The sequence below is a fragment of the Oceanobacillus sojae genome (assembly GCF_007991515.1).
GTDB classification, from domain to species: domain Bacteria; phylum Bacillota; class Bacilli; order Bacillales; family Amphibacillaceae; genus Oceanobacillus; species Oceanobacillus sojae.
On record NZ_BJYM01000016.1, the window covers coordinates 1 to 57,671 of the forward strand.

At 38.4% G+C, this 57,671-nt stretch carries 53 protein-coding genes (1 of these 53 running past the window's edge); 31 read left to right on the plus strand and 22 right to left on the minus strand.

Going from position 1 to position 57,671, the window contains the following annotated elements:
* Positions 1-457: 457 nt before the first annotated feature.
* The 5 genes from OSO01_RS17275 to OSO01_RS17295 form a co-directional block, all read right to left on the minus strand.
* Positions 458-2,017, minus strand: a complete 1,560-nt coding sequence (locus OSO01_RS17275; protein ID WP_147211699.1) for a xylulokinase — start codon at positions 2,015-2,017, stop codon at positions 458-460.
* Positions 2,018-2,208: 191 nt separating this feature from the next.
* Positions 2,209-2,973, minus strand: coding sequence for a deoxyribose-phosphate aldolase (deoC, locus tag OSO01_RS17280; protein ID WP_147211700.1), 765 nt, complete (start codon positions 2,971-2,973; stop codon positions 2,209-2,211).
* A 32-nt stretch (positions 2,974-3,005) separates the two neighbouring features.
* Positions 3,006-3,899 (minus strand): aldo/keto reductase, encoded by an 894-nt coding sequence (locus tag OSO01_RS17285; protein ID WP_147211701.1) that lies wholly within the window; start codon positions 3,897-3,899, stop codon positions 3,006-3,008.
* A gap of 218 nt (positions 3,900-4,117) precedes the next feature.
* Positions 4,118-5,053: a sugar-binding transcriptional regulator gene (locus OSO01_RS17290; RefSeq protein WP_147211702.1), complete on the minus strand. Its 936-nt coding sequence runs from the start codon at positions 5,051-5,053 to the stop codon at positions 4,118-4,120.
* 193 nt (positions 5,054-5,246) lie between these two features.
* Complete coding sequence (locus OSO01_RS17295; RefSeq protein WP_147211810.1) at positions 5,247-6,134, minus strand: fructose bisphosphate aldolase; 888 nt, start codon at positions 6,132-6,134, stop codon at positions 5,247-5,249.
* A 212-nt stretch (positions 6,135-6,346) separates the two neighbouring features.
* Here OSO01_RS17295 and OSO01_RS17300 point away from each other — a divergent pair, with 212 nt between their 5' ends.
* From OSO01_RS17300 to OSO01_RS17345, 10 genes are all read left to right on the plus strand, one after another.
* Positions 6,347-6,736 (plus strand): RDD family protein, encoded by a 390-nt coding sequence (locus tag OSO01_RS17300; RefSeq protein WP_147211703.1) that lies wholly within the window; start codon positions 6,347-6,349, stop codon positions 6,734-6,736.
* Between the two features lie 220 nt (positions 6,737-6,956).
* On the plus strand, positions 6,957-8,498 hold the full coding sequence (locus OSO01_RS17305; RefSeq protein WP_222595744.1) for a solute symporter family protein: 1,542 nt from the start codon (positions 6,957-6,959) through the stop codon (positions 8,496-8,498).
* Positions 8,498-10,237 carry a LytS/YhcK type 5TM receptor domain-containing protein gene (locus OSO01_RS17310; protein ID WP_147211812.1) on the plus strand — a complete coding sequence of 580 codons (1,740 nt, stop codon included), beginning with the start codon at positions 8,498-8,500 and terminating at the stop codon, positions 10,235-10,237. The genes OSO01_RS17305 and OSO01_RS17310 overlap by 1 nt, the downstream gene beginning before the upstream one ends.
* Before the next feature lie 14 nt (positions 10,238-10,251).
* The gene (locus OSO01_RS17315; RefSeq protein ID WP_307725853.1) at positions 10,252-11,007 is read left to right on the plus strand and encodes a LytR/AlgR family response regulator transcription factor; all 756 of its coding nucleotides are present in this window, start codon (positions 10,252-10,254) and stop codon (positions 11,005-11,007) included.
* 308 nt (positions 11,008-11,315) lie between these two features.
* Complete coding sequence (locus OSO01_RS17320; RefSeq protein WP_371863309.1) at positions 11,316-11,663, plus strand: DUF485 domain-containing protein; 348 nt, start codon at positions 11,316-11,318, stop codon at positions 11,661-11,663.
* Positions 11,660-13,204, plus strand: a complete 1,545-nt coding sequence (locus tag OSO01_RS17325) for a solute symporter family protein (protein WP_147211705.1) — start codon at positions 11,660-11,662, stop codon at positions 13,202-13,204. Before OSO01_RS17320 ends, OSO01_RS17325 begins: the two co-directional genes overlap by 4 nt.
* Positions 13,205-13,377: 173 nt before the next feature.
* On the plus strand, positions 13,378-14,508 hold the full coding sequence (locus tag OSO01_RS17330) for a helix-turn-helix domain-containing protein (RefSeq protein ID WP_147211706.1): 1,131 nt from the start codon (positions 13,378-13,380) through the stop codon (positions 14,506-14,508).
* Positions 14,505-14,717, plus strand: coding sequence for a PLDc N-terminal domain-containing protein (locus OSO01_RS17335; RefSeq protein WP_147211707.1), 213 nt, complete (start codon positions 14,505-14,507; stop codon positions 14,715-14,717). Before OSO01_RS17330 ends, OSO01_RS17335 begins: the two co-directional genes overlap by 4 nt.
* Positions 14,714-15,649: an ABC transporter ATP-binding protein gene (locus OSO01_RS17340; RefSeq protein ID WP_147211708.1), complete on the plus strand. Its 936-nt coding sequence runs from the start codon at positions 14,714-14,716 to the stop codon at positions 15,647-15,649. The genes OSO01_RS17335 and OSO01_RS17340 overlap by 4 nt, the downstream gene beginning before the upstream one ends.
* The gene (locus OSO01_RS17345) at positions 15,646-16,410 is read left to right on the plus strand and encodes an ABC transporter permease (protein WP_147211709.1); all 765 of its coding nucleotides are present in this window, start codon (positions 15,646-15,648) and stop codon (positions 16,408-16,410) included. The genes OSO01_RS17340 and OSO01_RS17345 overlap by 4 nt, the downstream gene beginning before the upstream one ends.
* Before the next feature lie 47 nt (positions 16,411-16,457).
* Here OSO01_RS17345 and OSO01_RS17350 read toward each other — a convergent pair whose 3' ends face one another.
* Positions 16,458-17,831 (minus strand): sensor histidine kinase, encoded by a 1,374-nt coding sequence (locus tag OSO01_RS17350; RefSeq protein ID WP_147211710.1) that lies wholly within the window; start codon positions 17,829-17,831, stop codon positions 16,458-16,460.
* 66 nt (positions 17,832-17,897) lie between these two features.
* Positions 17,898-18,608, minus strand: coding sequence for a response regulator transcription factor (locus OSO01_RS17355; protein ID WP_147211711.1), 711 nt, complete (start codon positions 18,606-18,608; stop codon positions 17,898-17,900).
* Between the two features lie 208 nt (positions 18,609-18,816).
* Between OSO01_RS17355 and OSO01_RS17360 the strand changes: the two genes are divergently transcribed.
* The 15 genes from OSO01_RS17360 (at position 18,817) to OSO01_RS17430 (ending at position 37,226) form a co-directional block, all read left to right on the plus strand.
* Entirely contained in the window at positions 18,817-19,584 is a 768-nt protein-coding gene (locus OSO01_RS17360) for an ABC transporter ATP-binding protein (RefSeq protein ID WP_147211712.1), read from the plus strand.
* Positions 19,571-21,430: an FtsX-like permease family protein gene (locus OSO01_RS17365; RefSeq protein ID WP_147211713.1), complete on the plus strand. Its 1,860-nt coding sequence runs from the start codon at positions 19,571-19,573 to the stop codon at positions 21,428-21,430. Before OSO01_RS17360 ends, OSO01_RS17365 begins: the two co-directional genes overlap by 14 nt.
* Position 21,431: 1 nt before the next feature.
* Positions 21,432-21,788 (plus strand): YxeA family protein, encoded by a 357-nt coding sequence (locus OSO01_RS17370; RefSeq protein WP_147211714.1) that lies wholly within the window; start codon positions 21,432-21,434, stop codon positions 21,786-21,788.
* 152 nt (positions 21,789-21,940) lie between these two features.
* Positions 21,941-22,924: a LacI family DNA-binding transcriptional regulator gene (locus tag OSO01_RS17375; RefSeq protein ID WP_147211715.1), complete on the plus strand. Its 984-nt coding sequence runs from the start codon at positions 21,941-21,943 to the stop codon at positions 22,922-22,924.
* A gap of 111 nt (positions 22,925-23,035) precedes the next feature.
* Complete coding sequence (locus OSO01_RS17380) at positions 23,036-23,887, plus strand: ROK family protein (RefSeq protein ID WP_147211716.1); 852 nt, start codon at positions 23,036-23,038, stop codon at positions 23,885-23,887.
* Positions 23,888-24,239: 352 nt separating this feature from the next.
* Positions 24,240-25,664: a glycoside hydrolase family 32 protein gene (locus OSO01_RS17385; protein ID WP_147211717.1), complete on the plus strand. Its 1,425-nt coding sequence runs from the start codon at positions 24,240-24,242 to the stop codon at positions 25,662-25,664.
* Between the two features lie 64 nt (positions 25,665-25,728).
* On the plus strand, positions 25,729-26,976 hold the full coding sequence (locus OSO01_RS17390) for an oligosaccharide MFS transporter (protein WP_147211718.1): 1,248 nt from the start codon (positions 25,729-25,731) through the stop codon (positions 26,974-26,976).
* Positions 26,977-27,257: 281 nt separating this feature from the next.
* A complete protein-coding gene (locus OSO01_RS17395) occupies positions 27,258-29,165 on the plus strand; it encodes a beta-N-acetylhexosaminidase (protein WP_147211719.1) in 1,908 nt (635 codons plus the stop codon).
* A 55-nt stretch (positions 29,166-29,220) separates the two neighbouring features.
* Positions 29,221-30,234, plus strand: a complete 1,014-nt coding sequence (locus OSO01_RS17400) for a lactonase family protein (protein ID WP_147211720.1) — start codon at positions 29,221-29,223, stop codon at positions 30,232-30,234.
* Between the two features lie 323 nt (positions 30,235-30,557).
* Entirely contained in the window at positions 30,558-32,180 is a 1,623-nt protein-coding gene (locus OSO01_RS17405; protein ID WP_246145201.1) for an extracellular solute-binding protein, read from the plus strand.
* 364 nt (positions 32,181-32,544) lie between these two features.
* Positions 32,545-33,480, plus strand: coding sequence for an ABC transporter permease (locus OSO01_RS17410; RefSeq protein ID WP_147211721.1), 936 nt, complete (start codon positions 32,545-32,547; stop codon positions 33,478-33,480).
* A 15-nt stretch (positions 33,481-33,495) separates the two neighbouring features.
* Positions 33,496-34,392, plus strand: a complete 897-nt coding sequence (locus tag OSO01_RS17415) for a carbohydrate ABC transporter permease (protein WP_147211722.1) — start codon at positions 33,496-33,498, stop codon at positions 34,390-34,392.
* A 47-nt stretch (positions 34,393-34,439) separates the two neighbouring features.
* Entirely contained in the window at positions 34,440-35,054 is a 615-nt protein-coding gene (locus OSO01_RS17420) for a YesL family protein (protein ID WP_147211815.1), read from the plus strand.
* Positions 35,055-35,104: 50 nt separating this feature from the next.
* Positions 35,105-36,226: an amidohydrolase/deacetylase family metallohydrolase gene (locus OSO01_RS17425; protein ID WP_147211723.1), complete on the plus strand. Its 1,122-nt coding sequence runs from the start codon at positions 35,105-35,107 to the stop codon at positions 36,224-36,226.
* A gap of 292 nt (positions 36,227-36,518) precedes the next feature.
* Positions 36,519-37,226 carry a GntR family transcriptional regulator gene (locus OSO01_RS17430; protein ID WP_147211724.1) on the plus strand — a complete coding sequence of 236 codons (708 nt, stop codon included), beginning with the start codon at positions 36,519-36,521 and terminating at the stop codon, positions 37,224-37,226.
* Positions 37,227-37,276: 50 nt separating this feature from the next.
* On the opposite strand, the gene OSO01_RS17435 is transcribed toward OSO01_RS17430, so the two are convergent.
* Positions 37,277-37,654, minus strand: a complete 378-nt coding sequence (locus OSO01_RS17435; RefSeq protein WP_147211725.1) for a DUF488 domain-containing protein — start codon at positions 37,652-37,654, stop codon at positions 37,277-37,279.
* Positions 37,655-37,779: 125 nt separating this feature from the next.
* The gene (locus OSO01_RS17440; RefSeq protein ID WP_147211726.1) at positions 37,780-39,222 is read right to left on the minus strand and encodes a processed acidic surface protein; all 1,443 of its coding nucleotides are present in this window, start codon (positions 39,220-39,222) and stop codon (positions 37,780-37,782) included.
* A 233-nt stretch (positions 39,223-39,455) separates the two neighbouring features.
* Between OSO01_RS17440 and OSO01_RS17445 the strand changes: the two genes are divergently transcribed.
* Positions 39,456-40,178 carry a GntR family transcriptional regulator gene (locus tag OSO01_RS17445; RefSeq protein ID WP_147211727.1) on the plus strand — a complete coding sequence of 241 codons (723 nt, stop codon included), beginning with the start codon at positions 39,456-39,458 and terminating at the stop codon, positions 40,176-40,178.
* Positions 40,179-40,315: 137 nt separating this feature from the next.
* Here OSO01_RS17445 and OSO01_RS17450 read toward each other — a convergent pair whose 3' ends face one another.
* Positions 40,316-41,029, minus strand: coding sequence for a GntR family transcriptional regulator (locus OSO01_RS17450; protein WP_077602463.1), 714 nt, complete (start codon positions 41,027-41,029; stop codon positions 40,316-40,318).
* Between the two features lie 151 nt (positions 41,030-41,180).
* Here OSO01_RS17450 and OSO01_RS17455 point away from each other — a divergent pair, with 151 nt between their 5' ends.
* The 3 genes from OSO01_RS17455 to OSO01_RS17465 are packed head-to-tail and all read left to right on the plus strand — an operon-like array spanning position 41,181 to position 44,677.
* A complete protein-coding gene (locus OSO01_RS17455) occupies positions 41,181-42,509 on the plus strand; it encodes a 6-phospho-alpha-glucosidase (RefSeq protein WP_077602462.1) in 1,329 nt (442 codons plus the stop codon).
* 12 nt (positions 42,510-42,521) lie between these two features.
* Entirely contained in the window at positions 42,522-43,274 is a 753-nt protein-coding gene (gene chbG, locus OSO01_RS17460) for a chitin disaccharide deacetylase (RefSeq protein ID WP_147211728.1), read from the plus strand.
* Positions 43,271-44,677, plus strand: a complete 1,407-nt coding sequence (locus tag OSO01_RS17465) for a PTS transporter subunit EIIC (RefSeq protein WP_147211729.1) — start codon at positions 43,271-43,273, stop codon at positions 44,675-44,677. The genes chbG and OSO01_RS17465 overlap by 4 nt, the downstream gene beginning before the upstream one ends.
* A 104-nt stretch (positions 44,678-44,781) precedes the next feature.
* Here OSO01_RS17465 and OSO01_RS17470 read toward each other — a convergent pair whose 3' ends face one another.
* The 6 genes from OSO01_RS17470 to OSO01_RS17495 form a co-directional block, all read right to left on the minus strand.
* Positions 44,782-45,474: an ABC transporter ATP-binding protein gene (locus OSO01_RS17470; protein WP_077602459.1), complete on the minus strand. Its 693-nt coding sequence runs from the start codon at positions 45,472-45,474 to the stop codon at positions 44,782-44,784.
* Between the two features lies 1 nt (position 45,475).
* Positions 45,476-46,525 carry an ABC transporter permease gene (locus OSO01_RS17475; protein ID WP_147211730.1) on the minus strand — a complete coding sequence of 350 codons (1,050 nt, stop codon included), beginning with the start codon at positions 46,523-46,525 and terminating at the stop codon, positions 45,476-45,478.
* A gap of 324 nt (positions 46,526-46,849) precedes the next feature.
* Entirely contained in the window at positions 46,850-48,241 is a 1,392-nt protein-coding gene (locus tag OSO01_RS17480) for a sensor histidine kinase (RefSeq protein WP_307725854.1), read from the minus strand.
* A complete protein-coding gene (locus tag OSO01_RS17485) occupies positions 48,238-48,915 on the minus strand; it encodes a response regulator transcription factor (protein WP_147211731.1) in 678 nt (225 codons plus the stop codon). The genes OSO01_RS17480 and OSO01_RS17485 overlap by 4 nt, the downstream gene beginning before the upstream one ends.
* Before the next feature lie 70 nt (positions 48,916-48,985).
* Entirely contained in the window at positions 48,986-50,233 is a 1,248-nt protein-coding gene (locus tag OSO01_RS17490) for an ABC transporter permease (RefSeq protein WP_147211732.1), read from the minus strand.
* Entirely contained in the window at positions 50,230-50,937 is a 708-nt protein-coding gene (locus tag OSO01_RS17495; RefSeq protein ID WP_147211733.1) for an ABC transporter ATP-binding protein, read from the minus strand. The genes OSO01_RS17490 and OSO01_RS17495 overlap by 4 nt, the downstream gene beginning before the upstream one ends.
* Positions 50,938-51,168: 231 nt before the next feature.
* Between OSO01_RS17495 and csaA the strand changes: the two genes are divergently transcribed.
* The gene (gene csaA / locus OSO01_RS17500; RefSeq protein ID WP_147211734.1) at positions 51,169-51,501 is read left to right on the plus strand and encodes a chaperone CsaA; all 333 of its coding nucleotides are present in this window, start codon (positions 51,169-51,171) and stop codon (positions 51,499-51,501) included.
* A gap of 54 nt (positions 51,502-51,555) precedes the next feature.
* Here the strand turns inward: csaA and OSO01_RS17505 are convergent, their stop codons facing one another.
* From OSO01_RS17505 to OSO01_RS17525, 5 genes are all read right to left on the minus strand, one after another.
* The gene (locus OSO01_RS17505; protein WP_147211735.1) at positions 51,556-52,797 is read right to left on the minus strand and encodes a serpin family protein; all 1,242 of its coding nucleotides are present in this window, start codon (positions 52,795-52,797) and stop codon (positions 51,556-51,558) included.
* Positions 52,798-52,933: 136 nt separating this feature from the next.
* On the minus strand, positions 52,934-53,272 hold the full coding sequence (locus OSO01_RS17510) for a PTS lactose/cellobiose transporter subunit IIA (protein ID WP_147211736.1): 339 nt from the start codon (positions 53,270-53,272) through the stop codon (positions 52,934-52,936).
* A 41-nt stretch (positions 53,273-53,313) separates the two neighbouring features.
* Positions 53,314-54,618, minus strand: coding sequence for a PTS sugar transporter subunit IIC (locus tag OSO01_RS17515; RefSeq protein ID WP_222595745.1), 1,305 nt, complete (start codon positions 54,616-54,618; stop codon positions 53,314-53,316).
* A gap of 90 nt (positions 54,619-54,708) precedes the next feature.
* Positions 54,709-55,032: a PTS sugar transporter subunit IIB gene (locus OSO01_RS17520; RefSeq protein WP_147211738.1), complete on the minus strand. Its 324-nt coding sequence runs from the start codon at positions 55,030-55,032 to the stop codon at positions 54,709-54,711.
* A 56-nt stretch (positions 55,033-55,088) separates the two neighbouring features.
* The gene (locus OSO01_RS17525) at positions 55,089-55,700 is read right to left on the minus strand and encodes an AAA family ATPase (protein WP_147211739.1); all 612 of its coding nucleotides are present in this window, start codon (positions 55,698-55,700) and stop codon (positions 55,089-55,091) included.
* 178 nt (positions 55,701-55,878) lie between these two features.
* Between OSO01_RS17525 and OSO01_RS17530 the strand changes: the two genes are divergently transcribed.
* Positions 55,879-56,607 carry a MurR/RpiR family transcriptional regulator gene (locus OSO01_RS17530; protein WP_147211740.1) on the plus strand — a complete coding sequence of 243 codons (729 nt, stop codon included), beginning with the start codon at positions 55,879-55,881 and terminating at the stop codon, positions 56,605-56,607.
* Positions 56,608-57,157: 550 nt separating this feature from the next.
* On the opposite strand, the gene OSO01_RS17535 is transcribed toward OSO01_RS17530, so the two are convergent.
* Positions 57,158-57,671, minus strand: the 3' portion of a protein-coding gene (locus OSO01_RS17535; RefSeq protein ID WP_147211741.1) for a TetR/AcrR family transcriptional regulator. It continues 68 nt past the right edge of the window; only the last 514 of its 582 coding nucleotides appear in the window; its start codon lies off the right edge, out of view; the stop codon is at positions 57,158-57,160.

Here is a 57,671-nt window from a genome sequence, read left to right on the forward strand (position 1 = left end):
ATTACTAAAAACATTCTGATTCCTCCCTGAAAATTGAAATTTATCCTTCTGCTATAAAAGTAATAAAAATCGGCCTGCCTTGTCTGAGAAATGATCAATGTAACTTGAAAAAATTAGAAAATACATTCTGATCTAAAATAACTTATAAATAAGAATGAAGAGACTGTAGTTCATTGCAGATGAAAGTATTATGAGAAACAAGGAATACTTTCGTATCTGCATAGTTGCTTGCGTTAATAAGAAAAAATACTTCCTGCCCAACGATAGAGAAGAAGATGCATAGCTTGTGGAAAATATTAAGCTCTTAGATGATTAATAATCTAGATAGATTGGTTAATAGGCTATCTATTTAAATTCTTTATTTCTAATCGGGCGGAGAAGGAAATCCATTAATTTACTCTCTGCCCGATTAATTTTATTTTCTTACATAATAATTATCTAAGAAATGTTAACCCTTTCATTTTACTGCAGAGACTTGTTTTTCTGCTCTTTGTTTAAACAGGTCGCCTAAATCAGATAAGGTATCTGAGACAGTAACAAAATTTTCTAATAACTGGTTATATTTCGCAACGCGCTCTGGATCTGGCTTAATAACAAGCTCTATCTCATGAATCGCATCAATTTTTTCATAATCATTCCAAAGTCCTGTCCCAACAGCAGCCAATGCGGCAGCACCTAAAGCAGCAGCCTGCTGATCCACATTTGTTTTCAAAATAGTAACATCATAACCGTCAGCGGAGATTTGACGCCACAGCTCACTTCTGGCACCGCCGCCTACAACGAGCATTTCATCGCTTACATTAGTAAGTTCACGAATCTTATCAAGGCAGATTCTCTGTCCTAAAGTGATCCCTTCCATAGCTGCACGGTATAAATCAGCCTGGGTATGGTTGGAGCTGAGCCCAATGTATCCACCTTGGATATTCAAGCTTTTATCAATAGGCAGGCCACCGCCAAGGCTTGGATTAAAAATGAGACCTCTTGATCCAATTGGAGATTGAGCTGCTTTCTCTGTTATTAAATCATAAGGGTCTTTTCCCAGTTTTTCTGCTTCTTCCTTCTCCGAATGAGCAAACTGGTCTCTGATCCAGCGGAAGCTTGTTCCTCCGGCAGCCAAGCATAGAGCATTGGCATAGTAGCCTGGAATAACATGTGTGAAAATATAAGGTCTGGAATCATTGTCCAGCAATGGTTTTTGTGAAGAAATAGCAATCCAGGAAGAAGATCCCTGTGAATTATAGATTCTGCCTTCTTTAAATGCTTTCGCTCCTAACGCCATACAGGAATTATCTACGCCGCCGCAAACAACCTGTGTATTTTCAGATAAGCCAATTTCTTTTGCAACCTCTGGAAGAATTGTTCCTACAACTGCATCTGAAGCAATAATTTCAGGGAAAATATGCTTGGGAAGCCCTGTTGCCTCTAAAAGCTCATCAGAATATTGCCAGCCGACAAGGTCATACACACCATATCCGGATGCGTAGGAATAGTCTGTCCGAACTTCTCCGGTTAATTTAAAGTTAATATAGTCTTTTGTCCCAACTACTTTATCAATTTTTTCATACATATCAGGCTCATTATTTTTATACCAAAGAATCTTGAATGCAGCATAGTTTGCCGGCTTTAGTCCATTTCCAGTCAGCATATACCATTTTTCTTCATCATATCGGCTGAAGAAATCGGCAACTTCTTTTTCTGCACGGTAATCTGACCAGATAGGAGTAGATTCACGCAGCAGATTTTTCTCTTTGTCTAAAGGAACAACTCCCAGACTATGTCCAGAAATACCGCAACAATGAATATCCTTTGGATTTACACCTGATTTTTCAATTAATACCTGTGTGCTTTTGACAATAGCATTCCACCACTCTTCGGGCTTCTGTTCATGCCAATTATTATGTGGGAAATAGGTCGGGTATTCTACAAAGACAGACTCCAGACAATTACCATCAAGATCATATAGGGATGCTTTATTTCCTCCTGTACCAAGATCATACGCAATTATTCTTTTCGTCATTATTACTTCCCCCTTTTGGTTTATTAAAATTTGTCATAGTTTCATAACTGCTGTTCTATAAATCTCAGTTAGCTGTGCTCTGTTTTGCCGCCCCAAGCTGATTAGAAACAAATTTCTATTCATGTTTGAGGCGGGTCTGTTGAACAGGTCTGATTGTAATTAGTTACAGGATGCGAACGGATACAGTCTATTTAATAGCCACCATCTAAATCCTGGTTGTTATCTTTTACAATCAACTGGCCTGCTTTCACTCTTTCTGCAGCCTCGTCTAAAATTTTCACTGTACCGCGGGTCCCTATACGAACAGAGCCTGTAGACAGTACGGCTAAGGTTTGGTCTAAATCCCTGACCCCGCCGGCAGATTTGACCTCTATATGGTCTGAAACACTCTCGCGCATCGTTTTTAAGTCTTCTATTTTAGAACCAGTAGGAGCATAGCCAGTACTGGTTTTTACAAAGTCAGTTCCTGCTCTTTCAGCAATTTCACAAGCTTTTATGATTTGTTCAGGTGTTAAATAGTGATTTTCAAAGATGACTTTTACCTTTGCCCCCATAGAATGTGCCACTTCTACAACAGCTTTAATGTCATTTTCCACATAGTCATATTCTTCAGATAAGAAACGGCCGATATTCATGACCATATCTACCTCAACAGCGCCTTTTTCAATAGCATCCTTTGTTTCAAAAGCCTTGGATTCTGTTGTTGCTGTTCCATGCGGGAAGCCAATGACGGTTGTAGGAAGAACATCAGTCCCTTCCAGCGCTTCACATACGATTGGTAAATCAGAAGGGCGGACACAAACAGAAACACAATTATATTTTTTTGCAATCTCGCAGCCCTCTATTAATTCTTTAACAGTGATATCGGGGCGCAGCAAAGAATGATCAACGGTTGCTGCAATTCCCTCTACTGTGATAGGATCTCCACTTTTGAATCTGGTAACTTGTAATGTCATAGTTTATCGTCTCCTTTTGAAAATGAAAGTTATTATAAAACCTTATGTCCTTTTACTGCAGTCCAAATCATAAACCATTGCTCTGGAGTTAACTGATAATTTAATGCATTCACAGGGGTCTTAACGAGATCAATTTCTCCTGACCCGGTAATAGGGATTAATCCCGCCGGGTGAGAAAGAAGCCAGGCAAATACTACTTCACCAATATCATTTGCTCCAACCTCTTCACGGATAATTTCCAGCGTCTCTCTCAATCTCTGTTCTGCATCTCCTGTACCTGTGAAAATTCTTCCACCTGCTAAGGGTGACCAGATCATAGGATGAATTCTCTCTTGAAGGGCCGCATCCATGGTTCCGTTTTCGATATTCTCCATGTTTAACGGAGATAATTCGATTTGGTTTGTTACTAAGGGAACGCTTACATAAGATTTCAGTGTTCTATATTGCTCAGGTAAATGGTTAGAAACTCCGAATGTTTTTACTTTTCCGCTGGTATGAAGCTTATCAAATGCGGCAGCTACTTCTTCCGGGTTCACAAATTGGCTTGGTCTATGCAACAGAAGCGTATCAATATAGTCTGTGCCCATATATTTCATAGATTTTTCTACCTGCTGGATAATATATTCCTCGCTGTAGTTATAATATTTAACGCGAGCAGTTTCCGATTTATAAACGATACCGCATTTTGTAACAATTTCCATCCTATTTCTTAATGAAGGATTTTTCTTTAAAGCGTCCCCAAATATTTCTTCTGCTGTATAGTTGCCATAAATATCTGCATGATCCATTGTGGTGATACCGAGATCCATGCACTCTTCTACAAAATGGATTAACTCTGCATCTGTTAAGTTCCAATCAGCTAAGCGCCAAAAACCTAGTGCAATGCGTGAAAAAGAAACATCTTTCCCTAATGAAACGCGTTCCATATAAAAATCATCCTCTCCTGATTTTATAATTAAAATTAATAACTGTTCATTTGAACAGTTATTGTTATTTTGTTCAAATCTTGATATTATAATAGCAACATTAAGAATGTTTTTCAAGTAATAATTTAATTAAAATAAAAAAAGGTTCAACCTTTATGTAAAGATTGAACCTCTATGTAAGTAATCTGTTGAGTCAAAATCAAATTACTTTAACGAAATCAAGAAGAATGATTCGCTAAGTATTCTGCTGTTTCTTTGTCCGTAACAAGAATGTCAATATACCCTGCTTTTAATGCTGCGAGTGTTGAAGCATGTTTCTCTTTTCCTTCTACAACACATATTTTTATAGGAATATTGAATAAAGCTTCTTTATCAATACCGATACTGCGATTGCTGATACTGGAGCAGCACTCTTGTCCATCACTGTTTAAGAAAGCGATTGATACAAGGTCGCATACGGCATTATTTTTTTCCATTTCAGAAAGGTCACTCTTTGAAAAGTATTCTACTTTGTGAATACTGCTGGAAGTAAACATTGGATTGCCAAGACTAAAGAAAGCAATATCTGCCTCCGCTGTCCGTTGAATAACTGTTGAGATAGAAGAATCATTCAGGAAGGTTTCCCGTTCCATCTGGCTTTGTACTAATGCCGGTGCATTAATAGAAATAGATTTTCCCTCAGTCTTATGTGCCATTTCTGAAGCGATAGAAGAAGAGTGGACATGGGGCATACTGATACTGTGCCCGCCAATGATAGATGCAAATAAAACATCCTTTGTTTTTAATGGCTGCATATATTTACAGGTTTCCCGCAAGGTAGTTCCCCATCCTACCGCAACCGTAGCACCTTTAAAAAGTTTGTCCTGTAAACAAAGAGCAGCTGCGCTTTGGACTTGTTTCTTTGAGTCTTCCCCTGATTGATTATCTACAACAATTGCGTTTTTTAAGCCGTATTTATCTTTCAGCCCTTTTTCCAGCTCCAGAAAGGCACCGCTGTAATCTATAATAATTTTTACAATTCCTAAGTCTTTGGCTTTTTGCAGGGATCTGGATATCTTCATCCGTGATAACCCTGTGGAGTTAGCAATTTGCTGCTGGGACATATTCTTCTCGTAGTACATGTGGCATATAGAAATTAAAAGTCTATGATCCATTCCGTCACCTTCTTTCGTAAATCAACATCTGCTTTTATCTATTATAGCTTATCTAATTGTAATCTTCATTTCCATCATAAAGGATAGCTTGATATTTTCATAATTTTGGAATGTAAAGAGAAGACTTTTCAGATATAAAAAAGGTTATGAGCAGACTTTGTAAAGTCTGCTCATAACCTTTGCGCTTGAAACATTAAGAAATAGAAGCTTCATAGATAGAATCAACAGCTTTTTTCAGAGCTGCATCAAATTCTTCCTGAGATTGATTTGCATTTAAGTCCTGACTCAATGCTCTGGAGAAGCTGGCGATAAGTCCGTTATTGTCTTTTAATTTTGCGTTTGCGTCATCAGTGGAATACCCTCCGGATAATGCAACAACACGGACAACATTTGGATGATCAATTAATTCTCTATATAGGTTATTTTTCGTTGGAATAGTTAATTTCAGCATAACCAGCTGATCGGAATGAAGCTGGTTTAAATGCTCTAAAATTTCTGCTTTCAGAATATCTTCACTATCTTCTTTAGAGGGGCTGTTAATGTCCACTTCAGGCTCGATAATAGGAACCAGCCCAGCTGCAATAATCTGCTTTCCAATTTCAAATTGCTGGTCGACTACCTTTTTGATGCCTTCCGGGTTATCCTCTTTGATCACAGAGCGCATTTTTGTGCCGAAAATATGACGTTCATTTGCTCGGTCTAATGTCTCCTGTAAATTATCAATCGGCTTCATCAGCTGAACGCCGTCTGCTTCTTCTGCGAGCCCTTTGTCCACTTTCAGGAATGGAACGATGCCTTTTTCTTCAGCGAGATAATCACCTGTATATTTGCCTTCGATTTCACGATCCATGGTCTGTTCAAAAAGAATGGCACCAATAATCTGATCGGAATTAAAGGAAGGCGATGTAATAATTCTTGTCCGCATTTCGTGGACTAAATCAAACATTTCTTCTTCACCCTGATAAGCATCCTCCGGAATTCCATAGGCAGCTAAGGCCTTTGGTGTACTTCCTCCACTTTGATCCAGTGCTGCGATAAATCCTTTGTCATTTTTCATTTTTTCTAATTGGTTTTGCTGCATCACTTTCACTCCTTTTTTTGTTGAGCCGATAATCGGCTTTAAAAACAGTTTGAAGTAACCTCCATCTCCTATTGTAGCACTAAATAATTTTAGATTATAGTCTTCTGCGTGAAGGAAAGATATTTTCTTTTTTGAATCTATCAACAATTAAAGCTGAAAATAGACACTCTCTCTGTATTTTTATAAGATAAAAAGAAAAAGGTGGAAAAAGTATGCACGATATTACGAAAAAAAGAGTGAAGGCTTACCTGATTGATTTAGCTGTATCAACAACTGTCTCCCTGATAACGGAAAGCTTATTACAAAAGAAATTCAAGAGTCCGGCATACTATAATCTGGTTCATCCAACACTGATTCAATGGTCATTGGAATATGCCCAGTTGAAATGTGAAGGAAGAACACTTGGTTATAAACAGGCAGGGTTGAAGCTGGAAAGCACAAATGGCGAGAAGTTAACCAGCAGCCAGATTTTAAAACGTATGGCATATCGTGATTCGATAGGTGCGTTTAGTTATTTTAAAAATCGTGAAAAGTTTGAAGGACCATCTGGGAGTCAGTTTCCATATGAACGGTCAGCAGGGGTGAAGGTGAGAGAGGTATAAAGGAAAGTGAAAACGGCGATAGACCTAGGTAAAGGGGTATTGTCGTTTTTTTATTGAGATAAGCTTATCTTTACTTCTACCCTCCCATAATATACAATTTATAGTAATTAAAAAATGGAATTTAAACAATTTTTACATATTTGAAAATATCTTGATAACCCTGATAACTGAACGCTGCTCTCCTAAAATATCATATACCTTGAAAATGGAAGGTGAATTTATGAATATTACCTATCTGCTCTTTTTTCTTTGTATTGTCGTTTGTACCCTGATTATTACTTATTGGGCGGCGAGACAAAGTAAAACGACGAATCAGTTTTATATTGCTGCAGGCAGCTTAACAGGTACTCAAAATGGGATGGCTATTGCAGGGGATTATATCAGCGCAGCTTCCTTTCTGGGTATAGTTGGTACTATTGCTATTAATGGCTTTGACGGTTTTTTGTATGCAATTGGATTTTTAGTTTCTTATTTAATTGTTTTATTTTTTATTGCTGAACCGGTGCATCATTTAGGAAAATATTCATTAGGAGATGTTATTTGCGCACGTTTTCCAAGCTATAAAATGCGGGGAATAATGGCTATTGGAGCTTTAATTATCTCCGTTTTTTATATGATTCCACAATTAGTTGCTGCAGGGCTGTTAATCAGGTTATTGCTTGATATTAATTATTCTGCTTCTGTGTTAATTATAGGATTATTGATGACTATTTATGTTGTTTTTGGAGGGATGTTTGCAACTTCCTGGGTGCAAATTGTTAAGACAGTGCTGCTTTTATCAGGTACATTTTTACTCGCACTTATTGTGCTTTCACGATTTAATTGGAGTATTTCAAGCCTATTAGAACAGGTTACACTTGGCTCGCCTTTAGGAGAGCAATTTTCATTGCCGGGTCATTTATTTAATAATCCTTTGGAAACGCTTTCCCTTCATCTTGCCTTAATACTAGGTACTGCAGGACTTCCGCATATTTTAATCCGGCTTTTTACAGTGCGGAATACGGTAGAGGTACGCAGGTCACTTTTAACAGCGAGCTGGATTATTGGTGCATTTTATTTGATTGCGCTTATTTTAGGATTGGGAGCCGTTGCTTTAGTTGGATTTGAAGAGCTGGTTAAGCTGGATCCGTTTGGGAATTTAGCTGCTCCATTATTAGCAGAGAGCCTGGGTGGAGATTTTTTAATGGCTTTTATCGCAGCAATAGCATTTACAACGATTGTCGCCGTTGTAGCTGGATTGGTCATTTCGGCAACGACCGCTTTTTCCCACGACATTTATTATCATATTATTAAAAAAGGGAACACCTCGGAAAGGAAACGTGTACGCGCAGCACGCTGGACGGCATTTTTTATCGGGCTTCTATCTACTTTACTTGCGCTTGGATTACGGCATATGAATGTAACCTTCCTCGTTTCCTTAACATTTATTGTTGCAGCATCCAGTAATTTGCCTGTACTTTTATTTACCATTTACTGGCGGCGCTTTAACCAGAGTGGAGCAATTACCGGAATGATCTCCGGATTAACAGTGTCCCTGCTGCTTTTACTTTTGGGACCGCATATCATGAATCCGGATGGCGGCTGGATTGCTGTCGATCCTTTAATCCCGCTTTATAATCCTGGGATAATTGCGATTCCTGCCGGATTTTTAGGAGCATATCTGGGAACGGTACTGTCACGGGAAAAAGAAAGTGCAATTCCATTTTCATCATTCTATCTTCGTGCGCAAACAGGGATTATCTTAAGGAGAGATCGATCGTGATGAATTTGACAGTCGTTTTATTCGAACGTTTAGGTCTATTATTAGTTATTGCCTTTGTTTTGACACGAAGTCCTGGGTTCAGGTCGCTGCTTTACAATGAGTTCAGCTTTAAAATGGCCGGGATTCATGCGTGCGTATTTGGTTTGTTCGGGATTGCGGGCACATTAACCGGAGTAGTAATCGGGAATGACTTCACAGTGGTGAATGAATTCGTTTGGAATGTAAAAGATGATCAAATGGTGGTAAGCTCCAGTCTGGTTGCTATTGTAATTGCCGGGCTGCTTGGAGGTCCGGCAGTTGGTTTAGGAGCCGGAATCATTGCCGGGACACATTTGTTTTTTCTCGGAGGAATCGGTTTTGTGGCTAACAGCCTCGTGAATCCGCTGACAGGACTGCTTGCTGGGTTTACGGCACGCTTTTTTTCGCAGGAGCGTGTTATATCACCGATAAAAGCACTGTTTATCGGCATATTTCCCCCGATATTATTGATGCATTTATTACTTATTTTTGATTCACAGGACAGAACAATGATTGAGCTGATTAATGTTATCGGCTTGCCGGTTGTATTATCCAACAGTATTGCTATTGCAATTTTTACAGCAATGATTGCTATTGTGCTCAGAGAACAGGAAAATGAAGCAGCATTTGCAACGAGACAGGCATTAACTATTGCTGAGGAGGCGTTGCCTTTTCTAAAGGAGGAATCATTTCAGAGCAAGGCAGAAGGACTCGCCGATTTGCTCTATGCACGTTTGAAATTAGCAGCTGTTACAGTGACAGACGAAAGGGAAGTAATGGCGCATAAGGGGTTGGGAGGAGATCATCATAAAATCGGCAATCGGTTAACAACACAAATTTCCAGACGGGCATTAGCATCAAAGGAGACACTGGTTGCTTACTCTAAGACAGAAATTCAATGTACGCATAAAAATTGTCCATTGGAAGCTGTAATTATTATCCCAATTTTGGAGGCGCAGCAAACCATCGGGCTGATTAAGTTATACTTTCGCAAGCCACAGCATATTGGTCCGGTAGAGCTGATGCTGGCTGAGGGGCTTGGTCAGCTGATTGCTAATCAATTAAAAACAATTAAAGCAGAGCGGCTCGAATTGCATACCCGTGATGCAGAGCTAAGCAATTTACAAGCACAAATTAATCCGCATTTTCTATTTAATACACTGCATATGATCGCTGCATTATTTCGGAAAGATCCTGAAAAAGCAAGACATATAACAGTTCAATTAGCGCAATTTATGCGTTTTAACCTGAAGCTTGTATCGACGCAGCTTGTACCATTGGAAAAAGAAACAGAGCATGTAAAAGCGTATATCGAGATTATCCAGACCCGATTTACGAGCAGACTACAAATATATTTTTTACAGCCGGAAGGAATCTCTCACCTGTTAATCCCGCCGTCATCAATTCAGCCTTTAGTTGAAAATAGTGTCAGGCACGGGTTAGAACATGTTTCAGAGGAAGGAAGAATAGATGTGAGGATGGAGCGGTTTGATGAGCGGATAAAGATAAGTGTGCAGGATAATGGTCAAGGATTTCCTGATCATATTTTACAGCAGGCTGGAGAGACTGTACTGGCAGAAAAGCAGCATGGTGGAACAGGCTTATATAATGTCAACCAGCGCTTAATTAATCTGCTGGGTAAAGAAGCCCGCTTACATGTACGGAATTTATCTGAAGGCGGAAGCGAGGTCTATTTTACTATTCCATATCGTGAAGATTAGAAAGGAAGATTTTTATGATGAAAATCCATACCATGGTTGCTGAAGATGAACAATTGGCACGTGAAGAATTGATATATTTATTGGAAAGGGAACAAGACATAAAGCTTCTGCCGAGTGCGGAGACAGGAGAGCAGCTGGTAGAACTGTATAAAGAGTATGAGCCCGATGTTATTTTTTTGGATGTGCATATGCCTGGTATGCGGGGGATAGAGGCTGCGAAGAAAATATTGGAGCTTGCTTATATAGAAACACCATTATTTATTTTTACAACTGCATATGATGATTATGCAGTCGAAGCTTTCGATATAGAAGCGGTTGACTATATGCTGAAGCCGTATGATACAGAGAGATTTCAAAAGGCAATGAATCGTCTCCGCAAGCGGATGCGGCAATTGAAAAGTAAAGATAAACAGTTATCAAAACAAAGTATTCCTTCATCAAGTAAGCTTTTAATCGATAATGATGACCGGACAATTGTCTTATCCCCTGATGCGATTTATTATGCTGTACCATATAAGCGGATGTTAGAGATTCACACAGAGGACAAGGTGATTTACAGCAGGATGTCATTACAGGAGCTGGAAAAGAAACTGCAAGGTCATGCTTTTTTCAGGACACATCGCAGCTACCTTGTTAATTTGAATCATATACAGGAGATTACACCATGGTTTAATGGGGCAAGCAACATCACATTACAGGATAAAAATCAGACGAAGATTCCAGTCAGCCGTACAGCAAGAAAGCATCTTTTTGATTTATTTGGCAGTTAACCATTGATGACAAAATTCCAACCGTTCAAACGTAATTTTAAACCATTGAAACAAATTCGCATACGTACGCATCCATCTTCCTTTATAATTTAGAAAGCGTTTACAAAAGGGTTAACAAAGGGTTGAAGGAGGAATGCCGAGCTTTAGAAAATAATAATTTTTAATGCTTGTTAAGGGAAAGGGTAAGAAGAGCTGAACGAATCATAAAGAGAGAAGCTGGTCAATGTTACTTTATGGAGCTGGAAGGTTTCTCTGGCGTAGGGATATCGTCTAAAAACTTTTCATTCCGATTTTCGAGGAGGATGCGGATGGGTGCAGAAAAAGAATATAAGCAGGAGCCTGCAAAAGAAATTAATTTTGTACAAGTAACGGAAAGCAAATCCTTTAAAAAGCTGATGCATGAGCGGAAAAAATTTATTGTACCGTTAACAATCTTTTTCATGGTATTTTATTTCTTACTACCGGTTTTAACCTCATATACAACTTTTTTAAACACACCGGTAATCGGTGATATTTCCTGGGTATGGTTGTTTGCGTTAGCTCAGTTTATCATGACGTGGGTTTTATGCACAGTCTATGTAAAAAAAGCAGCGGTCTTTGATAAACAGGCGGATGAAATTATAAAAGAGATGGAAGAAGGAGGAGAAGAACAATGAGTGCAACAGTTATTATCCTCTTTCTTGCTATTGTTTTATTAACTTTAGTTATCACTTTTTTTGCTGCTAAAAAGACGCAGACAGCAGGGGATTTTTATACTGCCGGCGGAGGACTCACCGGGCTGCAGAACGGTCTGGCGATTGCAGGTGACTATTTATCAGCAGCATCTTTTCTGGGAATTGCAGGTGCCATTGCACTATTTGGTTTTGACGGTTTTTTCTACAGTATCGGATTTTTGATTGCCTATTTAGTTGTTCTGTTCCTTGTAGCTGAACCGTTGCGTAACCTCGGTAAATATACACTGGCTGATATGATTAATTCCCGTTTTGATGCGCGAAAGGTTCGGGGAGCGGCTGCACTGAATACGATAACAATCAGTACGTTTTATATGATTGCCCAGCTTGTAGGAGCAGGAGCCTTGATACAGTTATTATTTGGCATTAAATATTGGATGGCGGTGCTGATTGTTGGTGTGATGATGACAATTTACGTTTTGTTTGGCGGGATGATTGCGACGAGCTGGGTACAAATTGTAAAAGCTGTTCTTCTGATGGCTGGAATGGTCATTATGACATTTCTCGTCTTATTAAAATTTAATTTTAATATTGGACAAATGTTTACGGACGTTAAAACTGTTACTGCTCATGGAGAAGCATATTTAATGCCTGGACTGCAGTATACAGAACCACTCGGAACCATATCGCTTATGTTAGCTTTAGTACTTGGGACGGCAGGATTACCGCACATTCTAATGCGGTTTTTCACTGTCCGGGATGCAAAAACAGCAAGAAGCTCTGTTGTTATCGCAACATGGGTGATTGGAATATTTTATGTACTGACATTATTCTTAGGTTTTGGCGCAGCAGCATTTGTAGGCCATGATACTATCATTGCGGCAAATCCGGGCGGCAATATGGCTGCACCATTGCTTGCGCAGGCTGTTGGTGGAGACATCCTGTTTGCTTTTATCTCAGCAGTTGCTTTTGCAACGATCTTAGCTGTAGTGGCAGGACTTGTGCTTTCTGGTGCTTCGGCATTTGCCCATGATTTATATGGTCAAATTATTAAAAGAGGAAATGTGACAGAGAGGGAACAAGTGAAAGCTGCACGCTACGCATCATTGGCTGTGTCTGTTTTGTCCATTGTTTTAGCGTTATTTGCCCAATATTTAAACGTAGCATTCCTTGTTTCGCTGGCCTTTTGTATTGCGGCAAGTGCCAATTTACCGGTTATTATTTACACAGTTTATTGGAAAAGGTTCAATACTGCAGGGGCAGTAACAGCGATGCTGACAGGATTATTATCCGCATTAATTCTTGTATCGATTAGTCCGAGTGTTTTCTCGCCAATCGAAGGTGCAGCATTATTTGTAGGGGAGCCAATTTTCCCTCTAACCAATCCGGCACTTGTATCCGTCCCTCTGGGATTCCTGGGCGGATATTTAGGAACACTTTTATCGAAGGAAAAGGATATAAAACGTTATGCAGAGGTGAAGGTGAAGGCAAATACGGGTTACAAAAGCAGTGGTGTGAGTCACTAGAGAAAGCAAAGAAAAATGTCTGCAGAGATTTGTCTGCAGGCATTTTTGTATGTAATTTTTTAGCGATTTAAATGAAGTATCGTATTAGTTGATTTAACGCTTTATTAGTTAACAATAACTCCATTGTATAGCCTCATGATAAAACATACAATAAAGAAGAGAGGAGAGTTCCTATGAGAATGAACATTGGCCCTATTATTACGGAAAAAAGAAAAGAGAAAAAGATTACGCAGCAGGAGCTGGCAGATTTTATTGGTGTTTCCAAGGCTTCTGTTTCCAAATGGGAGACAGGGCAAACATACCCGGATATCACCTCTCTTCCCATGCTTGCTGCATATTTTAATGTAAGTATTGATTCCTTGCTGGGATATGAATCACAGCTGGATCCAAAAGAGATTCAGCATATATATGCTTCATTAAAGGGTGCCTTTGAAACAAAGCCGGCAGAGGATGTCTTAGTTTCCATCAGAAGTTTTATCCGTAGATATTATTCCTGCTATCCATTTATACTGCAAATGGGGCTGCTTATCATGAATCATATTGACCGCCTTCCCGGAGAAGACGGGGAGGAAAAAAATCAACGCTATATGAACGAGGCAAAGGATTTATTTGTTCATGTCCGTACACAGGCAAAAGATCCAGAACTGATTACAAAGGCTTTTAAGCTGGAAGCCTATTCATTATTTACGTTAAAAGAGGCAGACCAGGTTTTAGAAATTCTTGGTGAATATCCTCCTGGTATTTTTCCTGTGGAAAGCTTAATTTCAGGAGCCTTCCAAATGAAAGGAGAGACAGATCGGGCAATTGGAACGCTTCAAAGTGCATTATTTCAGTACGTTATTATCGTAATGAGTGCATTTACAAATTATTTGCAGCTATTAATAGAATCACCTGATAAATTTAAAGAGACTGTTCAAAGAGGAAAAGCAATTGCAGATACCTTTGAACTCGCTCCGTTACATCCGGTGGCTTTGATGAATTTTCAATTATCAGCTGCTTTTGGTTATGCACAAATAAAAGAGGAGCATGCGGCACTCTCTATGCTGGAGGAATTTACAGAGGTAATAAAGGAAATCAGCTTCCCGGTAGTTCTTCATGGTGACGATTATTTTGATCAAGTAGATGACTGGTTTAATAATCTGGATATCGGCAATCAGATGCCAAGAGACTCTATGCTGGTAAAAGAAAATTTTATAAGTGCAGTTGTAGATAATCCTTTATTTTTAAATTTACAGGAAAAAGAAAGATTTCAGCAGATAAATATGCAATTAAAGCGCCTGTTGGAAAGTGAGGAAGGAAAATGAATGGTATTTCATTTTTAATGGATCATTTACCACTATTAATACCGCTGATTATACTGCAATTTACGCTGATGATTACAGCACTGGTTCATGTGATAAAGCATCCAAATTACCGGTTCGGCACGAAAGGTATGTGGATTTTTATTGTTGTGATTCTACAACTCATTGGTCCTGTTTTTTATTTCGTGTTTGGGAAAGGAGATAATGAATGAATATTATAGAGGTAAAGAATGTTTCTAAAAGCTTTGGCTCCAAGCAGGTTCTGGACGGACTTCATTTAGGCGTTCCCACTGGTTCCATATTCGGCTTTGTAGGAGGAAATGGGGCAGGTAAAACAACGACGATGAAGCTGATTTTAGGACTTGAGGAAACGACAAGAGGAGATATATTTGTCGGAGGAGAAAAAGTAACCTTTGGAAACACAAAAACGAACCGAATCACAGGTTATTTATCAGATGTTCCAGAATTTTATCCGTACATGTCTGCAGAAGAATATTTAACATTCTGTGGTGAAATCACTGGATTAAAAAAAGCAGAACAAAAACAGAGAATAAAAGAAACTCTGGCACTGGTAGGTCTGGAAGGAAATAAAAAGAGAATTAAGGGCTTTTCCAGAGGAATGAAACAGCGGTTAGGTATTGCGCAGGCAATGTTAAATAATCCGGAATTACTTATTTGTGATGAGCCGACTTCTGCGTTAGACCCTGAGGGAAGAAATGAATTCTTAGAACTCCTGGCATCTTTAAAAGGGAAAATGACCATTTTATTTTCTACTCATATTTTAGGAGATGTGGAGCGTATCTGCGATTATGTAGGAATTTTAGATGAAGGAAAGCTGAAGGTAAGTTCATCGATAGAAGAGTTGAAGCAAACCTATGCGAAACCGCAAATAGAATTATTTTTTGATGAAGTGGCAAATTTTTCTGCTCTTGCTGCAGAGCTTAATGCTTTAAAAGAGCAAGGAGTCATTACAGAGGTTGAGAAGATAAACAAACGGAATCAGGTTATTATTTCTTATAATAAAGATTATGCAGAGACAGCTGCAGCGCTTTTAGAAAGCTTGATAGCTAAAAAAACGATGCCGATTTCTTTAAGGAAAATGAATCCTTCTCTGGAATCTATCTTTTTGGAGGTGATTCAATGAAAAATATCTATTACTTTTCCAAAAAGGAATTTTTAGAAAGCTGGCGTACATCCAAATTATTTATAGTAATGATTTTTTTTCTTATTTTAGGCATTATGAATCCGTTGATAGCGATATTAACACCGGATATTATCGAGATAAGCTTTGGGGGTGCACTGCCGGTGAATATCCCGGAACCGTCCTCTCTGGATTCCTGGGGGCAATTTTATCAAAGCATGACCCAAATGGGGTTAATCGTGATTACGCTTTTGTTCAGTGGAACAATGAGTGGGGAAGTAAGCAAAGGTACGCTGGTTAATCTTGTTACAAAAGGATTAAAGCGATCTACTGTCGTGATTAGTAAAAGTATTTATTTAATTCTTCAATGGACTCTTTGTATGTTTTTAGCATTTTTTGTGACCTGGGTCTATACGCTTTATTATTTTACGGATGATAACAGCCCGCATGTTTTTCTGGCAGTTCTTCCATTATGGATCTTTGGAATCTTATTAGTAACAGCGATACTTTTAACCTCTACCATCTCCAGAAACAGTTATGAGGGCTTGTTGCTGACAGGAGGGTTTGTGGTCCTTTTATTTATCGTGAATATCTTTGATAAATTAAAACATTATAATCCCATTACACTTACTAGTGAAAATATTAACTTCCTGCAGGGGACTTCCAGCTTAGGCAATTATATGCCTGCAATGCTTATTTCTATTTCCTTATCTTTGTTATTTCTCTATCTATCGATTGTTATTTTAAACAAAAAGAAACTGTAGCCGCTTTGGGCAGGGAGGAACAATATTGCTCCTCCTTACTCCAGGTATCACTTTATAATAATTTTAAACATCGTGCCTTTTCCAACCTCACTTTTCATCTCTACCCTGCCGCCATGCGCCTGAATAATATCCCTTGAAATAGCTAATCCAAGACCTGTACCGCGTGATGTTGTATTGGTGCCCCGGTAATAACGGTCAAAAATTTGTGCCTGTTCTTCTTTTTTTATTCCTCTTCCATTATCACGGATAATAATGCTGTTTTCTGCTACTTCTACTGTCACTTTTACATCGTTATCATTATGGATTAAGGCATTTAAAATAAAATTTAATAAAGCTCTTTTCATTAAATGCTGGTCAATCTCCCAGGTTAACTCAGGTGCATTACTGCTAAAGTCAATTTCATGTGTTTGAAATTGCGGATCATTCAATAAATCAATAATTATTTTTCTGACAAAGCCTTCTATCCGGGTTTCCTGAAGATTAAGTGACATATCCTGGTTTCTGAGGCGCATGGTCAGATTAAAATCATCCAGCAGCTCTTTCATATAAAGCGATTGGCGTTCAATAACCCCGGCATATTCCAATCTTTCCTCTGGAGAAATTTCGTCATTGCGCAGCAGTTCCGCATAACCGCGGATGGATGCGAGCGGTGTTTTAATATCATGAGAAACATTGCTGATCCATTCATTGCGCATTTGCTCCAGCTTTTGCCGTTCATTTTCATGTGCCTGCAAGGTTTCAGATACATCATTTAAGTTGGCGAATACACGCTTAAAGACTCCGGGCCGTTTCATCTTTTTTGGCTGAAACTTTCTTTCCTTCAGTTCGCTGATCCGTTCGATTATCCGCGAGACAGGCTTTGTCAGCACAGTACTGAACAGAAATCCGACAATAAAGGCGATAATTAAGTCAACGATAACAATTGCGCCTAAGAACTGGGAAGCATACGTGAATACCTGCTGCGGATCCGCCATAATGATTGTCCGTTGCTGCTTGGAATCTGGAACGCCGACAATATAGCTGTAGCCCTCATATTCTCCAATAAAATATGTGTTCAAATCATTATCCATATATTTGTATTTATGAACTAATTCTACAGGTGTATAATGTGTGGCAGCACTTTCTGGTGCGTATTCATCCGAGATAACATTCCCATTTTCATCCAATATCTGCAGCCAGGCTCCAAAGCGGGTCAGTGCATCCTTTCCTTTTTCTGAGACAACAGGAACACCGTCTTCGATTGACAAATTATAATAGAAGGCGCGGGTAAAGTTTTCCCCTGTGTCATGTATAATATCTTCCGGATCTTCATTATGCTGGGAAAGTAATAACGCAATCAGAATAACTGTATTAACAATACTGACGATAAAGACAATACTGAGAATGGAAATAAGATAGCGGATGGTCAGTTTCCATTTCATGATGTATTTGCTCCTTTTTCAAATTCAAAAAATATATAACTCCTTAACTGTGCGGGATATAAAGTTTTATGGATTAAAACGATATCCCAGTCCTTTTACAGTAACAATATAGGCAGGGGCTGACGGGTTTTCTTCAATTTTTTCCCGCAGTCTGCGGATATGTACCATTAAAGTGTTATCAGCTCCATAAAATTCTTCGCCCCATACCGTTTCAAATAACGTTTCCTTGCTTAAAATATGCTTTGGATTGCGCATAAAGCAGGCCATTAACCCTACCTCTTTAGCTGTCAGCTCTAAGACCTCCCCATCCTTGCTTATTTCCGTTTCATCCCCGTTGATTGTAAAGACACCGATATTTTTATCTGCTTTTGCTGGTGCATGAGAGCTTGCTGCTTCCATAGTGTAAATGCCCGCCCGGCGCAACTGGGCTTTGACACGGTAAGCCATCTCTTTTGGACTGAATGGTTTGGTAATATAGTCATCACCGCCGATAGCAAGTCCGAGTATTTTATCTATTTCGTCTGATTTAGCGGACAAAAACAGGATTGGAATACGAGATGTTTCACGGATTTTCCGGCATAAATCATACCCCTCCCCATCTGGGAGCATGACATCTAATATTGCCAAATCCGGCTCAAATTTAGTAAATTGCAGCCACCCTTCTTTGATTGAGCCAGCTGTGGCAATTTCCGTCATCCCCTCTTTTTGAAGCGCTGTTTTCATTAATTGACATAAATCCTGTTCATCATCAACAATTAATATTTTTGGCTTTTCCATGTAAAGTCCACACCTTTCTTGTTTTATGTATAGTGAATTCGTTTTTATTATTGGCTAAAAAGTTGAATTATTACTATCTTAACAGGAAATCATCAACTATGAGTGTGATTTAAACATTTTGTAAGGTTGTATTGATGGCTGTTTAAGGATGGGGGGCTATAGTAAAGGTATAGAAAGTTTACAGCATATATAAAGAGGTGCATAAATAATGGAGCATTTATTAAAAGTAAATGATGTAGAAAAAATATATGGAAAAGGCGCTAATTCATTTCAAGCGCTAAAAGATATTTCCTTTACCATTGATCATGGAGAATTTGTTGGTGTTATGGGGCCTTCTGGCGCAGGGAAATCGACGCTTCTCAATGTATTAGCAACCATCGATACTCCGACAAAAGGTGATATTTATGTGGAGGAAGACAATATTGCCAAGATGAAAGAGGATAAGTTAGCAGACTTCCGTCGAGATCATTTGGGATTTATTTTCCAGGATTATAATTTATTAGATTCTTTAACAGTGCGGGAAAATATCCTGCTGCCATTAGCAATTGCTAAACAGCCGGCGAAGGAAATTGAAGAAAAGGTAAACACTATTTCCAGGACCTTTGGTATAGAGGATTTATTGGATAAGTATCCTTATCAAATTTCTGGCGGTCAAAAGCAGCGTACGGCTTCCTGCCGAGCACTGGTATCGAACCCAAAGATCATTTTTGCAGATGAGCCGACAGGTGCCCTTGATTCCAAATCAGCTACAGATTTATTAGAAAGCTTAAGCGGTCTGAATAAAGAGCATGAAACAACAATTATGATGGTAACTCATGATGCTTATGCAGCGAGCTTTTGCAGGCGTATCCTGTTTATAAAAGATGGAGGTCTTTCGCAGGAGCTTATCCGCGGAACGTGCACAAGGAAGGAATTCTTCCAGATGATATTAGATGAATTGGCAGAAGTAGGCGGTGACGGGAATGACCTTGTTTGAGTTAGCATTAAAAAATATTCGCAGAAATATGAAGAGCTATGGATTATATATCGGCTCCACGATTTTCTCAATTATTATTTATTTTACCTTTGCGATGTTAAAGCATAGTGATGATATCAGCGGATTAGCAGAGACATCGAAACAAATGCAGGCGGTAATGAGCGCCTCAGCCTTTGTACTGATGATTTTTGTTGCAATTTTTATTCTGTACTCTAATTCCTTTTTTATGAAAAAAAGGAAGAAAGAAGTTGCTCTCTATTCTTTACTTGGTGTACGCAAACGGTCTATCGGTTTTTTACTATTCTTTGAGAATATCGTAATCGGACTGGTTGCTTTAGTTGTGGGTGTGGGTTTAGGCTTCTTGTTGTCTCAAGCTTTATTATCCCTTTTATTAAAGTTAATGGGATTATCTCTTTCTGTCGGTTTTGCATTTTCGATGCAGGCAGTTATTGAGACAGTGATTGTTTTCTTCCTTATTTTCTTAGTTACTTCTCTGCTTGGCTATCGAGTTATTTATAAGTTTAAACTGATTGATTTATTCCATGCTGAGAAACAAGGAGAAGCGCAGCCGAAAGCACGCGTCGTCTCAGCAATAATTGGAGTAATTGCTTTAGCTGCTGCTTACTGGCTGGCTCTGCAGGACTTAATGACTTCTTCTGTCTGGCGGATATTTGGCTTGGCGATGCCGCTTGTAATTATTGGCTTGACAGTTTTAGGATCATATCTATTATTTAGCAGTGTTCTTGTTTATGTTTTAAATCTATTGAAGAAAAGAAAAAGTTGGGCTTGGAAAGGGCTTAATCTAATGACATCTTCCCAGCTTCTTTATCGGATTCGCGGGAACGCAAAAACATTAACGATTATCGCAACATTAAGTGCAACAACTATTACAGCAGGCGGAGCGATATTCGGTACGTATTATAATACAGAAAAAAGTGTGGAAGAAAATATACCTTTCTCCTTTATGTGGGAAGGGGAGGAACAAGATATAGATACGGAAATAGTTGAAGATGCTGTCAGCTTTGAAGCAAAGGATATTGTTGTACCAGGAGAAACTTATGATCAGTCCTATTATGTCATTGATGAAGAAACATTTATGAAATTGACAGAAGCGCTTGGCTGGGATGTTGGAAACGTCGATTTGGAACAAGATGAGGCAGTGATGATTGACCCTTATTTTGATGAACGGTGGAAGGATAAAGTCGACACAGTTGAAATAGATGATGACGAAAAAACAGTGGACCAGTTTTATGAAAAACCATTGTTTAATGCTCCTACCTTACCGGGAACAGTCTTAGTTGTTGATGATGCGTCTTTTCAAGAATTGGATGGAGAAAATGCCATTTATCAGGCAGTACAGACTGCCAACTATAAGGATCATTTAGAACTTTCTAAAGAGCTGGAAGCTAAAACAGAAAGATTCTCCAGTGCAGTGCAAAGCTATCAGGATTCCATTGAGGCTTCCGGTGCGATGTTATTTGTCGGCAGCTTTTTAGGATTAGTATTTTTAGTGGCTACTGGCAGTATTATCTTCTTTAAAATGATGACAGAAGCAGAAGAAGATAAGGATAAGTATGCTGTTTTATATAAAATTGGTGTTTCTAAAAAGGAAATGAAAAAAACAATCCGTTATCAGGTCGGTCTCATTTTTCTGGCACCGCTAATGTTGGGATTAACACATGGTACAGTTGCCTTGATGGCATTTTCTAATCTATTGCAAATGAACCTGTGGGAGCCGGTTATTATTTGGATGGCGGCTTATACAATGATTTATATTTTATACTACGTGATCACAGTCAGGGGATTTAATAAAACAATCACTCAGACTGTCACACAGGAGGGGTAAAATGAAGAAAATAGTAGCTTTGGTGGTTGGTGTAGTAGTCTTATTTGTGGCTGCTGTAGTTGTTTTGATGACAGTAGACTTTAACAGAGCAGGAAAAGACAATGTTTATGTGCAGGTTGGTGAACCAATAAGCGCAGAAGAAGATAAGCTGGATACAGGGGAGATAATGAACACTTATTGGTATGAGCAGCCTGCTTATACAGAAAATGGAGAAGAAATTCAAGTTAGATTCTCTGCACAAAAAGAATTGCGTCAAGGAGCATATCTCATGCTCTATGTGAATAAGGATGATGAGGTTTCTTCGTATGATGAAGTGAAAGAAGAGGAATTGCCGGCTGCTGTGAAAGAAGCGTTGTAGTTCGGCAGAGAGGAGTCTTATAAGGTATAAAGTATTTTTATACCTTATAAGACTTTTTATATTTTCCGGTATACCCGTTCTTTACTTCACTAAAGAAAGCCTTTATGCTTAAGAATAGATAAAGAAAGCGGGTTTAAAGGAGAAGATTTTATATGAAACCTAAAATCCAGGATGTTGCGAAGGTAGCTGGAGTTTCCCCAACAACGGTTTCCCGTGTATTAAATGACAGAGGATATATCAGCAGTAAAACGAAAGAAAAAGTGTTTGAAGCAATGAAGGAAATCAATTATGTACCCAATGACCTTGCGCGTTCCTTGTATAACAAGCGCAGTTATTTAATCGGTGTGATTGTTCCTTCCACCAGCAATCCCTTTTTTGGAGAATTAGTTGCTTATATTGAAAATATTTGTGATGAAAGAGGCTATAAAGTTCTGCTCTGTAATAGTCTTCATGAAGCAGATAAAGAGAAGAAATATTGGGAAATGCTGCGTCGCAATCAGGTGGATGGTGTAATTGTGGTTACTTATAATCGCGGATTGATAGATAAGAAACAGCAATTTCCTGCAGTTGCAATTGACCATTATTTAGCAGAGAATATTCATGTTGTCAGCTCAGACAACTTTCAAGGGGGAGAAATGGCGAGCAGAGAGCTGATAAAAGCAGGATGCAAAAAAATTATTCATATTAATGGAGATGCCAGCTTGGAAACACCGGCAAATAATAGACAATACGCATATGAAAAAGTGATGCAGGAGGCTGGAAGAACTGCGGAAACCTATCATATTCCTGATGTTGCCTTTTTAGAGAGTAATATTGATATCATCAAACAGCTTTTCAAGGAGCGTCCAGATGTAGATGGTATTTTTGCTAGTGATGATTTGCTGGCTGTCCGTACAATGCAGTATGCTGAAAGTCTGGGTTATCGTGTACCGCAGGATTTAAAAATTATCGGTTATGATGGGACATGTCTAATCCGTTCCATTTATCCTAAGTTAACGACGATTATTCAGCCTACATATCAAATCGCGGAAAATGCTGTAGAGACATTGATTCAGGAGATTGATGGAAAAACGCATGATACGAAAGAAAAAACATTCCCGGTTTCCCTTTGGAAAGGAGAAACAACAGGGGAATAAAAGTAAAAGAATATTTCTCAATCTACTTTTAGAAAAAATAAAAAAGCAACGCAGTAAGAAAAATCTGCTATAATAATCAAACATATAACAGAGATAGGAGTGTTATCCAAGATGATAGGAGCAATTGAAGCAGGTGGAACAAAGTTTGTATGTGCAGTAGGGAATCCGGACGGCACTATATTAGATCGAACTGCTTTTCCAACAACAACACCGGAAGAGACATTAGCAAAAGTGGAGGAATTCTTTTCGAAGCATAAAATTGAAAAATTAGGAGTAGGAGCTTTCGGGCCAATCAATTTGCGTGCAGGCAGTGATAATTATGGTGCGATTGAAAATACGCCTAAAATTCCTTGGCGTTACTATCCGCTTATGGAAGAGCTTGAAAAACGCTTTAATGTCCCTGTAGCAATCAATACAGATGTTGTTGTTGCTAGTATGGGAGAATATGAATATGGTATTGGAAAAGATGTCTCGAGCTGTCTTTACATAACAGTAGGTACAGGTATCGGAGCAGGTCTTGTTCAAGATGGGAAACCATTCCAGGGGAAAAACCATTCAGAAATGGGACATGTTTTATTAAAAAAACATCCAGAAGATACATTTGAAGGAGCATGCCCAAGTCATGGCACGTGTTTAGAGGGGCTGGCTGCAGGACCGGCAATTGAAGCCCGTTATGGCCGAAAAGGAGCAGACTTGGCTGATCAGGATCATGTCTGGGAAATAGAAGCGTATTATCTTGCGCAGGCAATAATGGACTATTTTGTTATACTTTCACCAGAAAAAATCATTCTCGGCGGAGGAGTGATGAAACAGGAAAAGCTCTACCCAATGATTCGTGAAAAATTTATGGAATTATTGAATGGCTACATTGAAGTGGAAAATGTAGATGAGTTAATTGTTGCTCCAGGATTGAATGATGAACAGGGTGTCAAGGGCTGTATTGCTCTGGCAGTAAAACAATAATTTTAGTGGAGATGAATCAAAGGCTGAGAGTATTGCCGGATTCATCTTTTTTAATTCTCAGGAGATTATTAAACTATTTATAAAAAAGCTGTACCCACATTTGAATGATAGATTCTTATTTTGAAAGAGGACTAGAGGGGGGAATAGAAAAGCTGTCAAAAAAAGCAATCAAAAAGTGAGCAGCTTCTTCACAGAAGTTTCACTTTTCTATTACTTAAAAATAATTTATGAATATTTATGTCAACCGGTTGACATATTTATTGAAATATAAGATGATAGTACATAGAAATTACTGATACCGTTTTCAATGGTTTTCATAAATATAAGATAATTTTAAGAGAGGGAGATTTTAATGTCATATCAAGAAAAACATCGTCCACAGCTTCATTTCACACCAAAGGAAAACTGGATTAATGACCCGAACGGCCTTGTTTACTATGAGGGAGAGTATCATTTATTTTATCAGCGCAACCCGAATGCTAATGATCATGCAGATATGCACTGGGGACACGCAACAAGCACAGACCTGTACCATTGGGAAGAACATGGGATTGCTTTAGCTCCAGATGAATTAGGAACGATATTCTCCGGATCAGCAGTCGTAGATAAAAATAATACAAGTGGCTTGTTTGAAAACGGTTCCGGAGGATTGGTCGCAATATTTACACATGATGGCGAGAGTCAGCAGCAAAGTATCGCCTACAGTAAAGATAAAGGAAGAACTTGGACAAAGTATGAAGGGAACCCAGTTATTCCAAATACAAAAATAAAGGATTTTCGTGATCCAAAGGTTTCCTGGCATGAAGACAGTGAGCAATGGGTAATGGTATTAGCGTGTGGAGACCATATTCAGTTTTATGGTTCACCTAATTTAATTAATTGGACATATCTATCGTCATTTGGAAAAGAATATCCTTCCCATATCGGTGTTTGGGAATGTCCAGACCTGCTTTATTTACCGGTAGAGAACAGCTCTAAAAAGGAATGGGTTCTTATTGTAAGCATTAATGATGATGGGCCTAATGGAGGTTCGGCAGTTTATTACTTTACGGGAAGCTTTGATGGAAAAGAATTTCATCCGAATGAAAAATCGGAGGATGCCTTAAAATGGGCAGACACAGGAAAAGACTTTTACGCGGCAGTCAGCTGGGATAATACAGAAGACACGTACTGGATTGGCTGGATGAATAATTGGCAGTACGCAGGGGTTGTTCCTGTATCTCCTTGGCGCAGTGCAATGAGTCTGGTGCGGAAGATGTCTTTAAATGAAGTAGGTGGAGATCTTTTCTTAAAGCAAGAACCGATTATCACAGATAACAATAAAGAAGTAATATCTTATCAGAATATAGACATTCAGACGGATACGACAAAAAGCTATGGAATTAGTGATACTGGACAAGTAAATCTACAGATTTCTAAAACGTCAGCCAGCACGAAATGGGGCATGAAATTTGTTACAGATCAAAATGAAGTATTCTGTTTAGAACTCAATAAAGCGGAAGACACCTATACGCTCTACCGTACTGAAGGATTAACCGACTTTTCAGAGGATTTTCCGGAAGAAATAAAAGGCAGCTTACACGGCTTGGATGTTCAGGAGCTGCAAGCGATTATTGACAGATCATCCGTAGAGATATTTTTAAATAAAGGATTGAGCGTATCTACAAATTTGATTTATCCAAAAGGAACAGTAGTGCAACTGGAAATATTCACTGTAAATGAAGCATTGCAGATAGAAAATATAACATGTACAAACCTGAATTCTATTTGGAAATAATATCGGCTGGGTAGTGGAGTAAAACTGCTCCTCCCCCAGTATATAAAGAAAGGATCTTATAGAAATGGATTTTTTAAAGAACAGTAAGTATTGGTTTTCATCCGGTTATCTCTTTTTCTTCTTTATTACGTGGTCTATCTGGTGGTCCTTCTATGCAATTTGGCTGAATAACAGTCTTGGATTGACTGGCGCACAGGTAGGGACAATTTATTCGTTCAACTCATTCTTTTCTTTATTCTTTATGATTCTTTATGGGTATATGCAGGATAAGTTGGGCACGAAGAAAAATCTGGTCTGGTTACAGAGTGTGGTACTGGTTTTTATCGCCCCATTTGTTGTTTATGTATATGAACCTTTACTTTTAAATAATTTTTATGTTGGTGCAGCGGTCGGCGCTATCTATTTAGGAGCAGGCTTTATTGCCGGGGCAGGATTTTTGGAATCCTTTACTGAAAAACTGAGCCGTAAATACGATTTTGAATTTGGGAAAGCACGGATGTGGGGTTCCTTAGGCTATGCTGTTGCTGCCATCGGTGCAGGAGCATTAATGAGCATTAACCCGCATATTAATTTCTGGATTGCATCAGGAACAGGAGTTATCTTCCTTTTAATTAACGTATTTTTTAAGGTGGAAGTTTCCAAAACGGAAGAAAAAAGTGTTTCTAATATATCTATGAAAGATATCCGCTTTTTATTTTCAAATAAGGTATTCTGGTTTTTAATTATATATCTGTTTGGAACAGTATGTATTTATACAGTGTATGACCAGCAGCTCTTCCCAGTATACTTTGTAAGCTTGTTCTCCGGAGCTGGGGCCGATGGTAATACAGTTTATGGAATCTTAAACTCCGCACAAGTATTTGTGGAGGCCATCTTCTTATTCCTGGCACCGTTTATCGTTAACAAGGTCGGAATTAAGCGTTCTCTTGTATTAGCAGGGAGTATCATGGCATTCCGTATTATTGGTTCAGCAATGGTCACAGGCGGATTTGGTATTTCATTTATGAAAATGCTTCACGCAGTTGAATTACCAATCCTATTGATTGCAGTGTTTAAATATATCGCTGCGAACTTTGATGTACGGCTTTCTGCAACCGTTTATCTAATTGGATTTAAGGTATCGAGTGAAATTGGTGTTATTGTTTTTTCTGCATTAGTTGGCTGGATTTATGACCAGACCAGCTATGAGACAACATTTTATATTCTGGGTGCTATTGTAGTATTATTTGTTATCTTCTCGATTTTTGCATTGAATAACAATAATAAAGAACAAAAATTAGATGAGCATGAATTTGCGATGGCAAAAGATTAAATAAAAAGCGATGAACTGATTGCGCAGTTCATTGCTTTTTTCTATGCAGAAAAATGCATCTGCCGGAAGAACACAGGAATAATATTTGGCATTAAAAATTTTTTTGTAGAAAAAGAAGGAGTTTACGAATAAAAGGCGAAATTAACTATTTGGAAGGGTTTTCAAAATTAAAAAGAAATCATTTAAGTGTTGTTCTCTTTGAAGAACTTTTTTTATAAAGTAATACATTATAACGTTATGATTTAAAGTGAGCAGCATATATTATGAAGGGGTGAAGACATTTGGATATTTTGTTTAAGGGCGATGTGGAAAATCTGCGCTCAGGAATTGAGGAATTACAGGATGCTTATGGATTTACTGTTGCGGAAAAAGGAGGAACAAAGCTGACGGGCAAGCAGGATAATCATGTCAAAGGGTTAATCGTAGAATTTGATAAAGGAGCCGGAACAATTACCTATCAGCAGCCATGTCATTTTTTCAGAGCGCTGGGTTTAGTTTTAGAAGAGTTAAACAAAGGAAATAAACAGATTAGTGTTCAGGAGGAGATGCAGTTTTCCAGTGTAGGACCTATGTTTGATCTATCGCGTAATATGACAATGAAGCTGTCTACTTTAAAGGATTTTATCCGGAAATTAGCGGTGATGGGTCATAATGCAGTCATGCTGTATATGGAGGATACATATGAAGTAGAAGAAGAGCCTTATTTTGGTTATATGCGCGGGCGCTATAGTGAAGAGGAGCTGCGGGAGCTGGATGATTATGCAAATCAATTTGGAATAGAGCTGATTCCTTGTATTCAGACTTTGGCGCATTTAGAGGAGTTTCTCAAATGGGATGCAGCTTATAAATATAAGGATACGCGGGGGGCTTTATTATTAGAGAGTGACGATACGTATAATTTATTGGACCGTATGATTGCTGCAGCAACAAGGCCTTTCCGGAGCAATCGTATTCATATCGGCATGGATGAAGCGGAAGAGGTAGGGCGTGGCAGATATTTAAATATCAATGGGTTTAAAAACCGCTTTGATTTAATGAAGGCACATTTGGATAAGATTGTGGAGATAACTGATAAATATCATCTGCATGCTGTAATGTGGAGTGATATGTTTTTAAAACTGGCTTCCGAAACAGGGGACAGCTATGACAAAACGACTGACTTACCAGAGTATATTGTTAATCAGCTGCCAGATAATGTGCAATATATGTATTGGCAGTATGCTCAAGCAGATAAAGAGCATTATAAGCGGATGCTGCAGCAATTGAAGCGTTTTGGCAGTACGCCGGCATTTGCTGGCGGCATGTGGGTGTGGAATACATTTGCCCCTAACTATCAAATTTCCCTGACTGCCAGTGAACCTGCACTTACTGTCTGCAAGCAGGAGGGCATTAAAGATGTTTTTGTGACACTTTGGGGAGATGATGGCTATGAGAACAATGTATACAATGCTCTTTATGGACTGCAATATTATGCTGAACATGCCTACCATCCAGAAATAGATGTAAATCATGTAAAGGAACGTGCTCTGTTTTGTACCGGAATTGATCCAGATGCACTTTTGGCGTTGAATAAAATGGATCAGCCGCCGGGTGTGGACAAAGGGAATATATTGCAGACCAATCCTTCTAAATTCTTATTATGGCAGGATGTGCTGCTGGGCTTATTTGATAAGCATGTTGAAAAGATGGACGTAGGAGTGTTTTATGAGCAGCTTGCGGAGGAAATCAGACAATATAATCAGCAGACCCCGGGTGGTTTCTTTGATGTGCCGCAAAAGCTTTGTCGGGTCCTTGCGAAAAAAGGAAATTTAGGTGTCGAATTGAAAGCAGCTTATGATGCAGCCGATAGAGAAAAACTGCAGGATATTGCCGGGAGAGTTATACCAGAGGTAATAGAGCGTGTGAAGACACTTCAAGCTGCTCATCGAAAGCAATGGCTATGCTTAAACAAACCTTTTGGCTGGGAAGTAATTGATATCCGTTATGGAGGATTATTACAACGGTTAGATACAGCTTGTGTACGAATCAATGAGTATATAAAGGGCGATGTGGATGAAATTGATGAGCTGGAGCAAGAGAGATTATATTACTCTCCAAATGTAGAGGAATCCAGCGGCTTAGGCTGGTGCAGTTATTATTACCGGATGGCTTCACCTAATGTATTCTTCCATGTACTGCCAATTTATTAAAAAGTCAAAATTACTCTAATTTTAGCTATGAGTATTTCAATAAGGAGGAAATCAGATGGATAATCAGTATACAGAAGTGCTTGTCGGCTGTTATGGAGAAGGTGGTTCAGCATGTATTCATTGGTTAAAAATACATGCTGAATCTGGTGAAATTGAACGTTTGGGAGAGAGGAACGGTATTGTTAATCCATCCTTTTTAGCGAAGCATCCGGTAAAAAATCGGGTGTATGCGGTCAGTGAAGTGGAAGATGGAGAAGTGGTCTGCTATGAACTGGATGATGAAAATCATCGTCTGAAAGAAGAAGGGCGTTTACCGACGCATGGTGGACCGTGTTACGCGGAGGTAAGTGACTGCGGAAATTATTTATTTGTCAGCAATTATTCAAGAGCCGGCGTTGTTGTTTATGCTTTGGATGAAAAGGGAGATCTGCAGAAAGAGGTGGAATATATTGATTTCACCTCTGCAAATAATCAAGACTCTCATATACATACAGTCCGGCAAATTCCAAAGACTTCTTTTGTTATCATGACAGATATTGGCGAAAGTAGATTATATATTTATCAATGGGATGAAAAGCAGATGCGTCTGTTTCCATCCCAAAGCATTACAATACCAGAAAAAGCCGGACCAAGGCATATCGCTTTTCATCCTGATATGCCAGTGCTGTATGTTGCCAATGAATATCAATCAAGTGTATTGGTATATCAGTATGTTGATCGGGCAGCTTCTATACAGTGCATTCAGGAAATTGAAACAGTAAATAATTTGAAGAATTATGGTGCAGAAATTCAATACTTTGATGGTAAAGTGATTACCTCTAATAGAGGATCAGATTCATTGACTCTTTTTCATGTGAGAGAAAATGGCAGATTGGAAAAAGAGATCTCTATTCCTGTAAGTGGAGAATGGCCCAGACATTTTTGTAGTAATCAATTGATAAATAATCAATTATTTGTTTGTAATCAGAATAGTAACAATATAACAGTCCTCCATCAAAAGAACGATACATATTCAATAACAAATGATACATTTATCATTCAAAAACCTGTGTGCATCATTGGTGTATAACTATTAAGATATCCTTTGATAAATTGATGTTAAAGCGTTTAGAGCTGGTTCTACAAAAAGAGACAAAAAATTTATCTTAATCATTATAATGTTATGTTGACACTTTGATAAAATAGTGATACTATTTTGAATAAGCAAAATAATATGCATCTAAGATTATTAATTTGAAAAAGGAGTGGTAGATTAAAAAGTGAAATATAGAAGGTATCTGATTGTAAAAGAAACTTCTATTAAAGCCGGCCGCAACTTACGGTGAACATAGAAGCCACCGCATTATGCGGGATCTCGTTTTACATTTTTTCTACTTAAAAAGGGGGTTCATTATGTTAAAGAAATTGTTTTTCTTAATAGCAACTCTTGTTTTTGTAAGCGCTTTATATGCATGCAGCAATGATGATGGCGGTGACAGCGATGGTAAAGAAGGAGAAGCAGCAAGCGGTGATAACGTCAATGCGGAAGGATTCCCGATTGTTGATGAAGAATTAGAGCTCACCTTCTTTGCGAACAAGCCCGCACAGAATGAAGGCAATGACTGGAATGATATTTTAATTTGGAATGAATACAGAGATCTAACAAATATTGATGTGAATTGGAATCTGGTTAGTCCTGATGCTTTAGAGGAAAATCGAAACTTAGCATTAGGAAGCGGAGACCTGCCGGATGCTTTCTTTTTAGCACAGCTGACGAATACAGATTTATTACGTTATGGTTCCCAAGGTTCTTTTTTAGCATTAAATGACTTAATCGATGAATATGCACCAAATTTAAAAGCACTTATGGAAACTGACCCGACAATTGAAAAAGCAATTACTTTCCCGGATGGCAATATTTATTCTATGCCGGCATTGATTGAAGAGGATTTCCTTTCTTTACGGCTGAGTGCAAGACCTTGGGTTAATGAGGAATGGCTGAATGAGCTGGATATGGATATTCCGGAAACAACTGGCGAATTCTATGAATACTTAAAAGCTGTAAAAGAACTTGACCCAGCAGGAAATGGATCAACAATTCCTTATGGCGGAACAGCAATTGTTGAGCTTGTTCAATGGCTTTCCGGATCATTTGGAGTAATGAATCATGGCCCATCAAATACAAACCTGGACTTAGATCCAAATGATGAATCACAAGTCCGTTACTATGCAACAACAGATGAATATAGAGAAATGATGGAATATATTAATATGCTTTATGAAGAAGGATTAATTGATCAGAGTATTTTTACGATTGAGTGGGGACAATTCCTTGCAAATGCATCAGATAATCTGTATGGAAGTATGATTTTCTATGATCCAATTGAGTTATTTGGAGACGAAATAGGGTCTCAGTATAATAGTTTAGCAGCTTTAGAAGGTCCAGACGGACACCAGTCTTATAATAAGCTTTCGTCCTCTGTATGGGATCCTTCTAACCTGGTTATTTCGAGTGATAACCCAAATCCAGAGGCAACTGTACGATGGATGGATTATTTCTACGGTGATGAAGGTGCAGAGCTTTACTATATGGGAGTCGAAGGGGAAACATTTGAAGTGGAAGATGGAGAGGCTGTTTATAGCGATCATATCTTAAATCCAGAAGGAGATATGACATTTGAACAAGCAATTGCCCAGGATTTAACATGGCTTGGTTCTATCAGCGGAATTATTAAAGAAGATTACTTCCAAGGTGGAGAAACAGCACCACAATCATTGGCAGCCGCTGAAAAAATCGAACCGCAGGTAATTGATGAGGTATGGCCAAGATTTACTTTCACAGATGAAGAAAACCGTATTCTTCAATCGACAGGTGAAGATATTAACAAGTATGTTGAAGAAATGCGCGACAAATTTATTACAGGCGATGAAGATTTAGATGGCTGGGATAACTATGTCCAAACGATTGAGCAGATGGGGATGGAAGAATTACTGGAGGTTTACCAGGCTGCATACGATCGTTATCAATCTAACTAAATTGTAGATAATTCGTTTCGCGGGGTGAGAGATCAGCATGTGTTCCTTAAAAGCATCCCGCTAAATATCACATCGAGAGGGCAGTATATCTCATGCCCTCTCTTTTTTAAGAGAATAAAAAAGTATAAAATGCTGAGGATAGCCCGCGGAAAGTGACTGCACGTAGCGGACCTCTCCACGGCAAGAACACCAGTATTTTAAAGACCAAGTGATTTTCTTGGTTTTTCTAAAGGAAATAATAGGAAAGCAGATATGTGATACAACATGAGTATGGGTTACATAAGACATGAAAACAGGATTTTGCTGCGATGATGTTCATAACCTGGTTGCAGTATTCCATATGAAGAAGGAGGTCTACTGAAAGATGGCAAAAGACCAATCCATACAAAGGGGTAAAAGGGCCACAATCAAGAAGAGTTTTCAGCGTAACTGGCAGCTTTACCTTTTCATGATGCCAGTCTTTTTGTACTTTTTTATATTTCATTATATTCCGATGTACGGCGTGCAGATTGCCTTTAAAGATTATTTTGCGACACTTGGTATCTGGGGAAGTGAATGGGTAGGATTTGAACATTTTGAGCGTTTCTTCAGCTCCTATTATTTTTGGAGGCTGCTCAAAAATACAATCATTTTAAACCTGTATATGCTTGTATTGTTCCCGCTGCCGATTATTTTAGCTCTGGCATTTAATGAACTCAGAAATGGTGCATTTAAAAAATGGACACAGACTTTAACTTACGCACCACATTTTATTTCTGTTGTAGTAGTTGTTGGAATGCTTGTAGCTTTTCTGGATCCAAATACGGGTTTAATAAACCACTTTCTGCGTGCACTTGGGGTAGATTCAATTCCATTTTTAACAAGCCCAGACTGGTTCCGCCATATCTTTGTATGGTCAGGCCAATGGCAGACACTTGGATGGAGTACGATTATTTATCTGGCTGCGCTGGCAGGTGTAAATCCGGAACTGCATGAAGCTGCAAAAGTAGATGGTGCAACGCGCATGCAGAGAATTTTGAGAATTAATATTCCAAGTATTATGCCGACAATTGTGATTCTATTTATTTTAAATATCGGGAATTTCATGCAAATTGGTTTTGAAAAAGTGCTCTTGATGCAGAATACACTAAACTCAGAGACTTCTGATGTTATTCAGACCTTTGTGTATGAGACAGGTATATTGGAAGGTCAATACAGCTTTGCTGCTGCTGTAGGATTATTTGAATCAGCTATTAATATTGTCCTTTTAATTACCGTAAACCAAATTGCACGTAAAGTCAGTGAGAACAGCCTATGGTAGGGAAGGAGATGCCTGATGTCAAAATTCAGTTTGTCGGATAAAGCGTTTGATCGAATCAATTTTCTATTCGTCCTGCTTATAACGTTAATCATTATTTATCCACTAATATTTGTGATTAGTGCGTCGATTAGTGATCCCCATGCTGTAAATACAGGAAAGATGTGGTTATGGCCGGTAGATGTGACATTTGAGGGCTTTCAACGTGTATTTCAGAATGATGCTATTTGGATAGGATATAAAAATACAATCCTTTACACAGCGGTCGGTGTTATTGTTCACTTGTTTGTTCTCTTACCGGCAGCCTATGCGTTATCACGGAAAGAATTAATGGGCAAGAAAGCCTGGCTGTGGTTTATATTATTCACCATGTTATTTAATGGCGGGTTAATCCCTACGTATTTAGTTGTCCGCAATCTGCAAATGCTGGATACTATGTGGGCAATTGTTATCCCTGGCGTAGTTGGTGCCTGGTCTATCTTAGTTGCAAGGACTTTCTTCCAGCAGACAATACCTGATCAGCTGGTGGAAGCAGCTAAAATTGATGGAGCAAGTGATATCTATTTATTTTTCAAAGTAGTTTTACCATTATCCATGCCGATTATTGCAGTTATGGCACTGTTCCACGGTGTCGCATTATGGAATCAATATTTTAACGCTCTGATTTATTTAAGGTCAGAAGATAAGTTTCCACTCCAGCTCATACTGAGGCAGATTCTCATACTGAATGAAGTAAGTGCTGATAGTGCTTCCAGTGCTGCAGGAAGCGCTCAATCCTTTGCAGATCAAATAAAGACGGCCTCTCTGGTGAAATATGCGGTTATTATTGTGTCAGCACTGCCGTTACTTATTGTTTACCCGTTTTTACAGCGCTTTTTTGTAAAGGGTGTATTGATCGGATCAGTGAAGGAATAAACCAGGGTCATGCCAGTCCATATTTTTAAAGAAAAGGAGAGATTATGATGGCAGAAGTAGCTCGTGGATATTATATATTTGCAATTTGGATAACCCGTCTTGCTTATCTGAATATATTATGGGTTCTATTTACGATTGCAGGTCTTCTTTTCTTTGGAATCATGCCTGCAACTGTTGCGATGTTTGCTATTGTCCGCAAGTGGCAGAGAGGCGAGGATGAGATTCCGGTTTTTACAACATTTTGGGGAGTTTATCGTAAGGAATTTTGGAAAGCAAACAGTATTGGAATAATTCTGCTTCTGCTTGGATATTTCTTTTCAATTCAATTTCAAATTCTCGGTGCACAGAGCGCATTGGTCTATCAGATGGCTCAATTTTCTATCGTTATCGTCTTTGCTTTATTGACTATGCTAGTAATTTATTTATTTCCAATCTATGTCCATTTTGATTTGAAAGCGATGCAATATTTAAAATGGCCGCTGATTGTATCTATTGTCCATCCGATTCTCACTGTGTTTTTACTAGCTTGTATCGGCTTGACCGGTTATTTTATCTTCCAAGTATTCCCGGCAGTGCTTTTCTTTTTTGGTGGCAGCCTTTCTGCTTACTTTATAACTTGGGGAGTATCTAAAACATTTTCCAAGTATGAAGCAGCAATATAAATAAAGAAATATAGAAATAAGAAATAGCATTGAGCGGAGGGGGATGGAAGATGATACAAGTGATAAAAAATGCATTACTTACAAATGGGCAAAAAGTAGATATTTTAATAGAAAATAGTCGAATAAAAGATATAGTTGCAAATGCAGGAGGTTTCTATCCAGTGCTGTTAGATGCAGAAGGAATGTATGCTTCCCCCGGATGGATTGATTTACATACACACGCTTTTCCGAAGTATAAGCCTTATTGCGCCTCACCTGATAAAATTGGTTATCAAACTGGTGTCACAACTGTAGTTGATGCTGGGAGCAGCGGTGCAAATACGATAGAGGAATTTTACCAAATTGCAAAAAAAGCAAGAACAAGGGTGCTTGCATTCCTGAATATTTCACGGATTGGTTTAGAACGAATAGATGAATTAGCCAATTTAGATGAGGTTTCCTGGGATGCAATAAACAATGCTGTAAATGCTTATCCATCCTTTATAATCGGCTTAAAAGCAAGAATGAGTGCAAGTGTTATAGGTGATAGTGGATTAAAGCCGCTGCAGCTTGCGGCAAGGTACAGTACAACGTTAAATAAACCGCTGATGGTTCATATTGGCAGTGCACCGCCAATGCTGCATGAGATTTTATCGCTGTTAAATAAAGGAGATATTCTCACACACTGTTATCATGGGAAAAGTCCCAATCATATTTTTCAGAACAATGGGGAGGTTGAGGCTGCTCTAGCTGAAGCTGTACGAAGAGGAGTCTATCTTGATGTCGGTCATGGAAAATCAAGCTTTTCGTTTCCGATTGCAAAAAAAGCAAAGGAGGCCGGAGTACATTTTGATACAATCAGTACAGATATTTATGAGGAAAATCAGATAAACGGACCGGTATACAATATGGCTGATACATTAACTAAATTTTTAACATTAGGCTATTCACTGGAAACCATTATCCGTGCAGTGACAGAAACGCCGGCATATGTTTTAAACCAGCCTGAGCTGGGGAATTTTAATCGTGGTTCCTGTGCAGAATTTACTTTTTTTACAGTAGAAAACGAGACGAAGATACTGATAGATTCTTTAGGAAATGAAATCATTACAAACCAGGTGATTAAACCGCAGGCAGTTTTTCTTGGCGGGGAGTACATTGAACTGGAGAAGCATTATTCCTATGAAGTATAGAAGATAGATACGTATGTCTTTTTAAAGTTTCTGTTTCAGGTGATGGGATAGGTATCATATTTAATTATTTGTTTTTTCTCTTGCCTACAAAGTTTAGTGTAGTTATGATTACTGATACAATAAGAAGAAATACGAAAAAATATTTACAGAACGGCAACTTTAGTTATACTTATACTAAAGCTTATAGGATAATTATTCTCTCTTAGCTATAAAAGGGCATCACACAGCACTATGCGGAAGTTTTGACATCGGATGGATCAGTGGATTTGGATACAGAAAGGTAGAGATTACAATGAAGCTAAATTTAAGACAAGGGTCTTTATACTTGCAGGTAAAGGATATACTGAAGGAAAGAATTATCAACGGGCAGTACCCGAAAAATAGTTTAATCCCTTCAGAACCGGAGCTGGAGAAGGAATTTGAAGTAAGTAAAATTACGATTCGCAGGGCGGTAGAGCAGTTAGCTCAGGAAGGATATGTGGAGAAGAGAAGCGGTATTGGTACAACAGTACTTGCTAACCAAGCTGTTTCTAAGCTTTCAAAAGGACAGCGTTTTTCTGAATATCTGATTGGAGAAGGTTATCAATTAGGCAAAAAACTGATCGAGGTTACCAAAGTAGAGGATATCATGCCGCAGGTCAGCGCTTTAGCAGGAGATGGTGCATATTGTGTGGAGCGTCTTTATACATTAAATGAAGAGCCATATATCCATTTCAGGCATTATATCCCGTCATCCATTAATTTGCCAAACGACCCGAATGTATTTGTGAATTCATTGTATGATATGCTATATCAGGAGGGGATTCGTTTTTTCCGGTTTAAAGATGAATTCAGTGTGTCCGTTCCAGAGCCGTCTATTGCCGAGATGCTGGAAATTGAACTTCAGCCGTTATTGCAGCGTGAGCGTTTTTCGTATGATGATCGTGACAGGCTGGTAGAATATTCCGTTGCTTATTATCGTACGGATTTGCATAAGTATATTGTAAATTTTAATGTATAAACAAAAGCGTACCCATTTCAGGTACGCTTTTGTTCTCTCTCAATATAGCTTTAACTTTCTTTATTTTGGGAAGGCAAGTCACTTTCCATAACTTCTTTTAAAATCAGAGCATGATTATGCTCCTTATCCTTGGCTGCGTACAATAAGATAACACGTTGCTTTTTTTGCAGCTCTTGAAGCTCAGATAATTTTTTTATCTTCTCATCATCATTTAGCAATTCTTTTTTATACGCTTTTTTAAAATCCTCAAATTTTTCAGGATCATGGTTAAACCATTTTCTTAAATCTGGCGTAGGTGTTACTTCTTTTGCCCAATCATCCAGCTTTGCTTCTTTTTTTGAAATTCCCCTGGGCCAGACTAAATCAACTAAAACTCGATAGCCGGTCTCATTCGATTTTTCATAGATACGCTGCAGTACGATAGACATTCATAATTCCACCTTTCCAATCAAGTGTGCTTTCCTTCAATATACCATGTACATGTTCAGAACTCTATTGATTGATTCTCAGATCTCAGAAAACGTTGTAAATAAAACTTCGGGAAATAGATGGTTTATGCTTCGTGCTTTCTTTTTCTTGATAAGAACAGCAGAGCACCGCCCGCAATAATAAATGCCAGTCCCCAGATACCTTTCTCAGCATAGTTCAAAGCGGTATCAGGCAGCTTTTCTTCTTTTTTCTTTTCTAAATCTGCTTGTGATTCTGATTCAGCTTTCACTTCAGCAGTTTTTGGTGATACAGCTTTAGACGAGGCTTCGTTTTCATCTGGAGCTTCTTTGTCATTTCTTTTAATAACCACCGTTTCAGATTTTTTTGAGGCCTCTTTTTGAATAGCATTCCCTGTATCAATAACAGTATCGGAATCTACCATTTCTCCGGAAATAATTATATCAGCAAGAAAATCTCCCTGCAGGTTGTAAATATTAACCTTTAAATCTGCATTTTCCAGCTTTGTTAAATGAAATAGTGTCTCCAGTGAAAGGTTTTCTTCTCCCTGATCTGTAACAAGTACAAATTCTGCATGTAATTGGAAAACGTCAAGAAATTCCCTGAAGATAGCCATTAATTCATCGACTTGCCCCGGTGTTAGTTCCTTAATTGTTTCAAATTCAGAAAATGCCATCATTCGGTCAGCTAAATTTAACAATTTCTCAATGGTTTCATCGCTTGTAATGTCAGGAATACTGAGAATATGTTCTTCCAGTCGAAGCAGCTCGTCCTCTGTTAAATTGAATTCCTGCATGAAAAAGCTTAGATCAAAGAAATCATCATCTTCCCAAATGAATTCTCCTTCTAAATCGTAGGATAAATCATCCAAGAAGACATAATTGTTTATATCTAAATCATTATCAGAAATAAGTTTAAGTATATCTTCTTGATCGATTCCGAAATAAGGATCAACATTACTTAAATCCTTGTTGATTATTTCTCCTAAAAAATCGGATAATTCATCGATAGTTTTAAAATCATTCAAATTGCTTCCATAAAGAGCTAAAGAACTTTCGATATGAGTTTGAGTAACCTGAAAACCGCGAATACTCGTTGCTTCTTTTAAGTAATCTGCCAGCTTTTGCTCAAAATCAGGGTCTCTTGGAATTAATATATATAAATAAAATCCGATATTCATCTCGAGGTCATCTAAGAAAACATAATCCTCCAGAGTTTCTCCAAATTCATTTAGTGTTGCTTCAAGTGCAGCCTGGTCAATATCATAATCATCATAAATCTGTTTTAGATTATTTCCATCTTTACGGATTACGTCTCCTAAGAACTCTTTTAGATCTTCAACTGTATCAAATTCTTCTAAATAAGAATCATAGAGAGACAGAGAGAATTCAATATCTTCTTTTGTGATTGTAAAGCCTCGCTCAATACTAATTTCTTTTAAATAAACATCCAGACTTTTTTGGAAGCTGTTTGAATGTGCGTCAGCAGCTCCAGGTAAAACGACAAACAAAAATAAGAATAATGCAAAAATTTGTGCCGATTTCCTCATTCATTCTCCTCTTTTCAATTAAAATAACTAGCTCAATGATAAAATTATAGCCTCGAAGTCCCTTCCTGGCAATCTATTTTGAAGAATATTTCTATTAATATCCAAAAAATATCAAACATTTAGATCAAAAGTGAAAATTTCTAACTTTTAGCAGCAAACGTTTACAAAATACGAAGGTTATGTCACTATATTGGTATACAAGTATTCATAATTAGATAAAGGAGCTATGCAAGATGAAAGCATTTTATCCAAAGAAGAAGCTAATGAACGAATCAAAAGGGGAACAAGTTGTTGCGGAGCTCCGAATGCGGATTATTTCTCGTGAAGTAAAGGCAGGTACTGTTCTTTCAGAGAATCAATTGGGATCTTTATTTCAAGTCAGTCGTTCTCCGGTCAGAGAAGCTTTGCGTGTGCTGGCGAATGAGAATCTTGTTCGGCCAGAAAGAATGGGAGCAGTTGTCGTTGGCATCTCTGAAAAAAATATTGAAGAAATTTATGATATCCGCTTAATGATAGAGTCCTTTACCTTTGAGCGTCTGTTAAAGATGCAGACGGATAATCTTGTTCAAGAGCTAAAAAAAATGATAGAAATGATGAAAATTGCTATTAAATATCAGGATGTTGACCAGTTTTCCTTCCTGGATATTGAATTCCATGAAACAATTATTCAATCAATTGATCATCACCATATTAAGATGCTGTGGAATAATTTAAAGCCCGTCTTAGAATGTCTTATTATTTTATCGATGCGTTACCGGATGATGACCAATGAAAAAGATTTTGAACGTATTCTCTATAATCATGGGCTGATTGTGGAAGCCATTGATAAAAAGGAAAAGAAAATGGTGGATTTAGCTTTTGAGAGGAATTTTCATGATGTACAAAATCAGGTGGAAGCTCTTTGGGTAGATGAGGAAATAATGAAGGTAGTCAGAGAGTATAGTGTGAAAGAATAGATATATTTATATAAAACAGACAATCCTTTTTCCATGATATAGAGTGGTGGAAAGGGATTCAAGTTTTATTTAATGAAAAAGAACGGTAGTGGATAGTCTATATACATTCACTGCCGTTCTTTTTTGGGAAATATAATTTACTTGGAAGAAATAAATTTAAAATTATATTTTTGAGGATGATAATAAACATTTGAAAATTCGAATCTTTGTCCGTTTTTAAACGTGGTGAAAGCTTTTAGATAAAGAAGCGGTGTATCTTCGGTCAGCTGCAAAAGCGACTTTAACTCTGAAGTGGGAAGTATTGGAATAAGCTCCCCATAGCGCTTATCAATCTGAAAGCCTTTTTGTTCGATATATTGATATTTTGATTTTTCCATCACATTAATAGACAGATCAGGAAACAACTTTGAAGGAAGATAAGATTCTTCTACCAGTAATGGCTCATTATCTGCCTGACGCAGTCGTTTAATATAATACACTTTCGCTTCTTTTTCTAGTTCAAGTATTTTTCTGACCTCGTCTGGAGCAGTCATGAGCTGGAACTCCAAAACTTCATTTTTTGAATCATGCTGCAGATTATCCATTTCCTCAGTAAAACCCTGCAATTGCAGAATGTTATGGTCAATTCGTTCATGACCAATATATGTACCGCTTCCCTGCACGCTGTAGAGCAATCCCTCATTGATTAACAGTTTAATAGCTTGACGTATAGTAACTCTGCTGACATCATACATTTTCGATAACTTCAGCTCAGAAGGAATAGCATCCCCTTTGTTCATCGATGCAGCAATAATATCTTCTTTAATTTTATTTGCGATTTGTTTATATAAAGGCAAAGAATTATTTAGCATAATGATCCTCTCTACTTATCTAATGATTAGAACAAGTTTATCATGCTTCTATTTATTTTCATAGCTTGTATTACTTTTGTATTAAAAAGGTATTGATTTTTATATAAATTAGTGTTAAATTTGTATTAAAATATTGAAAGGGGTTTCAATTATGGAGCGAAAAAACTTAGTGATAGCTGGTGGCGGAAGCACATATACACTTGGTATGATCAAGAGTCTTATTTCTGAGAAAGACAATTTTCCGCTAAGAAGTATTATTTTTTTCGATAATGATGAAAAGAGGCAGACGCAAATTGCTGAAGCAGCAGAAATCATTCTAAAAGAACAATATCCGGAGCTGGAGCATTTCGACTGTACTACAGATAAGAAGACAGCTTTTCAGAAAGCTGATGTGGTATTTGTACAAATCCGGACAGGAGGCCTCAAAATGCGGGAACTGGACGAACAGATTCCGTTGCGTCATGGAGTGGTTGGTCAGGAAACTTGTGGTCCCGGTGGCATGGCATATGGATTCCGCTCGATTAAAGATATGATTCAACTCGTTAATGATATACGCTTCTACGCAAAGGACGCATGGATTTTAAATTATACAAATCCGGCAGCTATTGTAGCAGAAGCATTGCGTAGAGTGTTTCCTGATGACTATAAATTGGTCAATATTTGTGATATGCCGATTGCAATTATGCATAGCTATGCTTCTTTATTAGATATGGATGTGTGGGATCTGGTTCCGGAATATTTTGGACTCAACCATTTTGGATGGTTTACAAAATTGGAAGATCTGCAGGGTAATGATTTAACAAATCGAATCAAAGAGAAAATTATACATGAAGGGTTTGTACCTACTGATTCAGAGATTGCCAATGATGTTTCCTGGAAAAAAACATTTGAACAAGCGCGTAATATGTTGCTGGATTTTCCAGAATATTTGCCAAACACATATCTACAGTATTATTTATATCCAGAGGAATTAGCAGAAAAGGAGTCAATTAATAACACGAGAGCAAGGCAGGTGATAAACGGAAGGGAAAAACGTGTACATGAGACATGTCGGCAGATTTGTAAAGATAAGTCGACAGAAAATGTTATTTTGGAAAGCGATATTCATGGTGTGTACATGGTGAGGGCTGCTGCCTCCTTTGTTTACAACCATAAAGAGCTCTATATTGTGATGGTAGAAAATAATGGGGTGATTGCTAATTTACCAAAAGAAGCAATGGTTGAGGTGCCAGCTCTATTGACAGTTAATGGTCCTAAACCATTGGCAATAGGAGAAATCCCGATTTTCTATAAAGGATTGATTGAAGCGCAGTTAGCCTATGAGCAATTGGTGGCGGACGCCTATTTTGAAAGAAGTTATCACAAGCTCCTACAAGCATTAACGTTGAATAGAACTGTAGTTGATACAGATAAGGCGAAAGCAATTCTGGATGATTTAATACAGGCGAACGAAGGTTACTGGCCGGAATTACAAAAATAGGGGGAGAGGTAAATGAAACGGCTGATTATTAATGCAGATGATTTTGGATATTCAAGAGCAGTAAATTATGGAATTATAGATGCGCATACGCAAGGTATCCTGACATCGACTACTTTGATGACAAATATGCCTGGGGCAGATCACGCCTATACATTAGGAAGGGAATATTCAGATTTAGGAATAGGAATTCATTTAACGTTAACCTGTGGAAGACCGTTGCTGGATAACCATTATACTCTGGTGGATCCTGATGGTAATTTTAAAAAGCTGCATCATTATCAAAAATTATTTCATGTAGATGAAGAAGAATTGTATCGAGAATGGAAAGCACAAATAGAAGCATTCCTGGCATCAGGATTGAGGCCTTCACATTTGGACAGTCATCATCACGTTAATGCGCTGCCAGGAATTTTACCAACTTTTATCCAGCTGGCAAAGGAATATAAATTGCCGGTTCGTAACAATTTTGAACAAGAAAATGGAAGTCAAATACGTACCACTGACAGTTTTGAATATAACCCGGAAGTTCTATTGAAATCAGAAAAGGAATTAGAAGAGTTGTACCGAGACGCCAATACAATTGAAATTATGTGTCATCCAGCTTATTTAGATAAGCATATTATGGAAGGATCTTCCTATGTTATGCCGCGTATCGAAGAGTTGTACATGCTGACACATCAAGATACTACTGCAAAGCTCAGAGATGGAAAAGTTTTTGAATTAATCAGCTTCCACCAATTAAATGAGGGAGATGAAGTCTCATGAAACGATTTATGCAAAAACTAGGGAAGTCTATGCTTATTCCTATTGTTACCATGCCGATAGCGGGAATTCTATTCCGATTAAGTGCTCCGGATTTACTGGACATTCCACTGTTCCAGGCAGCAGGGGTCATTTTTTCACAGATGGCGGTACTGATAGCAATTGGAATTGCTATCGGGCTTGCTAAAACAAAGGATAGAGGAATCCCGGCTTTAACTGGCTTTTTGGCCATTACTGTTTTGAATGAAGGATTGCGGATCATGAATCCGGATTTGGATATGGGAGTTTTTGGCGGTGTCATCTCCGGCCTGATTGCTGCGGCTGTATATAACCAATTTAAAAATACAAAGCTGCCATCTATGCTCTCCTTCTTTGGGGAAGAAAAATTACCAATTACGATGATTATTCTAATTATGATTCCGGTTTCAGGGTTATTCTCTTTAGTATGGCCTTACGCGCAGATGGGGATTGATTCTTTCGCGCAGACGCTAGTTGGTTTGGGAGCTTTAGGAATCTTTATTTTTGGCTTCTTAAACCGATTTTTACTTCCTTTTGGTTTACATCATGTGCTGAATACGTATATTTATTTTGGTCTGGGGAGCTATACTACAGAATCAGGTGAGGTAGTGACAGGAGAGATCACCCGTTTTCTAAATGGAGATCCGACAGCAGGATATTTCCTGGGCGGTTTCTTTGTCACTATTATTTTCGGTGTTCCGGCCATAGCGTTAGCAATTACTAGAGCTGCACATAAAAAGAAAAAAGCGGAAACGAAAGCCCTGATGAGCTCCGGAGCATTAACATCCAGCGTAGCGGGGATCACAGAACCGGTAGAATTTACATTTATTTTCACATCTCCATTGCTCTATTTTATTCATTCTATTTATACAGGTTTAGCAGGTGCAACGTTATATTTACTTCATATCCGGCACGGTTTCTCATGGGGCGGGAGCGCGATTGATTATGCATTGAACCTTGGTATATCTGATTATGGGATTTATATTATTCCAGTAGGACTCGCTTTTGCTGCACTTTATTACTTTACTTTCTATACAATTATTGTGAGGAAAAATATTAAGGTTATTGGTCGTGAGGACGATGCGGAGTTTAGCGAAGAATCTACAGAAGCAGAGAAAGATTTGGAACTAAGCCATGGAAAGCATGAGTATATGGCAAAGAAGATTCTTGAAAATATTGGTGGTATAGATAATCTGGTTGACTATGAAAATTGCATGACACGGTTACGGTTGGTAGTAAAGGATGCAGATCTGGTTAATAAGGATAAAATTAAGCAGACAGGGGCACACGGTGTTGTGAAAATTGATAATCAACATGTTCAAATTATTATTGGGCCTGCTGCTGGAAGTGTACTCGGAGAATTCAAGAAAATCGTGGAAAAAGACTAGCAGAGTTAAACAGCAGAGAGTGAAGCCCCGATATTTGCATAGAGGGGACATAGCTCTCTGCTATCATGCATGGATAGATATTTTTATTATCAAAATAAATAGTATTAATGGATGCTGTCTTCCTGTATGATTTTCCCGTCACGCATTTCAATCACATGATCCACGTAATCCAGCATATCCATATCATGTGTGACCATTAAAACTGTAATATGCCGCTCTTTGGAAAGTCTCTGAATTAGCCTCATCACTTCCTGAGAGCGTTTTGAATCAAGACTGGCTGTAGGCTCATCTGCAAAAAGCACCTTGGGACTGTGAATGATTGCTCTTGCCACTGCAACGCGCTGCTTCTCGCCTCCAGATAATGAGGGCGGATAAGCGTTTTTTCGTTTCCACATATCAACAAGCTCTAAAACCTGTCTAATTTCCTTTTTCTGTTCTTGCTTGGAAAGGGAGGATTCGGCAGTCTCCAGCATTAAAGCCAGCTGTTCCTCTACGGTTAAAAAAGGTACTAAGTGTGCGAATTGAAAAATAAAACCAAACTGCTTTGCCCGAATTTGACGCAGTTCCTCGCTCCGCATAGATGTCAGCTCCTGCTGCTCGAAGGAAATCTGTCCATCGGAAGCTGTCTGTAATCCTGCGGCAATGGTGAGTAATGTGCTCTTACCGGATCCGGAAGCTCCTGTTAAGGCAGTAATTTTTCCCTCAGGCAGTGTGACATCAATCCCTTTTAATATTTCTTCTTTAACCTCTCCATGAGCAAATGTTTTTCGGACATTCTTCATCGTAAATAAACTCATTTTACATCTCTCCCTGCTGTATAGCCTGCATTGGTTCTACACGCTTGATTTGAATACCGGATAACGTTGCGCCGATAAATCCGATGATGATAAAAACAAGAGAGAGCTGTCCTGTTGCCGGCCAGGTTAAGTGAAAAGGCATCCCGCCTGGTGCTAATAATTGGAAAGCTTGACTGATTAAGGCAGACAAAATTAGTGAGATAACAGAGATGATAAACATCTGCGCCCACATCATTTGAAACAGCTTTCCTGTTTTAACTCCAATTGCCTTTAAAATGCCGTAAATACCAAGCTTTTGCACATTAATCATATAGAAAAAGATGGCAAATAGCATGCCGCTGATAACGAGCAGAAAGATAACAATCATATTCAATGACAGCTGTTCTGCACTGTAGCTTGGGATTGTGTTTAAAAATTCACTATTTGAAAAGGCCTGCAGCTCTTTAAAGGCAGTTGCTTCATTTGAATTTTGCGCCACTGAGTCAGCAACGAATGCAATTTGCATAGTGTCTGTATGGAACAAAGCTTGAAAATCATCCGGATTGATAAAGGCCGCCGCTGAGTGGCTGAATTTTTCATGATTGACAAACCCTGCTACCGTTAAAGGCTGATCCCATTGTTCATTAGTGATCTCGTCACCAACCGCAATTCCTTCTTCTTCAAGCGATGCATCTAAAATAACTTCTCCAAAGTTAACCTGTGGGTAATATGAGCTGTTTGTGGCTGCTATATAAGCAACGCTGCGCTGTTTATCAGAGGTGTCGATAAAATTTCCCATTTGAATCGAGAAGAAAGCTGCTTCAGGCTGTGCTTCTGTTATTTCCTGCTGCTGTTCTTCTGAAAGGCTGGAGAAGCTGTAGGTTTCATCCGCTTCCTCCTCCATATAAAATGTTCCATCCGGTAAATTTTTAATCAGGGAAGCATTATCCTGTGAGAGTCCATTTGTCAGTCCGGATATAATAAAAGTTAATAAGCTGATCAGGAAAACAATCGAGCCTAGTATGGTATAACGTAATTTGTTTTTCTTCATTTCCTTCCATGCCATTTTCATCTTGCTTAAACCTCCTGTATCTTTCGTATACTAAGAAGTATATAAGGGGAATATGAACGCAGTATGAACAGAAAATTTCAAATGAGATTTTATAGAGAAGTATCTGTAAAACTTCAGCTCGTTGACTGAAGCTTCATAATTGACTTCTATCAAAGGGCGTAACAATGGATGGTGTGAATAAACTGTGGATAAAGAGCTATGAACACGAATTTGAAATTATCAGAACCTGGATTGTAAATCATACTCTTAACCAGTATTCATGCCTTAGAAAAACAAAGAAAAAAGCATCTAACCACAAATAGTCAGATGCTGTATCAACACATATTAATTTTCCTTTAGAGGCAATTTCACCGTAAAAGTAGTACCAGCTGCTTCATTAGCCTGAACGCTGACCGTACCGCCATGCAATTCTACAATCGTTGCCACAATAGATAATCCCAATCCAGTTCCCTTTACACTTCTAGTACGGGAAGCATCTGCCCGGTAAAAACGGTCAAATATACGTTCTGCCTCTTCTTTGGATATGCCGATCCCTGTGTCTTCAAAAGAAATAGAGCAGTGCTCCTCAGTGTAAGTGAGCTGGATGTCAATGCTGCCGCCTGGCTGATTGTATTTTAAGGCATTGGACAGCAGGTTATCCCAAACCGTATTTAGCAGGGAAGGATCAGCGTCAATTTCCAAGTCAGGAAGTGTATAGCTCAGCATAATTTCTTTTTCCTGAACCAGCCATTGATAGCTCGTTAGTAAGCTTTTTAGCTGGCTGCTGATATTAAAGTGTTTCTTTTTCACAATATGTTGATTCTGGTCAAGGGAAGAGAGGAGCAGAAGCTGATCTGTCATAATGGACAGTCGGCTAATCTCTTCATTAATAATTGAGGTATACTGATTCTTTTCTTCTTCTGAAATTCCTTTATCACTGAGTAAATTTGTATACCCTTTAATATTTGATAATGGAGATTGGATATCATGTGAAATATTTGAAACAAATTCTTTGCGCAGCCGGTCATTTTTCTCAATTTGCTCCGCCATTTGCGAGAAGCTTGTGGATAACTCTCCTAATTCATCTTTTCGCTTCGTTTGAATAGTGTTGACTTGAAAATTCCCTTTAGCCAGCTGTTTTGTTGCAGTGCTCAGCCGGGAAATAGGCTTGACAAGATAGTTTGTGCTTAAGAGAACAAATAAAATACTTAAAATAATTGTTAAAGCAAAAAGCACACCAAACAATAAATGCATCTCGTTAAACAGCAATTTGATATCCGGCCGGATAAATAAAGCATAGGATTCACCCTGATAAGTAATGGGTACGCCAATGGAATTTTTTAATTCATTTGCAAAAAAGCCTGTTACAAAGGTTTTTCTGGGGAAATGAACCATTCCATGAAAAATATCTCCATCTAATACCTTTTGTATTTCAGCATTTGTTAAGTTGTTTTCCCGGAATGCTGCTCCAAACAACTGTTCTTGCCCGTTTTTATCCACAAGGTACAGTTGATAACCGATATCTGCCATGTTTGTTAAGTAGTCAGTAATTGCTATTTCTTGATTGTTTTCAATAAAAGCAGCCATATCCAAAGCGATTATCGTATTTTTTTCGTCATTTTGAGGCTTGAGAGAATACTGATAGTAGGTGTTTGATATGAAGAAGGCAATAACACCGCTAAGAAACATGATACCGATTGTGACAGCAGCGAATTTAGCATAAAGTGATCGCATCATTCTGCCGGCTCCAGACAGTAGCCGACTCCGCGGACTGTTTTAATGGAAAATGAAGAATTTAGAGTGGAAAAGCGCTGCCTCAGTCGTTTAATATGCACGTCCACTGTCCGCTCATCTCCTTCGTAGTCTATCCCCCATATTTTTTCAATCAGCTGTGTTCGTGAAAACACATGCTGTGGATAAGTTGCCAATAGTGCCAATAATTCAAACTCCTTCAAGGGAAGTAAAAGTGTTTTATCCCCAAGCTTTACTTCATAATTATTCAGATTGATTTCTGTATCTCCAAATTGTATAGTGTGTGTACTGTTTTCCTGCTGATAGCGGCGCAGCAATGCCTGGACACGGAAAATCAGTTCACGAGGTTCAAATGGTTTTACTAAATAATCATCTGTTCCTGCAAGAAAGCCTTCTTCCTTATCCTCAATTTGGCCTTTGGCTGTGAGTATTATAATTGGAATATCATATTGTTTGCGAATTTCTTTAGTCAGCTGAAAACCATCCATAAATGGCATCATCACATCTACAACAGCTAAATCGCAATGTGCTTTTTTTAATATGGCTAGTGCCTCCGTACCATCCTTTGCTTCGGAAACGAGAAAGCCTTCCTTCTCCAGCTGAATACGGACAAGCTGAAGGATATGGGTATCATCGTCAACAATTAATATACTTTGCATGTGGGTAATCTCCATTCACATTAAATATTGCTTGTCCTAAGCTTACTGCAAATCAAAGGAAGCTGCCAAATTATTCGATTGATTTTATCTTATTCACAGGTACATAACGAATATGCCAATAAATCAGTCCTATTCCCAGCAGTACACTGATAATAGAGAAAATCAGCATTCCTAAAAGTCCAAATTTCAAGAACCCGAAGAGGAGCCCGATAACCAAAAGAATAGGTGAGCTTAAACGCAGGACGCTTGTTTCTAAGGAACTTCGCAGCATTGGCTCCTTCCAAGAGAAAAGCTCGATAAAGGAATTAAACCTGAAGCCAAGCCAGCCGTTTTTTGTAATATCCACAATGATATAAATCGAAGCAAGCCAAAAAAGATAGCTGGTCCAGTACGGTGCGGATAATATCAGTACCGCAATGAGAAGCGCTGTGAGCTGGACAAGCGGCATCAGCACAGGCAGATTGCGGAAGAAAGATTTAAAATAGGCATCTGTAAAAATCATCGCGCTGCTTTGCTTTTGGAACATAACCTGTGAGTTCTTCCAGAGCCATACCGGCTTTGAAGAAGGAAGCTTGTAGCCTTGCTGTTTCACATTTGTAAGCAATAGATTGACCAATATACCTCTTGCATGTTCATCCATTTCAGCAATTTTTAAAAAATGCATTCCATTATAAGAGAGCTTATTAGCCAGGATTATAATCGTTATAAAACTAATAATTACCCACAGTATCCACAGAAGGAAATAGGATATGATAACCTGTGAGAGACTTATCCACAGCGCGAGAACGGTAATATAAGATAGAGTGCTTAAAATAAAAGATGAAATATGAATCTGCGCATACTTTTTCCACAATGTAATCAAACTTACGCCCGAGAGATAATAAACCCACAGGTAGCCTGAGGATAGAAGAGATAAAGAGAATATTTTACTTAGAAAAGGTACAATAACTAGAAATAGCAGTGTTGCAGTAAATAACATTATGCAGATTGAATAGATGATGCCGGACTGGGAAATGCGCCGCAATAAGGGAATATTTCTGCTTAGGAAAAGCTGATCTGCCAGGTAAGTGAATAACCTTATATTATGTAAGAAAAAGCTTATCCCCAAAAGAATCATCCAGCCATTCCAGCCAATCAGGTTTAAAATAAAAGGTATGTCCTCTAGCCACTCCATGTAGAAAAATACACCAATAGCGATGCCGGGAATTAATAAATAGATAAATAATGTCCAATCCAGTACAAGTTTACTGGCTTTCCATAAATTCTGATAATCTGACTGGAGCCGTTTAAAGAACAAAGTGCGTGCGGTTTTGTTCATGATGAATCCTCCTCCAGCAATTCATAAAAACAGTCTAACAGGGAAGTGTCATCAGGTTGACTTGTTTCTGTCCGAAGCTCCTGTAAGGCCCCTTGGAAGACAGTATGCCCCTCATTTAAAAGAATAAATCGGTCGCATAGCTTCTCCGCAGAATCCAGTACATGCGTAGACATTAACAAGGCGGCACCACGCTCTTTTTCCTGATAGATCAGGTTGATCAGATGTTTTGTTGCGATAGGATCTAAACCGATAAAGGGCTCATCAATGATATAAATATCCGCTTCTGTCATAAAGCTGAGACAAATCAATGTTTTTTGTCGCATTCCTTTGGAAAAATGGATTGGCAGCTCATGCTCTTTACCGGTAAGGGAGAATTTTTTAAGGAGATCCTTTGCCCGGGGCTCCCAGATATCCTGCGACATTTCATAAGACGTCGCAGCAAGCCGCAGATGCTCCCAAAGTGTAAGGCGATCATAGAGAATGGGTTCTTCAGGAATATAAGCCAGCTGTTTGCCATCTTCTAATTCAATACTTCCATGAAAGTGCTCGATAGTGCCGATAATAGATTTAATAGTCGTACTTTTCCCGGCACCGTTTGCTCCGATAAGACCGACGATTTCGCCGGGATTAATAATGAAACTAATATTTTTTAAGTAAAGTTCTTTTTGCTGATATCCTGCCGAATCGATATGTACCTGCAGCATGTAATCCCCTCCATGAGTTATAGGATATATTTGCATTTATGTATATTAGATATACGATAATCAGGCGGAAAAGTTTCGTTATAATAAGATACAAAGACCTTAAAAGCTACTTTCATTTACCGCAGCAATTGTATTAACTTGACTTTATTTGATTGCTTTCAGGTATGCTTCTCCATTAAGATAGATATAATATAAACAATTTGAAAATTGCTGCATAAGGAGGTTTATGGAATGGCAACGTTTGAGGATTTTTTAAAGATTGATTTACGTGTAGGTACTGTATTACACGCAGAACCGCTCGAAAAGGCACGTGTCCCTGCGATTAAATTACGTATTGATTTTGGAGAAGAGATTGGTGAAAAACAATCCTCGGCACAAATTACCAAACGCTATACACCTGAGGGTTTGATAGGACGCCAGATTGTTGCAGTCGTTAATTTTCCGCCGCGCAGAATTGCCGGATTTAAATCAGAGGTACTTGTCGTTGGTGGAGTAGAGGGAGAGGGGGATGTAGTTTTACTTGGTCCAGATGAACAAGTGGCGAATGGCACGAAAATTTCGTGAATAAAAAATGTCCATTCACATGAATTAAAAATTATTCAGCGAATGGACATTTTTCTATTCACTTTCATTCACAGGCTGCTCCATACTTCCCATAAATAAAATAATATTCTCTTCTGTATTAGTAATTGTGAATAGAAACGGACGATTGATATCCATCTGGAAGGTATCCTGTATAATTGCAGCAGTTTCTTCTATAGAAACAGAGGTAGCTCCTGCTGCTTCCGTACCTTCTTCGTTAACGTCTATAAATGTTTTATGATAAATTTCGTCGATATAAGCCCCTTTATCTTCTATTGACGTAAACATATTAGAAAAATTAGCATAATTTGGGTCGAAGGCCTGCTCCATACCGAGATCAATAAAAAGATCATTTAATTCGGATTCATATTCCAGTGTGAAGGAGGGAAGAAATACGGTTCCTGTTTGTTTCTCCATATCATCTGTCCATTCCTGCCATTTTTCTAAAGAAAAGTCTTCCTGGAAATCTGTAAAGCTGCTATCCTCATTAGGCAGGAAAATTTGCATTTGTATTGTTTCTTCCTCCTCATAAGGCAGAGAAACAACCTGAACATCATCGTTTTCTGAGTAATTTAATTCTTCCTCATACAATACCATCGTAGGTGTTTCAATAGAAGAGCCATCTGCTAAATGAAATTCCTGTTCCTCTGTTAAGCTTTCATCAAAAGGATATGTCCAATCACCTTGAAAGTAAACAGCATTGAGCAAGAATAAAATTAAATTAGGTGAAATCTCATCTATCATATTATCTATCCGGTCATTTGTCTGTTCAGCAACCCAATCATTAATGGCATCTTCTGTTGTCAGGGGCTCTACTTGTGCAAGATAAGATGTTTCCAGCATTTCCTGGTAAGCAGATTCAATCTCCATATCTTCCCTGAACCAGACGGCATTTGCGAGATACAGCTCCAGTTCCTGATTATCCCCTGCCTGATTCATTAACAAATCGTGGTTTGCAGAAAGTAAGGCATCAGAATCAATATTCTCTATCCCAAGTACTTCAGCCATTTCTTCTTTTGTCTCTCCTCCGGCACCGTGATATGTCATATTTAATGCAGTCCAAATACTTATAGGAGAAATAAATAAATTGCCATCCTCATTTTTGTCTAATCCGGAGAGTGTTTCAAAACCAAGCTGGTTCAATCCTGACTGGACAGTTTCTTTGGATGCATTGTCCGGCTGTTCTATATCGTCAGCTGGGTTTTCTTGCTCCGAATTAGAGGTATTGCAAGCGCTTAAAAAAATGACTGTAAAAAAACAAAGAAATTTTTTCATCATTTTAACAGCATCTCCTCATTTAATTTTGTTAAACATATCATACATGAAGGAGAGGAACAAGCTAATATGGAAGGAAACTAAATTGAATAAAAGAAAACCATATTAAGCCCCAGGCTTAATATGGTTGCTATTGCCGTTATGAAGAAAGCTTTTGTTCGAAAATCTCTAATAGTTCCGAAACCAATTCATAAGAGTAAGAAGCTTGAGAATAATGGTCTTCCGCATGAATAACCAGAAAGGGCAAATTTTCCTCCGAATTTTCCGACAGCCTGGAAAGAAGTTTCAGATGTACGCTTGATGCTTGTACGATTAGATCATTTGCTTCTTTTAACAGCTTGCGTGCTTCTTCATACTCGTCCACTTTTACCTTTTTTAAAGCGACTAGTGTATCACTTTTAGCCTGCCCGGCAAGTGCAATAATCTCAAAAGCACTTGCTTCTAGAGAAGGGGTTTCGTTTTGTTGATTCTCTTCCATGGACTGTGTCCTCCAATCATTATTTAAGAGTGTGAAGCAATTTAGAAATCAAATGCATCATCTTCCTCTATTTCTTTCTCATTTTGTTCTTTTATCAATTGAGCTTTTTCCATTGCCTTGAAGAAAGGATAATAGATAAGTCCCATCACAATAATATTTACAAATGGCAGGATGACAGCTTTCCAATCAAGCGTCATAATAAATGCCCCGACACCAGGCGGTAAGAATCCAGGCGGCTCTACAATTGGATAACCAATCAAACCAGAGCTGAAGAGAAGGTAGGAAATTCCGCCAATAATTGGTGGAGCAAAGATAAATGGGACAAATAAAAATGGATTCAGTACAATCGGTGTTCCGAAAATTACTGGCTCATTAATACCGAATAAAGATGGAATAAAAGCAACCTTTCCAATTGGACGCAATGTATCTGATTTACTTCGCATCATTAAGAATACAAGCCCCAGGGTAATTCCCGATCCTGTTACCGATAATATACTGTAGTAAAAGCCCATTGTAAAGATATGCGCAGCCTCACCGCCGGCAGCAATGTTGTTTGCATTCGTTGCCATATAGGTAGTAGCGATTGGCAGCCAGACACTGGAAGTGATGGCAGCACCATGTAAACCAAAGAACCAGAGCAGCTGCGTTAAGAAAAGAATCAGCATTACAGCAAAAATATTGTCAATACTCTGAATTGCGGGAGCGAGAACGCCCATAATAACCTGCGAAAATGCCTTGCCGGCAAATTCGAAGGAAAGAATAGAGATTACTGTAAATACGACAATGTTAATAACCATGGGAATTAAATTGTTAAAGCTCTTAGCAACAATGCTTGGAACATCTTTTGGCAGACGAATAACAAGTGATTTGCTATTTAGAAAGCGTGTGATTTCTACAATTCCTAAACTGACAATAATACTGACAAACAGTCCTTGTGCATCAAGGTTTGCTGTTCCAAAACCTCCATCTATTACTTCTGCACCGACAATAAATTGACAGATAACAGCTGTTATTCCAATCTCAATGGAGTTCATCTTATATTTTCTTGCCAGCGATTCCGCGATAAAGAATGCAGAGTATAGCGAAATGATTCCCATTGTGAAATTAAATGGCAGCATAAATTTATCGAGATGATTACCGATAAAAGCTGCGATACTGTTTCCTTCCGGGAGAATATTCATTAAAGCAATCGATAATAAACAAAAAGAGCCGATAATAATGATTGGTACGATACTCATCATGCCTTCTTTAACTGCTTGAATATGCACCTGGTTTTCTATTTTTTTGGCAACAGGTAATAAGTATTTCTGTAATGATTGTTGAAATCTTGATTCTGTCTCGGCCAACGCCATTCAACTCCTCTATGAAGCGTTTTATTTTGAAATAAGATACTGCAAGAGAGGTGCCTCTTTTGCAGTATCTGCTATTAAGATTATCTAGCTTTTGTACAGCTTAATTGCTAATTTAATAATTGCCGGAGCATCTATACGCCCGTAATCGACTAAATCAATCGTGCTCACCTTTACTTGATGATGCTCACACACTTCATGAATGGAGTCTTCTCTGGAACGAATTTGCGGAGCGATAAGCACCACATCGATATCTTTGGCTTCAAGGGTTGGTCCCAATTGGTTTACAGAGGTTGCTTCCACGTTCATTTCTTTATGCTTTAGCTTTTCATGCTCCGCGATAAACGCCTGCATTTTTTGAACTAAATAGCCAGTGGATGCACCTGCTTCACAAATTAAAAGAATATTCATTAATAATCTCTCCTTTAGTCAGAATCACAGCATGCTTTATCTAGCTTTATTATGCTTTAGTACTGCCAAGAGTTGTTTTTAAATGTGGACTCTACAGCCTCTTCCGGGTTATATTTCTTGAGAATTGCTTCATAACGTTCTTTGTAATCATTATCTACTTCTTTTTGAGGGATAACTTTGCTTGCTTCATTTAAGAAGTGGAAAGAATCACGTCCCATTTCTTTTCCTCTTGTTGTATGTTTATCAAGAGCGATATCTGGAATTTCTGGAAGATATCCCATTGCAAAGCTTTTAGCAACAATATTTTTTAATAAGTCGCTGGAGCGGTCTTTTTCACACGCACATAAATAACGAATGGCATGGAAGAAGAATAATGGACGATCGCCATCTGCGTAAACAAATTTTCGACTCATATCATGTAAGTTATTAACTAAGACAGCTGCTTGGGGGTTTCCCATGCCAATGTCTTCTACAGAGATTGCAATTAATCGTCTCCATAGCTTGTCCTCCGCCTGTGGAGAAGTGATATAGAGCTCATACGCAAATGCACATGCATCTTCTTCTTTTCCTCTGCGGATACTTTTTTGTAAACTCGATATTATTTCCTCGGAAATAAACCCGTTTCTAGTATAGGTTCTTGCCCATGGATCTTCTGTGAAATTCTGCATTTTATTTCCTCCTCTTAAAGTTCTGCTTTCAGGGTACTTGTCTCATAAATATGTTCCTTATTAAAGCTGTGCCTATTGCAGCACAATAAATCTAAATGCTTGTAAGAAGCAGCATTGTAAGCCTGGAATTGTTAATGTACAATAAAAATTGTAATCGGCTTAAATAGGAGACTAAACAATGAATATAGAGCATCTTTACGACAAGCATCAATTAGATCATTTAGAAAAGAAATTATTAACTTATCTGGTCAATTATCCAGAGCCATTAAGTAAGCTTGGTATTCGCAAAGCAGCGCAAGATAATAATACCTCCATATCGACCATTATTCGTTTAGCTAAAAAGCTGCATTTTGAAGGATATACAGATATGGTGTACCATATAATATTTTCGAAAAATCAAAAAACAGAAACAATGAAAGGTGACTTGTTTACAATATCGACGGAAATGGTCCAGCAATACAGCAGAGCTTTCCGGAAATTGTTTCAAAAATATCAATCCAAAAAAGTAGTTGTTTTCGGCCTGGGTTACGCACAGCTTATCGCCAATTATATGAATGAGAAATTATTGATAAATGGCTGGAACAGTATTTCAAATACACATCTCCAGCTTTTCTCAGAAGCATATCAAGGAGAAGTACTGCTGATATTTATATCTCAATCAGGCGAAACACCGAGAGCGCTGGATATAATAAAGAATGCCAGTCAAAATGGGATAGACATCATTTCATTTATTGGAAATGCAAACTCGTCTGCAGTACCGTGTTCCACACTTCCAATTATAATTAATGAGTACAACCAGTTGAGAGATCTTCAATATATGCCGAATACCTTCTTTGGAGAGACAATTTTGATATTTGAATATCTGTTTAGTGATTTTTTAGAAAACTCGAAACAGCGCAACGAATAATACGGTTTTATCGTAGCATAGGTGAAAGGGATTGAGTATAAGCAGAAGGAAACTTAAAACATGTTCTAAGTTTGAAAAAAGTTTTAGAGATTTATTTGCCAGGATAGTCTTGAAATTCCGTTAAAATCTAAAATGTATCAGTTTTAAGGGGAGTATTGGTAAAAATTAAAAAGCTAGAAAAAAGTCAACTGCTTCGAGATGCTGTTGACTTTTTTCTAGCTGCAGAGGAAATTATAGAATTATTGTCTTGTGGATAACTATTTATAGAAAAACAGCCGCGTCCAGCTTCGAGCGCCAAACTTTAGAGATTTCACGTCACGCCCTACGATAAAGAAGACTTAGTGATTGTCAAGCCGTCAGGCGTAGACAGAGGTAAAGTTGGGACTGGGACTGCGATTACTCGTTCCATCAAAACCGCCGCACTTATGCCCGCGGGTGAAAGTCAACATCGGTTTAAAGTAAAGGAAGTTCGACCAAGGTCGAACCACCCCCAAAGACCGGGGGCGCAATCTCTACGTCTTTAAGCAGGCGCTCTGCGCTTTTGTTCCTTTTAAGCTTTAACGCCTCTCCAAAATACTTTCCACATAAATTCGCCATGGCGTTCAATAATATCTATATTGTAATAACTGGTTTCATAGGACAGCCCATCTAATAAGCCGTAAAAAGCATGTGCAGCTTCTTCCGGAGAAATTTCATCAGTAATGTCTCCAGCCTCTTGCGCCTTTTCTATTTTTTCTTTAAATACAGCTCTTGCCTGCTCCTCACTATTACGCAGCAACTCTAAAATGCTGTTCTCAAATCCTTTTGGAGGATAAGAAGAGAAACGATTATAAAATTCAATGCTGCTGTCATGATTTGCCAGATCCTTTACATGTGCTTGAAAGGAGAGATGGAATTTTTCTTCTGTTGTTTGCCCATCATTTTCAAAGGTTGACTTTACAAAGTGCACATAGTCGGCAGCAATCTTTGTCGTCACATCCATAAATAATTCTTCTTTACTGCTGTAGTGTGCATAGAGCGAGGATTTCTGCAGTCCGACCCGGTCAGCAATCTTTGTCATGGAA

Coding starts and splice junctions, on each gene's coding strand:
- OSO01_RS17275 (WP_147211699.1), bottom strand. CDS start 2,017: ATGACGAAAAGAATAATTGCGTATGATCTTGGTACAGGAGGAAATAAA.
- deoC (WP_147211700.1), bottom strand. CDS start 2,973: ATGACATTACAAGTTACCAGATTCAAAAGTGGAGATCCTATCACAGTA.
- OSO01_RS17285 (WP_147211701.1), bottom strand. CDS start 3,899: ATGGAACGCGTTTCATTAGGGAAAGATGTTTCTTTTTCACGCATTGCA.
- OSO01_RS17290 (WP_147211702.1), bottom strand. CDS start 5,053: ATGGATCATAGACTTTTAATTTCTATATGCCACATGTACTACGAGAAG.
- OSO01_RS17295 (WP_147211810.1), bottom strand. CDS start 6,134: ATGCAGCAAAACCAATTAGAAAAAATGAAAAATGACAAAGGATTTATC.
- OSO01_RS17300 (WP_147211703.1), top strand. CDS start 6,347: ATGCACGATATTACGAAAAAAAGAGTGAAGGCTTACCTGATTGATTTA.
- OSO01_RS17305 (WP_222595744.1), top strand. CDS start 6,957: ATGAATATTACCTATCTGCTCTTTTTTCTTTGTATTGTCGTTTGTACC.
- OSO01_RS17310 (WP_147211812.1), top strand. CDS start 8,498: ATGAATTTGACAGTCGTTTTATTCGAACGTTTAGGTCTATTATTAGTT.
- OSO01_RS17315 (WP_307725853.1), top strand. CDS start 10,252: ATGATGAAAATCCATACCATGGTTGCTGAAGATGAACAATTGGCACGT.
- OSO01_RS17320 (WP_371863309.1), top strand. CDS start 11,316: ATGGGTGCAGAAAAAGAATATAAGCAGGAGCCTGCAAAAGAAATTAAT.
- OSO01_RS17325 (WP_147211705.1), top strand. CDS start 11,660: ATGAGTGCAACAGTTATTATCCTCTTTCTTGCTATTGTTTTATTAACT.
- OSO01_RS17330 (WP_147211706.1), top strand. CDS start 13,378: ATGAGAATGAACATTGGCCCTATTATTACGGAAAAAAGAAAAGAGAAA.
- OSO01_RS17335 (WP_147211707.1), top strand. CDS start 14,505: ATGAATGGTATTTCATTTTTAATGGATCATTTACCACTATTAATACCG.
- OSO01_RS17340 (WP_147211708.1), top strand. CDS start 14,714: ATGAATATTATAGAGGTAAAGAATGTTTCTAAAAGCTTTGGCTCCAAG.
- OSO01_RS17345 (WP_147211709.1), top strand. CDS start 15,646: ATGAAAAATATCTATTACTTTTCCAAAAAGGAATTTTTAGAAAGCTGG.
- OSO01_RS17350 (WP_147211710.1), bottom strand. CDS start 17,831: ATGAAATGGAAACTGACCATCCGCTATCTTATTTCCATTCTCAGTATT.
- OSO01_RS17355 (WP_147211711.1), bottom strand. CDS start 18,608: ATGGAAAAGCCAAAAATATTAATTGTTGATGATGAACAGGATTTATGT.
- OSO01_RS17360 (WP_147211712.1), top strand. CDS start 18,817: ATGGAGCATTTATTAAAAGTAAATGATGTAGAAAAAATATATGGAAAA.
- OSO01_RS17365 (WP_147211713.1), top strand. CDS start 19,571: ATGACCTTGTTTGAGTTAGCATTAAAAAATATTCGCAGAAATATGAAG.
- OSO01_RS17370 (WP_147211714.1), top strand. CDS start 21,432: ATGAAGAAAATAGTAGCTTTGGTGGTTGGTGTAGTAGTCTTATTTGTG.
- OSO01_RS17375 (WP_147211715.1), top strand. CDS start 21,941: ATGAAACCTAAAATCCAGGATGTTGCGAAGGTAGCTGGAGTTTCCCCA.
- OSO01_RS17380 (WP_147211716.1), top strand. CDS start 23,036: ATGATAGGAGCAATTGAAGCAGGTGGAACAAAGTTTGTATGTGCAGTA.
- OSO01_RS17385 (WP_147211717.1), top strand. CDS start 24,240: ATGTCATATCAAGAAAAACATCGTCCACAGCTTCATTTCACACCAAAG.
- OSO01_RS17390 (WP_147211718.1), top strand. CDS start 25,729: ATGGATTTTTTAAAGAACAGTAAGTATTGGTTTTCATCCGGTTATCTC.
- OSO01_RS17400 (WP_147211720.1), top strand. CDS start 29,221: ATGGATAATCAGTATACAGAAGTGCTTGTCGGCTGTTATGGAGAAGGT.
- OSO01_RS17405 (WP_246145201.1), top strand. CDS start 30,558: ATGTTAAAGAAATTGTTTTTCTTAATAGCAACTCTTGTTTTTGTAAGC.
- OSO01_RS17410 (WP_147211721.1), top strand. CDS start 32,545: ATGGCAAAAGACCAATCCATACAAAGGGGTAAAAGGGCCACAATCAAG.
- OSO01_RS17415 (WP_147211722.1), top strand. CDS start 33,496: ATGTCAAAATTCAGTTTGTCGGATAAAGCGTTTGATCGAATCAATTTT.
- OSO01_RS17420 (WP_147211815.1), top strand. CDS start 34,440: ATGGCAGAAGTAGCTCGTGGATATTATATATTTGCAATTTGGATAACC.
- OSO01_RS17425 (WP_147211723.1), top strand. CDS start 35,105: ATGATACAAGTGATAAAAAATGCATTACTTACAAATGGGCAAAAAGTA.
- OSO01_RS17430 (WP_147211724.1), top strand. CDS start 36,519: ATGAAGCTAAATTTAAGACAAGGGTCTTTATACTTGCAGGTAAAGGAT.
- OSO01_RS17435 (WP_147211725.1), bottom strand. CDS start 37,654: ATGTCTATCGTACTGCAGCGTATCTATGAAAAATCGAATGAGACCGGC.
- OSO01_RS17440 (WP_147211726.1), bottom strand. CDS start 39,222: ATGAGGAAATCGGCACAAATTTTTGCATTATTCTTATTTTTGTTTGTC.
- OSO01_RS17445 (WP_147211727.1), top strand. CDS start 39,456: ATGAAAGCATTTTATCCAAAGAAGAAGCTAATGAACGAATCAAAAGGG.
- OSO01_RS17450 (WP_077602463.1), bottom strand. CDS start 41,029: ATGCTAAATAATTCTTTGCCTTTATATAAACAAATCGCAAATAAAATT.
- OSO01_RS17455 (WP_077602462.1), top strand. CDS start 41,181: ATGGAGCGAAAAAACTTAGTGATAGCTGGTGGCGGAAGCACATATACA.
- chbG (WP_147211728.1), top strand. CDS start 42,522: ATGAAACGGCTGATTATTAATGCAGATGATTTTGGATATTCAAGAGCA.
- OSO01_RS17465 (WP_147211729.1), top strand. CDS start 43,271: ATGAAACGATTTATGCAAAAACTAGGGAAGTCTATGCTTATTCCTATT.
- OSO01_RS17470 (WP_077602459.1), bottom strand. CDS start 45,474: ATGAGTTTATTTACGATGAAGAATGTCCGAAAAACATTTGCTCATGGA.
- OSO01_RS17475 (WP_147211730.1), bottom strand. CDS start 46,525: ATGAAAATGGCATGGAAGGAAATGAAGAAAAACAAATTACGTTATACC.
- OSO01_RS17480 (WP_307725854.1), bottom strand. CDS start 48,241: ATGATGCGATCACTTTATGCTAAATTCGCTGCTGTCACAATCGGTATC.
- OSO01_RS17485 (WP_147211731.1), bottom strand. CDS start 48,915: ATGCAAAGTATATTAATTGTTGACGATGATACCCATATCCTTCAGCTT.
- OSO01_RS17490 (WP_147211732.1), bottom strand. CDS start 50,233: ATGAACAAAACCGCACGCACTTTGTTCTTTAAACGGCTCCAGTCAGAT.
- OSO01_RS17495 (WP_147211733.1), bottom strand. CDS start 50,937: ATGCTGCAGGTACATATCGATTCGGCAGGATATCAGCAAAAAGAACTT.
- csaA (WP_147211734.1), top strand. CDS start 51,169: ATGGCAACGTTTGAGGATTTTTTAAAGATTGATTTACGTGTAGGTACT.
- OSO01_RS17505 (WP_147211735.1), bottom strand. CDS start 52,797: ATGATGAAAAAATTTCTTTGTTTTTTTACAGTCATTTTTTTAAGCGCT.
- OSO01_RS17510 (WP_147211736.1), bottom strand. CDS start 53,272: ATGGAAGAGAATCAACAAAACGAAACCCCTTCTCTAGAAGCAAGTGCT.
- OSO01_RS17520 (WP_147211738.1), bottom strand. CDS start 55,032: ATGAATATTCTTTTAATTTGTGAAGCAGGTGCATCCACTGGCTATTTA.
- OSO01_RS17525 (WP_147211739.1), bottom strand. CDS start 55,700: ATGCAGAATTTCACAGAAGATCCATGGGCAAGAACCTATACTAGAAAC.
- OSO01_RS17530 (WP_147211740.1), top strand. CDS start 55,879: ATGAATATAGAGCATCTTTACGACAAGCATCAATTAGATCATTTAGAA.